Source organism: Allobosea sp. AK1, from assembly GCF_006714945.1.
GTDB classification, from domain to species: Bacteria; Pseudomonadota; Alphaproteobacteria; order Rhizobiales; family Beijerinckiaceae; genus Allobosea; species Allobosea robiniae.
Genome location: NZ_VFMG01000001.1, coordinates 3,967,249 through 4,022,266, shown reverse-complemented (window position 1 = coordinate 4,022,266; position 55,018 = coordinate 3,967,249). Strand labels below are relative to the sequence as shown.

55 protein-coding genes and 1 tRNA gene (2 of these 56 running past the window's edge) are annotated in these 55,018 nt (G+C 66.9%); 22 read left to right on the top strand and 34 right to left on the bottom strand.

The features are described 5' to 3' along the window. Positions 1–1,068, top strand: the 3' portion of a protein-coding gene (murJ, locus tag FHT98_RS19395) for a murein biosynthesis integral membrane protein MurJ (RefSeq protein ID WP_113585922.1). Its footprint begins 459 nt before the window's first position; 1,068 of the gene's 1,527 nt are visible here — the last part of the coding sequence; its start codon lies beyond the left edge, outside the window; its stop codon occupies positions 1,066–1,068. Here murJ and FHT98_RS19390 read toward each other — a convergent pair whose 3' ends face one another. The 4 genes from FHT98_RS19390 to FHT98_RS19375 all read right to left on the bottom strand — a co-directional run bounded on the left by FHT98_RS19390 (position 1,069) and on the right by FHT98_RS19375 (position 4,097). Next, positions 1,069–2,046 (bottom strand): NAD(P)H-dependent flavin oxidoreductase, encoded by a 978-nt coding sequence (locus tag FHT98_RS19390; protein ID WP_142114971.1) that lies wholly within the window; start codon positions 2,044–2,046, stop codon positions 1,069–1,071. It lies immediately after the preceding gene. Positions 2,047–2,062: 16 nt separating this feature from the next. Next, positions 2,063–2,935 (bottom strand): branched-chain amino acid aminotransferase, encoded by an 873-nt coding sequence (locus FHT98_RS19385; RefSeq protein ID WP_061964739.1) that lies wholly within the window; start codon positions 2,933–2,935, stop codon positions 2,063–2,065. Positions 2,936–3,061: 126 nt separating this feature from the next. After that, positions 3,062–3,379: an AzlD family protein gene (locus tag FHT98_RS19380; protein WP_142114970.1), complete on the bottom strand. Its 318-nt coding sequence runs from the start codon at positions 3,377–3,379 to the stop codon at positions 3,062–3,064. Then, positions 3,366–4,097, bottom strand: a complete 732-nt coding sequence (locus FHT98_RS19375) for an AzlC family ABC transporter permease (RefSeq protein ID WP_142114969.1) — start codon at positions 4,095–4,097, stop codon at positions 3,366–3,368. Before FHT98_RS19375 ends, FHT98_RS19380 begins: the two co-directional genes overlap by 14 nt. A 111-nt stretch (positions 4,098–4,208) precedes the next feature. Here FHT98_RS19375 and FHT98_RS19370 point away from each other — a divergent pair, with 111 nt between their 5' ends. Then, entirely contained in the window at positions 4,209–4,817 is a 609-nt protein-coding gene (locus FHT98_RS19370) for a 4'-phosphopantetheinyl transferase family protein (RefSeq protein WP_185745221.1), read from the top strand. Positions 4,818–4,826: 9 nt separating this feature from the next. Here FHT98_RS19370 and FHT98_RS19365 read toward each other — a convergent pair whose 3' ends face one another. From FHT98_RS19365 to pheS, 8 genes are all read right to left on the bottom strand, one after another. Continuing rightward, on the bottom strand, positions 4,827–5,567 hold the full coding sequence (locus FHT98_RS19365; RefSeq protein WP_142114967.1) for a TerC family protein: 741 nt from the start codon (positions 5,565–5,567) through the stop codon (positions 4,827–4,829). A 27-nt stretch (positions 5,568–5,594) separates the two neighbouring features. Beyond that, positions 5,595–6,299, bottom strand: coding sequence for a TerC family protein (locus FHT98_RS19360; protein WP_061964749.1), 705 nt, complete (start codon positions 6,297–6,299; stop codon positions 5,595–5,597). Between the two features lie 30 nt (positions 6,300–6,329). Further along, positions 6,330–7,406, bottom strand: coding sequence for a tartrate dehydrogenase (locus FHT98_RS19355; protein ID WP_091855853.1), 1,077 nt, complete (start codon positions 7,404–7,406; stop codon positions 6,330–6,332). Further along, on the bottom strand, positions 7,403–8,305 hold the full coding sequence (locus FHT98_RS19350; RefSeq protein ID WP_142114966.1) for an alpha/beta fold hydrolase: 903 nt from the start codon (positions 8,303–8,305) through the stop codon (positions 7,403–7,405). The genes FHT98_RS19355 and FHT98_RS19350 overlap by 4 nt, the downstream gene beginning before the upstream one ends. Positions 8,306–8,540: 235 nt before the next feature. Continuing rightward, a complete protein-coding gene (gene pheT, locus FHT98_RS19345) occupies positions 8,541–10,964 on the bottom strand; it encodes a phenylalanine--tRNA ligase subunit beta (protein WP_142114965.1) in 2,424 nt (807 codons plus the stop codon). Beyond that, positions 10,961–11,386 (bottom strand): ASCH domain-containing protein, encoded by a 426-nt coding sequence (locus FHT98_RS19340; protein ID WP_185745220.1) that lies wholly within the window; start codon positions 11,384–11,386, stop codon positions 10,961–10,963. The genes pheT and FHT98_RS19340 overlap by 4 nt, the downstream gene beginning before the upstream one ends. Next, on the bottom strand, positions 11,376–12,557 hold the full coding sequence (locus FHT98_RS19335; RefSeq protein ID WP_142114964.1) for a ceramide glucosyltransferase: 1,182 nt from the start codon (positions 12,555–12,557) through the stop codon (positions 11,376–11,378). The genes FHT98_RS19340 and FHT98_RS19335 overlap by 11 nt, the downstream gene beginning before the upstream one ends. A 28-nt stretch (positions 12,558–12,585) precedes the next feature. Beyond that, a complete protein-coding gene (gene pheS / locus FHT98_RS19330) occupies positions 12,586–13,668 on the bottom strand; it encodes a phenylalanine--tRNA ligase subunit alpha (RefSeq protein ID WP_142114963.1) in 1,083 nt (360 codons plus the stop codon). A gap of 98 nt (positions 13,669–13,766) precedes the next feature. On the opposite strand from pheS, the gene FHT98_RS19325 reads away from it, so the two are divergent. Further along, positions 13,767–14,528, top strand: a complete 762-nt coding sequence (locus FHT98_RS19325) for an LOG family protein (RefSeq protein WP_142114962.1) — start codon at positions 13,767–13,769, stop codon at positions 14,526–14,528. 167 nt (positions 14,529–14,695) lie between these two features. Here FHT98_RS19325 and rplT read toward each other — a convergent pair whose 3' ends face one another. Together rplT and rpmI are read right to left on the bottom strand one after the other, a co-directional pair. Continuing rightward, a complete protein-coding gene (gene rplT / locus FHT98_RS19320; protein WP_061964765.1) occupies positions 14,696–15,070 on the bottom strand; it encodes a 50S ribosomal protein L20 in 375 nt (124 codons plus the stop codon). A 28-nt stretch (positions 15,071–15,098) separates the two neighbouring features. Then, the gene (gene rpmI, locus FHT98_RS19315) at positions 15,099–15,299 is read right to left on the bottom strand and encodes a 50S ribosomal protein L35 (RefSeq protein WP_061964767.1); all 201 of its coding nucleotides are present in this window, start codon (positions 15,297–15,299) and stop codon (positions 15,099–15,101) included. A gap of 269 nt (positions 15,300–15,568) precedes the next feature. Here rpmI and FHT98_RS19310 point away from each other — a divergent pair, with 269 nt between their 5' ends. After that, positions 15,569–16,594, top strand: a complete 1,026-nt coding sequence (locus tag FHT98_RS19310) for an amino acid ABC transporter substrate-binding protein (RefSeq protein WP_061964769.1) — start codon at positions 15,569–15,571, stop codon at positions 16,592–16,594. Positions 16,595–16,655: 61 nt separating this feature from the next. Here FHT98_RS19310 and FHT98_RS19305 read toward each other — a convergent pair whose 3' ends face one another. Beyond that, positions 16,656–17,864 (bottom strand): MFS transporter, encoded by a 1,209-nt coding sequence (locus tag FHT98_RS19305; protein WP_142114961.1) that lies wholly within the window; start codon positions 17,862–17,864, stop codon positions 16,656–16,658. A 102-nt stretch (positions 17,865–17,966) separates the two neighbouring features. Between FHT98_RS19305 and FHT98_RS19300 the strand changes: the two genes are divergently transcribed. Continuing rightward, complete coding sequence (locus FHT98_RS19300) at positions 17,967–18,563, top strand: TetR/AcrR family transcriptional regulator (protein ID WP_185745219.1); 597 nt, start codon at positions 17,967–17,969, stop codon at positions 18,561–18,563. Positions 18,564–18,622: 59 nt separating this feature from the next. Here FHT98_RS19300 and infC read toward each other — a convergent pair whose 3' ends face one another. After that, a complete protein-coding gene (infC, locus tag FHT98_RS19295) occupies positions 18,623–19,165 on the bottom strand; it encodes a translation initiation factor IF-3 (RefSeq protein ID WP_061965586.1) in 543 nt (180 codons plus the stop codon). Positions 19,166–19,273: 108 nt separating this feature from the next. Next, complete coding sequence (locus FHT98_RS19290; protein WP_061964773.1) at positions 19,274–20,491, bottom strand: glycosyltransferase family 4 protein; 1,218 nt, start codon at positions 20,489–20,491, stop codon at positions 19,274–19,276. A gap of 107 nt (positions 20,492–20,598) precedes the next feature. Between FHT98_RS19290 and FHT98_RS19285 the strand changes: the two genes are divergently transcribed. Then, the gene (locus FHT98_RS19285; protein ID WP_248309259.1) at positions 20,599–21,375 is read left to right on the top strand and encodes an alpha/beta hydrolase; all 777 of its coding nucleotides are present in this window, start codon (positions 20,599–20,601) and stop codon (positions 21,373–21,375) included. An 18-nt stretch (positions 21,376–21,393) separates the two neighbouring features. Here FHT98_RS19285 and FHT98_RS19280 read toward each other — a convergent pair whose 3' ends face one another. From FHT98_RS19280 to FHT98_RS19260, 5 genes are all read right to left on the bottom strand, one after another. Then, positions 21,394–21,660 (bottom strand): BQ00720 family protein, encoded by a 267-nt coding sequence (locus tag FHT98_RS19280; protein ID WP_061965588.1) that lies wholly within the window; start codon positions 21,658–21,660, stop codon positions 21,394–21,396. A gap of 111 nt (positions 21,661–21,771) precedes the next feature. Beyond that, on the bottom strand, positions 21,772–22,200 hold the full coding sequence (locus FHT98_RS19275; RefSeq protein WP_061964777.1) for an Hsp20 family protein: 429 nt from the start codon (positions 22,198–22,200) through the stop codon (positions 21,772–21,774). 187 nt (positions 22,201–22,387) lie between these two features. Further along, positions 22,388–22,464, bottom strand: a tRNA-His gene (locus tag FHT98_RS19270). Between the two features lie 150 nt (positions 22,465–22,614). Next, positions 22,615–23,472 (bottom strand): phasin family protein, encoded by an 858-nt coding sequence (locus tag FHT98_RS19265; protein WP_142114959.1) that lies wholly within the window; start codon positions 23,470–23,472, stop codon positions 22,615–22,617. 96 nt (positions 23,473–23,568) lie between these two features. Continuing rightward, positions 23,569–23,964: a phasin gene (locus tag FHT98_RS19260; protein ID WP_113587501.1), complete on the bottom strand. Its 396-nt coding sequence runs from the start codon at positions 23,962–23,964 to the stop codon at positions 23,569–23,571. Between the two features lie 224 nt (positions 23,965–24,188). On the opposite strand from FHT98_RS19260, the gene FHT98_RS19255 reads away from it, so the two are divergent. After that, a complete protein-coding gene (locus tag FHT98_RS19255) occupies positions 24,189–27,155 on the top strand; it encodes a sensor histidine kinase (protein WP_142114958.1) in 2,967 nt (988 codons plus the stop codon). A gap of 61 nt (positions 27,156–27,216) precedes the next feature. Here FHT98_RS19255 and mgtE read toward each other — a convergent pair whose 3' ends face one another. Continuing rightward, positions 27,217–28,584 (bottom strand): magnesium transporter, encoded by a 1,368-nt coding sequence (gene mgtE, locus FHT98_RS19250; protein ID WP_061964785.1) that lies wholly within the window; start codon positions 28,582–28,584, stop codon positions 27,217–27,219. 334 nt (positions 28,585–28,918) lie between these two features. Here mgtE and FHT98_RS19245 point away from each other — a divergent pair, with 334 nt between their 5' ends. From FHT98_RS19245 to FHT98_RS19215, 7 genes are all read left to right on the top strand, one after another. Then, positions 28,919–29,581 carry a glutathione S-transferase family protein gene (locus tag FHT98_RS19245; protein WP_142114957.1) on the top strand — a complete coding sequence of 221 codons (663 nt, stop codon included), beginning with the start codon at positions 28,919–28,921 and terminating at the stop codon, positions 29,579–29,581. An 81-nt stretch (positions 29,582–29,662) separates the two neighbouring features. After that, positions 29,663–30,598 carry a DMT family transporter gene (locus FHT98_RS19240; protein WP_244492698.1) on the top strand — a complete coding sequence of 312 codons (936 nt, stop codon included), beginning with the start codon at positions 29,663–29,665 and terminating at the stop codon, positions 30,596–30,598. 180 nt (positions 30,599–30,778) lie between these two features. Further along, positions 30,779–31,765, top strand: coding sequence for a LysR family transcriptional regulator (locus FHT98_RS19235; protein ID WP_091855864.1), 987 nt, complete (start codon positions 30,779–30,781; stop codon positions 31,763–31,765). Beyond that, a complete protein-coding gene (locus tag FHT98_RS19230; RefSeq protein ID WP_091855865.1) occupies positions 31,762–32,280 on the top strand; it encodes a tripartite tricarboxylate transporter TctB family protein in 519 nt (172 codons plus the stop codon). Before FHT98_RS19235 ends, FHT98_RS19230 begins: the two co-directional genes overlap by 4 nt. 4 nt (positions 32,281–32,284) lie before the next feature. Continuing rightward, the gene (locus tag FHT98_RS19225) at positions 32,285–33,796 is read left to right on the top strand and encodes a tripartite tricarboxylate transporter permease (protein WP_061964793.1); all 1,512 of its coding nucleotides are present in this window, start codon (positions 32,285–32,287) and stop codon (positions 33,794–33,796) included. Positions 33,797–33,861: 65 nt separating this feature from the next. After that, positions 33,862–34,836, top strand: coding sequence for a tripartite tricarboxylate transporter substrate-binding protein (locus tag FHT98_RS19220; protein WP_061964795.1), 975 nt, complete (start codon positions 33,862–33,864; stop codon positions 34,834–34,836). 241 nt (positions 34,837–35,077) lie between these two features. Then, entirely contained in the window at positions 35,078–35,509 is a 432-nt protein-coding gene (locus FHT98_RS19215; RefSeq protein ID WP_061964797.1) for a DUF1236 domain-containing protein, read from the top strand. Positions 35,510–35,613: 104 nt separating this feature from the next. Here FHT98_RS19215 and upp read toward each other — a convergent pair whose 3' ends face one another. The 6 genes from upp to FHT98_RS19190 form a co-directional block, all read right to left on the bottom strand. After that, the gene (gene upp, locus FHT98_RS19210) at positions 35,614–36,255 is read right to left on the bottom strand and encodes a uracil phosphoribosyltransferase (RefSeq protein ID WP_061964799.1); all 642 of its coding nucleotides are present in this window, start codon (positions 36,253–36,255) and stop codon (positions 35,614–35,616) included. Positions 36,256–36,295: 40 nt separating this feature from the next. Next, positions 36,296–37,513, bottom strand: a complete 1,218-nt coding sequence (locus FHT98_RS19205) for a URC4/urg3 family protein (protein WP_142114956.1) — start codon at positions 37,511–37,513, stop codon at positions 36,296–36,298. Positions 37,514–37,538: 25 nt separating this feature from the next. Continuing rightward, positions 37,539–38,801, bottom strand: coding sequence for a GTP cyclohydrolase II (locus tag FHT98_RS19200; RefSeq protein ID WP_142114955.1), 1,263 nt, complete (start codon positions 38,799–38,801; stop codon positions 37,539–37,541). 103 nt (positions 38,802–38,904) lie between these two features. Further along, positions 38,905–39,066, bottom strand: coding sequence for a Thivi_2564 family membrane protein (locus FHT98_RS26270; RefSeq protein ID WP_091855869.1), 162 nt, complete (start codon positions 39,064–39,066; stop codon positions 38,905–38,907). A 355-nt stretch (positions 39,067–39,421) separates the two neighbouring features. Beyond that, positions 39,422–41,755 carry a glycine--tRNA ligase subunit beta gene (glyS, locus tag FHT98_RS19195; RefSeq protein WP_142114954.1) on the bottom strand — a complete coding sequence of 778 codons (2,334 nt, stop codon included), beginning with the start codon at positions 41,753–41,755 and terminating at the stop codon, positions 39,422–39,424. Beyond that, complete coding sequence (locus FHT98_RS19190; RefSeq protein ID WP_061964804.1) at positions 41,755–42,672, bottom strand: glycine--tRNA ligase subunit alpha; 918 nt, start codon at positions 42,670–42,672, stop codon at positions 41,755–41,757. Before FHT98_RS19190 ends, glyS begins: the two co-directional genes overlap by 1 nt. A gap of 256 nt (positions 42,673–42,928) precedes the next feature. Between FHT98_RS19190 and FHT98_RS19185 the strand changes: the two genes are divergently transcribed. The 3 genes from FHT98_RS19185 (at position 42,929) to FHT98_RS19175 (ending at position 44,043) form a co-directional block, all read left to right on the top strand. Further along, positions 42,929–43,201: a hypothetical protein gene (locus FHT98_RS19185; RefSeq protein ID WP_061964807.1), complete on the top strand. Its 273-nt coding sequence runs from the start codon at positions 42,929–42,931 to the stop codon at positions 43,199–43,201. 128 nt (positions 43,202–43,329) lie between these two features. Beyond that, positions 43,330–43,581, top strand: coding sequence for a hypothetical protein (locus FHT98_RS19180; RefSeq protein WP_142114953.1), 252 nt, complete (start codon positions 43,330–43,332; stop codon positions 43,579–43,581). A 156-nt stretch (positions 43,582–43,737) separates the two neighbouring features. Continuing rightward, positions 43,738–44,043: a hypothetical protein gene (locus FHT98_RS19175; protein WP_082617199.1), complete on the top strand. Its 306-nt coding sequence runs from the start codon at positions 43,738–43,740 to the stop codon at positions 44,041–44,043. On the opposite strand, the gene FHT98_RS19170 is transcribed toward FHT98_RS19175, so the two are convergent. Beyond that, positions 44,034–44,819 (bottom strand): tRNA1(Val) (adenine(37)-N6)-methyltransferase, encoded by a 786-nt coding sequence (locus FHT98_RS19170; RefSeq protein ID WP_142114952.1) that lies wholly within the window; start codon positions 44,817–44,819, stop codon positions 44,034–44,036. The genes FHT98_RS19175 and FHT98_RS19170 overlap by 10 nt on opposite strands. Beyond that, complete coding sequence (locus FHT98_RS19165; protein ID WP_091855874.1) at positions 44,812–45,036, bottom strand: putative signal transducing protein; 225 nt, start codon at positions 45,034–45,036, stop codon at positions 44,812–44,814. The genes FHT98_RS19170 and FHT98_RS19165 overlap by 8 nt, the downstream gene beginning before the upstream one ends. 254 nt (positions 45,037–45,290) lie before the next feature. On the opposite strand from FHT98_RS19165, the gene FHT98_RS19160 reads away from it, so the two are divergent. Further along, positions 45,291–46,226 carry a polyprenyl synthetase family protein gene (locus tag FHT98_RS19160; protein WP_465246934.1) on the top strand — a complete coding sequence of 312 codons (936 nt, stop codon included), beginning with the start codon at positions 45,291–45,293 and terminating at the stop codon, positions 46,224–46,226. 57 nt (positions 46,227–46,283) lie between these two features. Here the strand turns inward: FHT98_RS19160 and FHT98_RS19155 are convergent, their stop codons facing one another. The 3 genes from FHT98_RS19155 to FHT98_RS19145 all read right to left on the bottom strand — a co-directional run bounded on the left by FHT98_RS19155 (position 46,284) and on the right by FHT98_RS19145 (position 51,103). Beyond that, positions 46,284–47,159, bottom strand: coding sequence for a 4-(cytidine 5'-diphospho)-2-C-methyl-D-erythritol kinase (locus tag FHT98_RS19155; protein WP_142114950.1), 876 nt, complete (start codon positions 47,157–47,159; stop codon positions 46,284–46,286). A 26-nt stretch (positions 47,160–47,185) separates the two neighbouring features. Next, the gene (locus tag FHT98_RS19150) at positions 47,186–48,961 is read right to left on the bottom strand and encodes a tetratricopeptide repeat protein (RefSeq protein ID WP_465246915.1); all 1,776 of its coding nucleotides are present in this window, start codon (positions 48,959–48,961) and stop codon (positions 47,186–47,188) included. 462 nt (positions 48,962–49,423) lie between these two features. After that, complete coding sequence (locus FHT98_RS19145) at positions 49,424–51,103, bottom strand: electron transfer flavoprotein-ubiquinone oxidoreductase (RefSeq protein ID WP_248309257.1); 1,680 nt, start codon at positions 51,101–51,103, stop codon at positions 49,424–49,426. Between the two features lie 171 nt (positions 51,104–51,274). Here FHT98_RS19145 and FHT98_RS19140 point away from each other — a divergent pair, with 171 nt between their 5' ends. From FHT98_RS19140 to ypfJ, 4 genes are all read left to right on the top strand, one after another. After that, positions 51,275–52,105 (top strand): uracil-DNA glycosylase, encoded by an 831-nt coding sequence (locus tag FHT98_RS19140; RefSeq protein ID WP_142114949.1) that lies wholly within the window; start codon positions 51,275–51,277, stop codon positions 52,103–52,105. A gap of 116 nt (positions 52,106–52,221) precedes the next feature. Next, positions 52,222–53,652, top strand: coding sequence for a cytochrome ubiquinol oxidase subunit I (locus tag FHT98_RS19135; RefSeq protein ID WP_142114948.1), 1,431 nt, complete (start codon positions 52,222–52,224; stop codon positions 53,650–53,652). Positions 53,653–53,663: 11 nt separating this feature from the next. Then, the gene (gene cydB, locus FHT98_RS19130; protein ID WP_142114947.1) at positions 53,664–54,668 is read left to right on the top strand and encodes a cytochrome d ubiquinol oxidase subunit II; all 1,005 of its coding nucleotides are present in this window, start codon (positions 53,664–53,666) and stop codon (positions 54,666–54,668) included. Between the two features lie 107 nt (positions 54,669–54,775). Beyond that, on the top strand, positions 54,776–55,018 hold the start of the coding sequence (ypfJ, locus tag FHT98_RS19125) for a KPN_02809 family neutral zinc metallopeptidase (protein ID WP_113585551.1). Its footprint extends 645 nt past the window's final position; only the first 243 of its 888 coding nucleotides appear in the window; it begins with the start codon at positions 54,776–54,778; its stop codon lies beyond the right edge, outside the window.

Sequence of the window (55,018 nt, the reverse complement as noted above, 5' to 3'; positions counted from 1 at the left end):
CGCTATGCCGCCTTCGCCGCTGCGCCGATCCTGCTCAATGTCTTCATCGTCGCCGCGCTGGCCGTGCCCTTCCTGTTTCCGAGCGCGGCCCATGCCGCGGCCTGGGGCGTCGCGATCTCCGGCGTGGCGCAATGGATCGTGCTCTATGTCGCGGCCAAGCGGGCCGGCGTGTCCAGCAAGATCGTGCGGCCGCGCGCGGATGCCGGGGTCCGGCGCTTCCTCAAGATGTTCGGGCCGGCCGTGATCGGCTCGGCCGGCGTGCAGATTTCGATCTTCGCCGACACGATCATCGCCTCGCTATTGCCGCGCGGCGGCTATGCGGCGCTCTACTATGCCGAGCGGCTCTACCAGTTGCCGCTCGGGCTGATCGCCATCGCGGTCGGCACCGTCGCGCTTTCGGCGATGAGCCGTGCCATCGCCAAGGGCGACGATGCGGCCGCCAACCGCGCACAGAACCGCGCCATCGCGATCTCGCTCGTCGCGAGCGCGCCCTTCGTCGCGGCTTTCGTCGCCGTACCGGAATTGATGGTCGCAGGCCTGTTCCAGCGCGGCGCCTTCGATGCGCAAGCGAGCGCGGCGGCGGGTGCCGTGCTCTTCGCCTATGCGCTCGGCCTGCCGGCAATCGTGATGATCCGTGCGCAGGTCTCGGCCTTCCAGGCGCGCGGCGACACGACGACCCCGATGCTGATCGCGCTGGCGGCGATCGCCTGCAACCTCGCGCTGAAGCTCCTGCTCTGGCGCGACTGGGGCGCGCCGGGGCTGGCGCTCGCGACCGCGGCCGGCGCCTGGGTCAATCTGCTGACGCTGTTCGTGCTGGCAAGGCGGCGCGGCTGGACCGAGCCGGACCGGCGACTGCCGGGCTTCGCGGCGATCGTCTGCGCTGCGGCGGCGATCTGCGGCCTGCTGGCCTGGTGGGGAAAGCCGCTGGCGCTCCAGCTCACCGCCGCCCTGCCCTTCGAGCCGCTGCTGATGGCGGTGCTGCTGGTGTCCGGCGTCGCGGCAATCGTCTACGCCGTGCTTGCCGGCGGGTTGCTGAAGGCGACGGGGCTGCTCAGGCTGCTGCGCTGATCAGGTGAGGAAGCGCTGCGCCCCGCCGAGCAACGCGGCAGCTTCCGCCACCATGCGCTCGACGATCTCGCCGGCGCTCGGGATATCGGAGATCAACCCGGCAGCCTCGCCGAAGATGACGGCGGCCTTGTCGGGATCGCCGGCCATGAAGGCCTCGCGATAGGCGGGGCCTTCGACGGCAATGGCTTCCTTTAGCGCAGCATCGCGGCCGGCCCAGCTTGCGATGAAGGCGTTGTCCGAGACGCGGATGTCGAAAGGCTTCGGCCAATCGAGCTGACGGGCGATGTCCGGCAATGACGAGCGCACCGTCTGGTCGCCGGTCGCAGCGACGGCGGCGGCGTGATGGCGCTCATGCACCATCGCTTCGCGGCTCGCCCAGAAGCGCGTGCCGGCGAGCACGCCATCCGCGCCGAGCATCAGCGCAGCGGCGAGCCCTCGCCCGTCTGCGATGCCGCCGGCAGCAACCAGCAGCGTATCGGGGCTTTCACGAGCGATGAGGTCAGCCACCTCGGGCACGAAGGGCAGCGTCGCGCGGCTGGCACCATGCCCGCCTGCTTCAGTGCCCTGCGCAACGATGATCGCAGCACCGGCCTCGATGGCCTGACGGACATGGGCGAGCGTCTGGCACTGGCAGATCAGTGGTACGCCCGCCGCTGCGATCTCCGCAGAGAAGGGGCGCGGATCGCCGAAGGAGAGCATCAGGGCGGCCGGCTTGTGAGCCAGCGCCTGCGTCAGCAGCTCAGGCTTCCTGGCCATCGACCAGGTGATGAAGCCGCAGCCGACCTGCGTATTGCCGGCGGCAGCGAATTGCTGCGCAATCCAGCCGGCATCGCCATAGCCCCCGCCAATGAGGCCGAGGCCGCCGGCACGCGTGACCGCCGCGGCGAGCGCCCCGCCGCCTGCCAGCGCCATCGGCGCCGACAGGATGGGGTGGGCGATGCCGAGGCGTTCGGTCAGTCGCGTGGCAAGGCGCGCCATGGACAGGCCTTCCGGCTCAGGCGGCCTTCGGCTTGCTGTGGGCGTAGTCCATGTAGAGCTCGCGGGCGCGGCGGAAGAGCGGGCCGGGCTGGAGCGTACGGTTGTCGATGCGGGTCACCGGCATGCACTTGGAATAGTTGCCGGACATGAAGATCTCGTCGGCCTGCTCGAAATCCTCGTAGCGCAGGCTGCATTCCTCGACCGGGATGCCGCTCTCGCGCATCAGCTTGATGACGCGCTGGCGGGTGATGCCGTTCAGGAAGGTGCCGTTCGGAACCGGGGTCTTCACGACGCCGTCCTTGGCGAGGAAGATGTTCGAGGTCGCGGTCTCCGCGACATTGCCCTGCATGTCGAGCACCAGCGCGTTGTCGAAGCCGGCGGCCTTCGCCACCTTCAGCACGCGGGCATTGTTCGGGTAGAGGCAGCCTGCCTTGGCGTCGGTCGGGGCGGTCTCGTAGCTCGGGCGGCGGAAGGCGCCCTTGGTCACCGAGAAGCCGGCCGTCGGCTGCGGCATCGCCGCCTCGAACAGGCAGAGCGCGAACTGGGTCGATTCCGGATCGGCCATGATGGTGGAGGGGCCGTCGGCCTCGCCCCAGTACATCGGCTTGACGTAGATCGCGGTGCCGGGCGCGAATTTCTTGACGCCCTCGAACATCTTGCCGACGATGAAGTCCGCCTCAACGGTCGGCTTCAGGCCGAGCGCTGTGGCCGAGCGGTTCACGCGGGCGGCGTGCAGGTCGATGTCCGGCGCGACGCCGTCGAAATAGCGGCCGCCATCGAAGACCGAGGAGGCCTGCCAGAGCACATGGCTGCGCGGACCGACGATGCCGGGATTGCCCTCATGCCAAGAGCCATCGAACCAGGTCCACGTCTGAGAATACCATGCCATGACGGCGCTCCGTTTTAGCCAGTTTTGCTGTGATGCACCGTCCTCCCCCCGCCCTTCGTCGTCAACCGGTGGCGATGCATACCGGGATGACGTGATGTGATGGAAGCAATCGGAAGGGGTGATGGATCAGAAGCCCAGCGCGCGCAGACCGGAGATCGCGACCATGCCGACCAGCAGCGCCAGAAGCTCGCTGCGCCGCAGGATCATGGTGCCGACCGCCGCGAGAAGCGCGAGCGCCGCAGCCCAGCCCAGCCGCTCGATGAGCGGCAGCACCGTCGCCACCACGATCGAACCTGGCAGAGCCGCGAGCCCGCGCCGGACATGGGGCGTCAGCGGGATGACGCTCATCAAGGCTACGCCGGAGATGCGGCAGAGATAGGTCGCCGCCGCCATCGCGGTGATGGCGATGAGCGGACCCCAGGTGCCGAGGTCAGGCAGCGTCATCGCGGAACGCCCCCGTGATCGCGCCGGCAAGCGAGCCGACGATGATGAAGGCGTAGCCATCGACCAGCCGGGCCGTGACCAGCGCGACGAGGCCGGCGACGACCCAGGGCACCATGCCGCGCTTGCCGCGCCAGAGCGGCACGATCATCGCGGCGAAGAAGATCGGCATGACCAGGTCGATGCCGTAGCGGCGCGGGTCGCTGACCAGCGCGCCGAGCATGTAGCCGCCACCGGTCGCGATCACCCAGACCAGCCAGAGTGCCAGCCCCGCGCCGACCAGAACGCCGAGATCGCGCCCGCCCTCGGCCCGGTAGCGCGTGCCGATCAGCCAGTTGGCATCGGTGAAGAAGAAGAGATGGAAGGCATTGAGCGCCTTCGGATATTTCGCGAACCAGGGTTGCAGCGAGGCGCCCTGCAGCACCATGCGCGCATTGACGGTCGCGGTGACCACGGCGATGCCGGCAATGGCGCCCCATGTCCATTCGGGACGCCACAGCTCCAACGAAACCAGCTGCGCGACGCCGGCATAGACGAAGCCGCTCATCAGCAAGGTCTCGAACAGGGAGAGCCCCTTCGCAGCCGCGGCCGCGCCGAAGGCGACGGCGAAGACGACGATGCCCGGCATCAGCACGGAGACCTTGCGCAGCCCGAGCATCATCCCGGCTGCGGTGACCGGCGCTTCCCCGGCGGCCGGCGGCGTGTTTGGTTCGGCTGACATCACTCTCCAGAAGCGGAAAGCCCGCTTGAACGTCAACGCGCATGAACAGCGCGGCTGCATGAATTCCGCGCAGGACGCGACAGCATGCGGCGGGAGCACTACAGATGGGCCATGCACTGGTTCGACAACGCCGATGCCATCGCTCCTGCCCTGCCCGCGATCTGGCTCGTCCGGACGGGCGTCAATCCGCGCAACCTGACCGAACGCGCAGCGCTGCGGCGCGGCACCGCGCGGCAGGTGCTGGCGCGCCAGCTGGGTTGCCGGGAAGACGATGTCGTCATCGATCACGACAAGGCCGGCCGGCCGCTCCTTGCCCTTCCTGAAACGCCAGGCCTTCACGTTTCGCTGGCGACGCGAGCCGGAGGGGTCGCCATCGGTCTGGCACAGCATCCGCTTGGAGTGGACGTCGAAAGCGTCGAGGCCAGGGCTATTGCGCCGCTCGACCTGCTGCATCCGGACGAGCAGCGGTTTCTGGAAGCGACCGCCCCCTCCATTCGCCCCCTCGTCTTCGCCCGCCTCTGGGCCGCGAAGGAAGCCTATGTGAAGGCAATCGGCACCGGCTTCGTCCGGCCACCCGAGAGCTTTTGCGTCTCGCTGCCGTCAGAGACGCGCTTCAACGTCTTCGACCCGCTGTCGGGGGCGGGTCACCAGGGTGAGCTCCGTCTCATGAAAAACGGCGGCCAGGATGTCCTGGCCGCCGCTGCGATCGTTCTCGATTGAGCCTGAGGCTCAGCCCGGCTGGTCGGCCGGCTTCTTCTTCAGGACATAGCCGACGATGCAGACGAAGACCGCGCCGATCACCGCCGCCGCGTAGTGCGGCACATTCGCCGGGCCGATGCCGAGCGGGCTGACGTCGGTGGGAACCGGCACCACCCAGGTCGACCAGTTCGCCTGCAGCCAGCGCAGCACCGCGATGTCGCCGAGGATCATCTCGGCCGCGATCCAGCCGAGCAGCGCCGCGCCGAGCCAGACCAGGATCGGGAAGCGCTCGATGATCGAGGTCAGGAGCTGGGCGCCCATGATGATCAGCGGGATCGAGAGCAGCAGGCCGAAAACGAAGAGCTCGACATGTCCGCGCGAGGCGGCGGCAATGGCGATGACATTGTCCAGGCTCATCACCGCGTCGGCGATGGCGATGGTTCGCACGGCCTTCCAGAGGCTTTCGCTCGCCTCGATGTTACCATGCGCCTCCTCCTCGCCGACGGCGAGCTTGATCGCGATCCAGAACAGCAGGACGCCACCGATCACCTTCAGATAGGGCACGCCGAGCAGATAGGTCACGACCAGCGCGAAGAGGATGCGCAGGCCGACCGCCGCACTGGCACCGAGCCAGATGCCGACCTTCCTGCGGTTCTCCGGCAGCGAGCGGCAGGCGAGCGCGATGACGATCGCGTTGTCGCCGGAGAGCAGCAGGTCGATCCAGATGATCTGCAGCAGCGATACCCAGAAGGTGGAGGAGGAAAAATCCATCGTTGTTCTTGCCCTTTTGCCGGATGGTCAGTGGGCCGGATCGGGCCGGCGCGATTTGATGAGGTAGCCGAGGCCGACCACGAGCAGGGCGCCCAGGATCGCGGCCGGGTATTCCAGCTTGTGGAGCAGTTCCTCGCCGAAGCGGGCGATCAGCCAGGGGTCGCTCTCGAACATCTCGCCCGCGACCCAGCCCAGCAGCGCCGCACCCGCCCAGACCAGGATCGGGAAGCGCGTCAGCAGGTTCGTGATCAGCGAGGCGCCGAGCACGATCAGCGGGATCGAGATGACGAGACCGGCGATCAGCAAGGGAATCGAATCCTTGGCGACGGCAGCGATCGCCAGCACGTTGTCGAGGCTCATGACGATGTCGGCGATGGCGACCGTCTGCACCGCCTTCCAGAGCTTGCTGCTGGCGGTGATCGAATCCTCGTCCTGACCTTCGTCCTCGACGATGAGCTTCACCGCGATCCAGATCAGCAGGCCGGCGCCGACGATGCGCAGGAAGGGCGTGTTGAGCAGCGAGGCGATCAGCACCGTGAAGAGGACGCGCAAGACCACTGCGACGCCGGCGCCGAGCGCGATGCCCTTGGTGCGCTGCGCCGGAGCGAGCGCGCGGCAGGCGAGCGCGATGACGACGGCGTTGTCGCCCGAGAGCACGATATTCAGCAGGATGATCTCGGCCAGCTTGCCCCAGACAAGCGGGTCGACAATGGAAACCGACGACAAATCCATGTCTTCAAACCTTTAAGTTCAAATTCCTGCTCAAAGCGCCTGCTCGACCGCCTTGCCGGCGGCTTCGGTACCCAGCGTGCCGCCAAGATCCCGCGTGCGGGTCCGGGCATCGCCGAGCGCGCGCTCGATCGCGGCCTCGATGCCCTTCGCAGCCTCGTGCTCGCCGAGATGGTCGAGCATCATCGCACCCGACCAGATCATGCCGACGGGGTTGGCGATGCCCTGCCCGGCAATATCGGGCGCCGAGCCATGGACGGGCTCGAACAGCGAGGGATGATCGCCGGTTGGATTGATGTTGCCGGAGGGCGCGATGCCGATCGTGCCGGTGCAGGCCGGGCCGAGATCGGAGAGGATATCGCCGAAGAGGTTGGAGGCGACGACGACGTCGAAGCGGTCCGGATTGAGCACGAAATGCGCGGTCAGGATATCGATATGGTACTGGTCGACGGCGATATTCGGATAGCTCTTCGCCATCTCCTTCACCCGTTCGTCCCAGTAGGGCATGGTGATCGAGATGCCGTTCGACTTGGTGGCCGAGGTCAGCTTCTTGCGCGGACGGCGCTGCGCCAGCTCGAAGGCGTATTTCAGCACGCGGTCGACGCCAACGCGGCTCATCACCGTCTCCTGGATGACGATCTCGCGCTCGGTGCCGGCATACATGCGCCCGCCGACCGAGGAATACTCGCCCTCGGTGTTCTCGCGCACGACGAAGAAGTCGATATCACCGGGCTTGCGATTGGCGAGTGGGCCGGGAACGCCCGGCATCAGGCGGACGGGGCGCAGGTTGACGTACTGGTCGAACTCGCGCCGGAACAGCAGCAGCGAGCCCCAGAGCGAGACATGGTCCGGCACCTGCTGGGGCATGCCGACGGCGCCGAAATAGATCGCGTCATGGCCGCCGATCTTCTCTTTCCAGTCGTCGGGCAGCATCTTGCCATGCTTGGCGTAGTAGTCGCAGGAGGAGAAATCGAACTGGTCGAGGCGCAGCTCGAAGCCGTATTTCTTCGAAGCGGCCTCGAGCACCCGCAGCCCCTCGGGCATGACCTCCTTGCCGATGCCGTCGCCGGGAATCACGGCGATGCGGTAAACGCGGTTGGTCCCGGTCATGCGGTTTCTCCGAAGAAGGCCTTGAACTCCGCGGCGACGAGATCGGGGACCTCCTCCGCGAGATAGTGACCACCCGGCAAGGCATGGCCGCGCACATCCTGCGCACGCTCGCGCCACAAGGCCAGAGGGTCGAAGCATTTCCCGATGATGCCGCGCTCGCCCCACAGCGCCAGCAGCGGACAGGCGAGCTTTCTGCCGCCATCGGCATCGTCATGGGCGATGTCGATCGTCGCCGCCGCGCGATAATCCTCGCAGCTCGCATGGATCATCGCAGGATCGCGGAAGCAGCGCAGATATTCGGCAAGCGCCTCCGGCTCGAACAGACGCATGTCCGAGGCGCGCCGGCTCGTCCAGTAGAAATCCGGATCGCTCTCGATCATGCGTTCCGGCATCGGCGCGGGCTGGATCAGGAAGAACCAGTGCCAGTAGCCGCGGGCGAAGGCATCGGTGGTGTTGCGATACATCTCGCGCGTCGGCGCGATGTCGAGGGTCGCGAGCTTCAGGACCCGCTCGCCATGGTCGAGCGCCAGACGATGCGCGACGCGGGCGCCGCGGTCATGCGAGCCGACGAAGAAGCGCTCATGCCCCAGCGCGCTCATGACCTCTGACATGTCCTGCGCCATGGCGCGCTTCGAATAGGGCGCGTGATCGGGGGCGGTCGGCGGCTTGTCGGAATCGCCGTAGCCGCGCAGGTCGGGGCAGATCAGGGTGTAACGCTCGGCCAGCAGCGGGGCGACCCGGCGCCACATGATGTGCGTCTGCGGATAGCCGTGCAGCAGCAGCAGCGGCGGCCCCTCCCCGCCCGTCCGCACGCGAATCCGCGCGCCCGACGTCTGAACGTCGAGCAGGCGAAAACCGGGGAACAGATTGTCCGTGGCGGGACGTTCGGTGAGAACCATAGGACCGCGAAGATGCAAGAATGCGTCAGCGCTTACCCCGAAAGCGCAGGGATTTCGCGCACGGATTATTACACAATCCTGATCAATGGTGGGAAGGGCGCCCCGCGCCGCGTCATTCTCGGGCGCCGCGAAGCGGTGACCCGAGAATCTTCGGCCGAAACGAGCGCGGGAGCCTCATCCGGCACGAGATGCTCGGGTCAGGCCCGAGCATGACGCACGTTATTGGATGACGCTATCAGCCGCGCAGGGTCGCGCCGTAGCGCTTGCCGATCTCGGCGACGATCTTGCTGCCGACGGCTTCGATCTCGGCCTCGGTCAGCGTCTTCTCGGTCGGCTGCAGCGTGACCGCCAGCGCGACCGACTTCTTGCCGGCCTCGACGCCCGCGCCTTCATAGAGATCGAAGACACCGACATTGGCGATCAGCGCGCGGTCGGTGCCCTGCGCCGTCTTGACCATGTCGCCGGCCGCCACCGCCTTGTCGACGATGAAGGCGAAGTCGCGCGTCACCGGCTGGAAGTCGGACAGCGCGAGCTTCGGCTTGACCTTGGTCGGCTTGGCCTTGGGCAGCGGCAGCACGTCGAGATGAATCTCGAAGGCGACCAGCGGCCCCTTCACGTCGAGCGCCTTGAGGATCTTGGGATGAACCTCGCCGAAGGCACCGATGACGCCCTTGGGGCCGAACTGGAGCGTGGTCGAGCGGCCGGGATGGGCCCAGGCCGGACCGCCGGCGACAATCTGGAGACCGCCGGTCGGAATGCCGAGCCCCGAGAGCAGGCCGAGCACGTCCGCCTTGGCATCGAACAGGTCGACGGGCTTGGCGCCACCATCCCAGCGGCGGCCGACGCCGTCGAGACGGGCACTGCCGCGGCGCAGGCCAGCCGCCGCGATGAGCTGGCCTTCCGGCTCGTCGCTCTTGAAGATCTGGCCGACCTCGAACAGCGCGACATCGGGATAGCCGCGATCGGCGTTGCTCTGTGCGCCGCGGATCAGGCCCGGCAGCAGCGAGGGGCGCATGTCCGAGAGATCGGCTGCGATCGGGTTGGCGAGCGCGAGCCTGGGCGAACCACCGCCGAAGAGCTTGGCCTGATCATGCGAGATGAAGGACCAGGTCACGGCCTCGACGAGGCCGCGCGCCGCAAGCGTGCGCTTGGCGATGCGCGTGCGCTTCTGCAGCACGGTGAGCACCGGCTTGATCACCTCGCCCTTGATGCGCGGCAGCGGCGTCGAGGCGACGCGATCGAGGCCGGCGATACGCACGATCTCCTCGACGAGATCGGCCTTGCCGCCGACATCGGCACGCCAGGACGGCGGCGCCACCTTGACGCGGTCGCCAGCGCCCGAGACATGGAAGCCGAGCGAGGTCAGCGCCAGTTTCATTTCCGCCTGCGGCAGCTCCAGCCCCGTCAGGCGCTTGACCTCGGACCAGGGGAAGTCGATCGCGCCGGGGCTATCCGGCAGGTCGCCGACGAACTCCATCTCGGACGCTTCGCCGCCGCAGAGCTCGATCACCAGCGCGGTCGCGAGGTCGAGGCCGGGGCGTGTGAAATCGGGATCGACGCCGCGCTCGAAGCGATAGCGCGCATCCGAATTGATGCCGAGCGCGCGGCCGGAGCGGGCGGTGTTCAGCGGGTCCCAGAGCGCGCTCTCGATCAGCACGTCGGTGGTCGCCTCGCTGCTGCCCGAGGCTTCGCCGCCCATGATGCCGGCAAGCGATTCAACGCCATGCTCGTCGGCGATGACGACCTGCTCGTCGGTCAGCGTATAGGTCTTGCCATCGAGGGCGAGGATGGTCTCGCCGGGCTTCGCGCGGCGCACCGTGAGGTTGCCCTTCACCTTGGCGGCGTCGAAGACATGCAGCGGCCGGTTGCGGTCGAGCGTCATGAAATTGGTGATGTCGACCAGCGCGTTGATGGGGCGTAAGCCCACGGCGCGCAGGCGCGCCTGCAGCCAGTCCGGCGAGGGGCCGTTCCTGACGCCCCGCACCAGGCGCAGCGCGAAGGCCGGGCAGAGCTTCCGGTCTTCCTCGGCGAAGTCGAGGGTGACCTTGACCGGGCATGGGAAGGAGCCGCGCACCGGCTGGATGACCTGCGACTTGAGCTTGCCGATACCGGCGGCAGCAAGGTCGCGGGCAATGCCCGCGACGCCGAGCGCATCGGCGCGGTTCGGCGTCACCGCGATCTCGATCACGGCATCGTCGAGCCCGGCATAGGGAGCGTAGGGCTGGCCGACCGGCGCATCGGCTGGCAAATCGATGATGCCGTCGTGATCATCGGAGAGCTCGAGCTCGGCTTCCGAGACCAGCATGCCGTTCGATTCGATGCCGCGGATCACGCCCTTGCCGAGCGTGACCTTCTTGCCGGGGATATAGCTGCCCGGGGGGGAAAACACGCCCTTCATGCCGGTGCGGGCATTCGGCGCGCCGCAGACGACCTGAACGGGTTCGCCCGCGCCGGTATCGACCATGCAGACGCGTAGGCGATCGGCATTCGGATGCTGCTTCGCCTCGATGACATAGGCGATGGTGAAGGCCGAAAGCGCGGCGGCGCGATCCTCGATCGCCTCGACCTCGAGGCCGACGCGGGTCAGGGCATCCGTGATCTCCGCAACGGAGGCGTCGGTATCGAGATGCTCTTTGAGCCAAGAAATCGTGAACTTCATGCGTCTAGGTCCATCGGGGCGAGCACTTCCACCAGACGGAAGCGTTCGCAAAGCAAGGGCATGTCGGGGCTGAAGACACCGATGCGCCGAAAATAGGTTTCGTGGGCGTCCCGCCACGAGGCAAGGGTGCGGTCGCCCTCCCCTTCGTCGAAGGCGAAGGCCTCGTCAACTTCGTCGAAGCGCCGCTCGATGAGTTCGAGCGTCTCGATGACGCAGACGGGCCGCCTGGTGCCGTCGAGCACGACCCAAAGCTCGTTCAGCTTCGGGCAATCGGGCGCATCGAGCGTGTTCACCGTCGCGGTCTTGCGGCCGCTGACGACCAGCGCCGCGAGTTCGGTCGCCAGCTCCGGGCTGTCGCCGAAGGAAAAACTCGGGCAGCCGCGATAGCGCTCCGGCAGGGACGCGATCAGGTCAGTGGCCATCGCGCCCTGCCTGTGCCGGTGCAGCCGGCACCGCATCGTTGAGCTTGTTGGCGCCGTCGGTGCGGATCTTCATGGCGTTGCCGCGCCAGCTCACCTCGCCCCCGACGAAGGCATAAACCCAGATGCCGGGAAACGCGATGTCGCGCGCCAGCATGGCGAAGGGCGAACGCCAGTTCAGGAACCAGCCGACGCTGGCCGAGAGCACGATATCTCCGGCATACCAGACCAGCAGCACGAGCAACGGCGCCAGCCAGACCGGCAGACCGAGAGCGGAAGCCCCGAAAGCGGCCAGCAGAGCCGCCAGGAAGGGCGTGGCCAGAATTTCCAGCGCAAAGAAGGGCAGGAAGGTCACGCGCCGGAGCCGCGCCCAGCGGAACTGGCGCTGCACGGCGTCCCTCAATCGGCGCCGGCCGAGCGGCTGCTCGAAGGGCTGGCCGACGAGATGGACCTGCCGGCCGGTATTGCGCACCAGCTTGGTCGAGGCCGCGTCCTCGGCGATCTCGGCACCCAGCGCGGCGATGCCGCCGTTCGCGTCGAGGAAGGGCTTGTTCCAGAGCATCGACTTGCCCTGCGCGAAGCCGAGGCCCAGCGCCTCGCCGACATATTGCCAGCGCGCCTGGAAGGCGTTGAGGAAGGCGCATTCGACTTCGGCGCCGAAGCATGCCGGCCGAGAACCGGCCGGCGTCGAGCAGACCAGACCGGTCGTCGGCTGCCAGGCGGCCAGCATGCGCTGGATATAGTCCTTGGGCATCAGCACGTTGGAATCCGCCAGGATGACCCAGTCGGTCGTTGCTGCCTCCCAGCCGCGCACGCAGTTGTTGAGCTTGGGGTTGGCGCTGACGGGTACATCGCCAACGATCAGGCGGATCTTCTCCGCGCCGTGGATGCCGATCAATTCCTCGATCAGCGGGATGATCGGGTCCTGCGCGTCGGCGACGCAGAAGATCGTGCTGTAGCGGGGATAGTCGAGTTCGAGACCGGAGACAGCCGTCTCGCGGCTGAAGGCCTCGATGCCGCGCACCGGACGGACGATGGTGACCGGCGGCAAGGTATCGAGCAGGGCCGAGCCTTGCAGGGGCCGGCGCAGCCGCCAGAGCGCGATGGCCTGGCTGACCAGGTTCATCACGACCAGCAGCACGGCGATCGTCGCCGCCCAGCCCGCAGGCGTCATCGCGCCCTCCCCTGTCCGGCCCGTGCCGTCACGAGGAGAGGCCGCCCGTCAGCGTCGGCAGGTCGAGCGGACGGAAGCCGTAATGGGCGAGCCAGCGCACATCCGCCTCGAAGAAGGGGCGCAGGTCCGCCATGCCGTATTTCAGCATGGCGATGCGGTCGATGCCCATGCCCCAGGCGAAGCCCTGATAGACCTCCGGGTCGAGCCCGCAGTTCTTCAGCACGTTCGGGTGGACCATGCCGCAGCCGAGGATCTCCAGCCAGTCGTCGCCCTCGCCGAAGCGGATCTCGCCGCCCTTGCGCGAGCACTGGATGTCGACCTCCATCGAGGGCTCGGTGAAGGGGAAGAAGGACGGGCGGAAGCGCATCTTCACGTCGTCGATCTCGAAGAACGCCTTGCAGAACTCTTCCAGAACCCATTTCAGGTGGCCGAGATTGGCCGACTTGTCGATGACGAGCCCCTCGACCTGATGGAACATCGGGGTGTGGGTCTGGTCGGAATCGTTGCGATAGGTCCGACCCGGGCAGACCACGCGGATCGGCGGCTCCTGCGCCAGCATGGTGCGGACCTGCACCGGCGAGGTGTGGGTGCGCAGCAGCTTGCGCTCGCCATTCTCATCCGGCGCGAAGAAGAAGGTGTCGTGCATCTCGCGCGCGGGATGGCCGACCGGGAAATTCAGCTTGGTGAAGTTGAGGTCGTCGGTCTCGACATCCGGCCCTTCGGCGATGGCGAAGCCCATATCGCCGAAGATCGCGGTGATCTCGTCGATGACCTGGCTGATCGGATGGATGCGGCCGCGCGCTTCCGGACCCTCCTGCACGGGCAGCGACACGTCGACGCGCTCGGAAGCGAGCCGGGCTTCCAGAGCGGCCTCACCCAGCGCTTCCTTGCGGGCCGCGATAGCGCCCTGAACCCGATCGCGCAGGCCGTTGATCTGCGGGCCCTTCTCCTTGCGCTCGTCCGGCGTCATCGCGCCAAGCGTCTTGAGCAGCGCCGAGATCGAGCCGGATTTGCCGAGCGCAGCGATGCGCAGATCCTCGACGGCGGCTTCGTCGGCGGCAGTATCGATCGCGGCGAGGACGTCGCGTTCCAGAATGGCGATATCGGTCATGAATTAAGTCGCAAGCGTTTGAAGGCGTGGGAACGGGCGCGTTCTAGCGGGAACGGCCGGCTTATGCCAGAGCGAAGCGACGACTTGAGGAGGATGCCTTGACCGACAATACCGCCCAGAAGGATTCGCCGTCCTATCGGCTGGCCGCGCTCGACCCCGATTTCATCCTGGGCGATTCGACCCGCGGCGCCCGCTTCATGCTGGAATACCAGAAGGCGGAGGACAACTTGAGGGCGCGCGGCGTCGTCTCGACCATCGTCGTCTTCGGCTCGGCGCGGGTGCGCGAGGGCAATCCCTGGTACGAGGCCGCCAGGCAGTTCGGCCACATCGCCTCTGAGCGCGGCGGCGCGCTGCAGGATGGCGAGGCCGGCCGCCATCACGTCATCGCCACCGGCGGCGGCCCCGGCATCATGGAAGCCGCGAACCGCGGCGCAACCGAAGCCGGCGCGATCTCGATCGGCTTCAACATCACCCTGCCGCACGAGCAGGAGCCGAATGCCTGGTCGACGCCGGATCTGACCTTCCTGTTCCACTATTTCGCGATGCGGAAGATGCATCTGGCGATGCGTGCCGCGGCGCTGGTGGTGTTTCCCGGCGGCTTCGGCACGCTCGACGAACTGTTCGAGATCATGACGCTGGTCCAGACCGGCAAGATGGGACGAGTGCCGATCGTGCTCTACGATTCCGGCTACTGGAAAGGCCTGCTCAATCTCGATGCGATGGCCGCGGCCGGCTTCATCCGGCCCGATGACCTCAAGCTGTTCAGCTACGCGGATTCGCCCGAGGAGGCTTATGATCGGATCGTCGAAGGCGCCGGCGAAGGCTGGAACCCGCCGAAGAACGGCAGCGTGCAGACGTAACACGCGCTGTGCCGTCATGGTCGGGCCTGTCCCGACCATCCACGTCTTCGCCGGTCGAAGCGTGTTCGAGACGTGGATGCTCGCCACAAGGGCGAGCATGACGTTGGAGCCAAAGAAAAAGGCCGGCGTCACCGCCGGCCTCTTCCAATTCAGCGATGCAAGGCTGCTCAGGCGGCCTTGGCTTCGGCGCCCAGCACGCCCTTGACCGTCTCGACCACGGCAGCGAACGAGGCTGCATCGTCGATGGCCATGGCCGACAGGGTCTTGCGGTCGAGTTCGATACCCGACTTGATCAGGCCACCGATGAAGGCCGAATAGGTCAGGCCGTGCTCGCGCACCGCAGCGTTGAGACGCTGGATCCAGAGCGCACGGAAGGTGCGCTTCTTGTTCTTGCGGTCGCGATAGGCGTACTGCATCGAGCGATCGACGGCCGCCTTGGCGGCGCGGATCGTATTCTTGCGGCGGCCATAGAAGCCCTTGGCGGCCTTGAACGTCTTCTTGTGCTTGGCGTGGGCTGTTACGCCCCGTTTCACGCGAGCCATGTCATGATCTCCGGAATGTCAGGTGGCGTCAGCCGTTGGGAAGGAAGAACTTCTTCACGTTGGCCGCATCGCCCTCGAACAGGACGGTGGTGCCGCGGTGATTGCGGAGCTGCTTGTTGGTCCGCTTGATCATCCCGTGACGCTTGCCGGCCTGGGCGTACATCACCTTGCCGGTTCCGGTGATCTTGAAGCGCTTTTTAGCGCTCGACTTCGTCTTGATCTTGGGCATTTGAGCTCCTCAATGGTCGTGGCTGCGCGTCTTTCGAACGCGTTGCCAATGTCTTGCTTTCAGGAAGCAAAGCACGATCGCCACGGCAGCCCTTATCAGCCGGGCGATCGAAGGCCGGGCCTATCGCAGAAAATGACCGCTATTGCAAGTGCGAAGCCGGCAATAACCGGTGAGGCTGCCCGGAAAAGCAGCAGCCCTTCGTCTGCCTTCTTCAAACGATCGTCACGCCGTAAGGTCAACAGGCGTGTTCCGCATCTGGAGACAGTTCCGTGAAGAAGCTTCTGCTCAATCTCGCCGCAGGCCTTGCCCTGACGGCCGCCGCCTCCGCTCCCGCGCTTGCCCAGTCGACGCTCGACAAGATCAAGGCGCGCGGCAACATCATCTGCGGGACCAGCGAGGGCGTGCCCGGCTTTTCGCTGCAGGACAATGGCGGGGTCTGGAAGGGCTTCGACACCGATTTCTGCCGCGCTCTGGCGGCGGCGATCTTCAACGACCCGAACAAGGCGAGCTATCTCTCGCTGTCGAGCAAGAACCGGCTCGTCGCACTGCAGAGCGGCGAGATCGACGTGCTCGCCCGCACCACGACCTGGACGCTCGGCCGCGACATCGGCCAGGGCCTCACCTTCACCGCCGTCAACTACTATGACGGGCAGGGCTTCATCGTGCGCAAGAAGCTCGGCGTGACCAACGTCAAGGATCTCAACGGCGCCTCGGTCTGCGTGGCGCAGGGCACCACGACGGAGCTCAATCTCGCCGATTACGGCCGCACCAACGGCATCAAGTTCGAGACCGTCGCCTTCGCCACGCTCGACGACACCGTCCAGGCCTACGAGGCCGGCCGCTGCGACGCCTATACCACCGATCTCTCGGCGCTGTCGGGCACCCGCAGCCGGCTCAAGGACCCCGAGGAGCACATCCTCCTGCAGCAGGTCATCTCCAAGGAGCCCCTCGGCCCCTGGGTGCGCAAGAACGACGCGGCCTGGTTCGACCTCGTGCGCTGGACGGTCTTCGCCCTGATCAATGCCGAGGAGCTCGGCGTGACCCAGGCCAATGTCGAGGAGATGGCGAAGTCCTCGCAGAACCCGGAAATCCGCCGCATGCTCGGCAGCGAGGGCAAATTCGGCGAATCCCTCGGCCTCAGCAATGACTGGGTCGTGCGGATCATCAAGGCCGTCGGCAATTACGGCGAGAGCTTCGAGCGGCATTTCGGCGCCAATACCCGCACCTCGCTGCCGCGAGGCGTCAACAAGCTCTGGACCCAGGGCGGCCTGCAATACGCCCCGCCGATCCGCTGAGGTCGGACCGACTGAAATCGGGCCGCTCCTTTTGGGGAGCGGCCCTTGTCGCCGGCGGCTCTCAGGCGGCTTCGCAGACCAGGGTTTCGGCGCGTAGGCCGAGCAGGCGGCTGTAGCCTGCAAGGACCACAAACAGCGCCGCAGCCCCCGCCCCCACCGAGATCCAGAAGCCGCTAGGGGCGCCGAAGGCATCGATCAGCGCGCCGGCGGCCGAAGCCCCCGCGGCCATGCCGATGCCAATCCCGGTGATGCCCCAGGTCATGCCCTCGGTGAGCTGGCGCGGCGGCACCAGACGCTCGATCAGGCCCATGGCGATGATGATCGTCGGCGAGACCGCCGCGCCCGCCATGAAGAAGACCAGCGCCAGCGAGGCGAGCCCGGTCACGGCGAGCAACGGCAAGGTCGTCGCTGCCGCGAGTGCAACCGCCGCGAGGAATTGCGTGGCGAGCGAGGCCCTGAGCCTGAGCGCCCCGAAGACGAGGCCGACGATCAGCGAACCTGCCGCATAGACGGCGAGGACGAGGCTTGCCGCCGCCTTCTGGCCCTGCGCTTCCGCGAAGGCGACCGCGGTGATCTCGGCCGTGCCGAAGATCGCGCCGATCGCGATCATGGCGAGCACGACGACCTGGACGCCGCCGAGCCGGATGACCGAGGCATCCAGTCCTGCGATATCGGCGCGAACCGGGGGCTCGGTGCGCCGCTGGGCGCAGAGCAAGGGCACGCCGACGACCAGGAAGATCAGGGCGGCAAGCGGCCCCGCTTCGGGAAACACGCTGACGCTGAGCCCGATCGCGACGATCGGACCGACGATGAAGATGACCTCGTCGACCACAGATTCGAAGGCGAAGGCCGTGCGCAATTGCGGAGTGTCGCGATAGAATTCGGTCCAGCGCGCCCGGACCATCGCGCCGATGCTCGGCATCAGGCCGGCGAGCAATGCAAAGACGAAGAGCAGCCAGCTCGGCGCGCCCGCCCAGGTCGCGACCATCAGCCCGCCGAGCGCCAACGCCCCGGCCGCGGCGGCGGGCATCAGCACGCGGCGCTGGCCGTAGCGGTCGACCAGACGCGAGACCTGCGGCGTGATCAGCGCGCTGGCGAGCGCGAAGGTCGCGGCCACCGCGCCGGCGATCGCATATTCCCCGCGCCGCTCCGACAGCATGGTGACGATGCCCAGCCCGACCATCGAGGCCGGCAGGCGGGCGATGAAGCCGGCGGAGGAAAAGGCGAAGGCGCCGGGCGCCTGGAAGATCTCGCGATAGGGGTTAGGCATGGCTCGGACCGGATAAGGCGGACATACGCCGCGTATGTCAGTGGGTAATTGCATACGCCCCGTATGTCAATTAACATACGGGGCGTATGTGAAGAGGATATGATGGCCCGCAGACTTCGTGCCGACATGATCGCGGAAACCCGCGCCAGCCTGATCGCCGCTGGGCGCGAGGCGTTCGGCACGATCGGCTATGCGGCAGCCTCGATGGATGAGCTGACGGCGGCAGCCGGGCTGACACGCGGCGCGCTCTATCACCATTTCGGCGACAAGAAGGGCCTGTTCGCCGCCGTGCTCGACCAGATCGATGCGGAGATGACGGTCAGGCTGCGCGCGGTCTCGGCCAAGGCCGAGGATCGCTGGACCGGCTTCCGCGACGAATGCGCCGCCTATCTCGCCATGGCTCTGGAGCCGGAAATCCAGCGTATCACGTTGCGCGACGGGCCGGCCGTGCTCGGCGACCCCTGGAGCTGGCCGATCCAGAACGACTGCATCCGGATGATGACCCGGGGTCTGGACGAGCTCGTCACCGAGGGCGTGCTGGCGCCGCTCGATCCCGAGGCCGTGGCGCGCCTGATCTTCGGCGCGACCCAGCATGCGGCGCAGTGGATCGCGCATGCGCCGGAGCCGGAGGCAGCCCTGAAAAGCGCGACCGACGCCTTCGACGCGATGCTCGACGGCCTTCTGAGCAAGCCGACATGAAAAAGGGCGCCCGAGGCGCCCTTTTTCTGCATCTCGCCTGAGAAGCGATCGCTTGCGCCTCAACGCGGCGCGAGCACCATCACCATCTGGCGGCCTTCGAGCTGCCAGTCGCTCTCGACCTTGGCAACCTCGGCGGTATCGACCTTGACGCGCTCGAGCACCTTCACGCCGAGATCCTGATGCGCCATCTCGCGGCCGCGGAAGCGCAGGGTGACCTTCACCTTGTCACCTTCCTCGAAGAAGCCGTGCATGGCCTTCATCTTGACGTCGTAGTCATGCGTGTCGATGCCGGGACGCAGCTTGATTTCCTTGATCTCGATGGTGCGCTGCTTCTTGCGCGCCTCCGAGGCCTTCTTCTGCTCGAGAAAGCGGAAGCGACCGTAATCGAGGATCTTGCAGACCGGCGGAACGGAGTTCGGGGCGATCTCGACAAGGTCGAGACCGGCATCCTCGGCGAGCTTCAGCGCATCGAAGAACGAGACCACGCCACGGTTGGCGCCGGTATCGTCGATGAGCTGAACATCACGCACTCCGCGAATGTCGCGGTTCGAGCGGGGACCTTCCTTGGTCGGGGTCGGGGCAGCGCGGTACGGACGACGAATGGGGTATTCTCCTGTATCTGGCGCGCTTCGCGCCGTTGTTGCAGACACATTGCACAATGATGCGCGTTGTCAATGCATGACACCGCGATGGCGGGCATTCCCGCCGGCTTAGCCTCCGAGCAGCGCGCAATAGACGTCGAGCGTCTCGGAGACCATCGCCTCCAGCGAGAAATGCCGCTCGACATGCACCCGCGCGCGTCGCGCCAGCGCATCCCTGGCGGATGGCCGGAGCGCCAGCGCCTCGTTCAGGCCGGCCGCGAGAGCCGGAGCATCACCCGGAGGCACGCGCCAGCCGGTTCGTTCGCCAGGCTGAGCCTGCGGCGGTGCCAGAACCGTCTCGGGCACGGCGCCGAGATCCGAGACCACGACGGGTGTGCCCATCGCCTGCGCTTCGACCGCAACGCGACCGAAGGCTTCGGGGTCCGTCGAGGGCACCGCGACGACCGCCGCCGAGAGCATCGCCGCTGGCATGTCGCTGCAGTGGCCGACACGCTTCACACGGCCCTCGAGGCCGGCCTTGGCGATCAGCGCATCGAGTTCCTTGACGTAGCCGTCCCTCCCCTGCGCATCGCCGGCAAGGATGAAGGCCGTATCGGTGTCCCCGCCGTCGCGCATGATGCGTGCGGCCTCGATCAGGACGCGCTGGCCCTTCCAGTTGGTGAGGCGACCGGGCAGCAGCACGATGCGCTGATGCGGTTCGACGCCCCAGGCGTTGCGCAGCGCCTGCACCCGTTCCGCCCCGACCGCAGCCGGCGCGAAGGCGGAGAAATTGGTACCGCGATTGACGACCCTGACGCGGTCGCCGGCCACCGGATGCTTCGCCATGATCAGGCCGGCCGTATAGACGGAGTTGGCGATGACCACGTCGCCGCGCGCCATCACCGAATTATAGAGCGTCTTCACCGTCGAGCGGCTGTTGTAGGAGCCGTGATAGGTGGTGACGAAGGGCAGCTTCAATAGCCTCGCCGCACCCAACGCGACCCAGGCCGGGGCGCGGGAGCGGGCATGGATCAGCTCCACCCCTTCCTGCTTGCAGAGCAGTGCGAGCTTGCGGATGTTGAGGAGCATCGCGACCGGGTTCTTCGAGGCCGCCGGGAACGGCAGCCAGACCCCGCCCTTGGCCTGCAATTCCGCGACGAGGCGCCCGCCTTCGGTCGCGACCAGCGCACGCGCGCCGGCATCGGTCAGTCCCTTGGCGATATCGACGGCGGTGCGCTCGGCCCCGCCGGCTTCCAGCTCGGGAATGATCTGCAGGATCGTCCGCCCCGCCAGCGGATGCGTTTCGGTCGAAGGCAGTGAAAGGTGGGCACCCGGCTTGAAGGACATTCGCTCTCGGTCTGGACTTTCGTAAACGAGGGCGAATATGCCCCTATCGATTGCTAGCCGCAGCCTTTAATCGCCGCGGCCGGATGATTCGTCACAGGAGATTTGCCTTGGAGCGCCAGCCGCCGCAATGGCTCGAGGTCGGAGACGGCCCCACAAAGCGCCGCCTCGCCTATCTCCTGCAGGAGGGAACCGGCGCCCCGATCGTCTGGCTCGGCGGCTTCCGCTCCGACATGCGTGCGACCAAGGCCGAGGCTCTGGCGGAGTGGGCCCGCACCAACGGCCGGGCCTGCCTGCGCTTCGACTATGGCGGCCACGGCGAGAGCGATGGCGATTTCGGCAGCTTCACCCTGTCGGACTGGCTCGACGACGCGATCGCTGCGATCGAAAGCCAGTGTCGTCAGCGCCCGATCCTGGTGGGCTCGTCGATGGGCGGCTGGATCGCGCTGCTCGCGGCACGCCGCCTGTTCGGCACACCCATGCAGCCTTCCGGGCTCGTCCTGATCGCGCCTGCGGTGGATTTCTCCGAGGATCTGATGTGGGCGCAGATGCCCGATTCCATCCGCCGGACGATCCTCGACGAGGGCGTCTGGCTGCGGCCTTCGGAATACTCGCCCGATCCGACGCCGATCACCCGCGCCCTGATCGAGGACGGGCGCCGGCACCTGATGTTCGGCGGCGAGATCAAGGCCGGCTGCCCCGTGCATATCCTGCAGGGCATGCGCGACCCCGACGTGCCCTGGCGCCAGGCGCTGAAGCTGGTCGAGCATCTCAGCGGCGACCCGATCGTGCTGACGCTGATCAAGGATGGCGATCACCGCCTGTCCACGCCGGACGATATCGTGAGATTGCAGTCGGCGGTCGCCGGGATGGCGACCGCGCCCTGAAGATCGGAATGACCGGCGTCAGTGGACGCTGACCATCCTCAGATCATGCTCCCAGGCATTGGCCGTGGCGGCCTCGCGCGAATCCGTGACGAGGATCGGCGCACCGTCGGCCGAGAGCAGGGTGAAGAGCTGCAAGCCGGACTCGATCTTGGGAGCCTGCGGGAAGATCCGCATCAGCTCGTCCGAGCTCATCGACTTGATATAGGCGACCTCGCCAGCACCGAGCGCGGCGAATTCCGCGGGGGTCAGCGGGTTGGTCTGGATAAGATTGCTGTCCTGTTTCATCGCGCCCTCCTTCAGAGCAGTGCGAATGCGGTTCTGATACTGCGCCTTCAATTATGAACAGATGCGAAAACCGCTGACGCATCCTTCAAAAGCTGGACGGGTCTCCGTCCTCTACTCCCGGCTCATGATATCGATACGCCGGATGAGCCGTTCCGGTTCCGGCCTGACGAGATCAATCGCCAGCAGGCCATTCGACAGATCGGCGCCGAGAACCTGCATGCCATCGGCCAGCAGGAAGCTGCGCTGGAACTGACGGGCGGCGATGCCGCGGTGCAGAAACTGGCGATTCTTGTCGTCGCCCTGGCGGCCACGGATCGTGAGCTGGTTCTCCTCCAGCGTGATCTCGAGCTGCTCCCGGGCGAAGCCCGCGACGGCCAGCGTGATGCGCAGGCGATCGGGCTCGTCCTCCGTCCGGGTCAGCCGCTCGATATTGTAGGGCGGGTAACCCTCGCTCGCGCCCTTGGCGACGCGATCGAGCGCACGCTCGATATCGTCGAAGCCGAGCAGGAACGGGTGAGACAGGCTAGGCGTACGCGTCATCGCTCCAGGCCCTCGAAAGGCGCCTCACAGACATCGGGACCCGCCGCCGGCAGCACCCCGCAGGCGAAAGGCGAACCCTTCCGCTTGAACAAGATATGGCGAAGAGCAGAGGCCGCTTCAAGAGGAGCGGCTGGTAGCCGGCAACCCGTCAGGCGAGGCGGAATTCCGACGATGTCCGGAAGGAGAATGGTACAGCCACCCCGGCTTGAACGGGGGACCTCTAGATCCACAATCTAGCGCTCTAACCAACTGAGCTATGGCTGCCCGTACCGAGGGCTTCGCGACCGGCCGCCGCGGCGGGGTCGTCAGCGGCGCGGACCCTAGTGCCGAGTCTCGGCTTTTGCAACCGCGTAATTCAACTCCCGCTCCGGAAATTCGGCGCAGCGATGGCGCGCGCCGAATCCGGCCGCTGGATCAATCCTTGCGCAGGGCCGCGTTGGCGGTCCGGGCGAGCTCCTTCAGGTGCTCGGCATAGGATTCGTAGCTGCGGCGCACCGCCTTGGCCTGCAATGCGATCGCCTCCGAGGCGCTGTTGCTGCGCGCCAGCGTCTGCGCGTCGCCCAGCGTCGCCTCCAGCTCGGCGCAGGCATGGTCGAGCATGCGAGCCTGCAGGGCTCCGAAGGCGCGTGCCATGGTCAAGGCCTGGCTCATCGCGGTCGCTGTAACGACGGCAGCCGCTTCGGGCGGGCGCGGCAAGGGCAGCGAATCGAGCGAAGCGGGCTGCGGCGGCGCCTTGGCAGCCGGCGCGGGAGCGGGCTCCGCCGGCTTTGCGACCGGGGCGGCCGGCGCAGCCGCGACAGGCGCCGGCTTGGCGACGATGGGCTTGGCGGATGCCGTCTCAGCGACTGCTGGCTTGACGAGCGCCGGCTTCACTTCGGCAGCTACAGCCTTGGACACCGCTGCGGCAGGCTTGATGGCCTTCGCGGCAACCTTCGGCCCCGCGACCTTCGCGACAGGCTTCTCGACGCGAATCTTGACCGGCGCCGCTTTCTTCAGGGCACTCGCGACGGCGGGCTTGGCCAGAGGAGCCGGCTTGGCCACGGGAGCAGGCTTGGCCGCTGCGACCGGCGACGGCGCGGGAGCGGTGACCTTGACGGGCTCGGGCTTGGCCGGAGCAGCGGTGACGGCAGGTTGCGCGGGAGTGGCAACCTTCGGCCTCTCGGCCTGCGCGGCAGCGGGCGGCGTCGCGGCGGGTGCAGGCGTCAGCGCCTTCACCGGGGACAGGCTGACCGGAACCTTGGACTTGGTCCGGGTCGGAGCAGGCTTGACCATGGCGGCTCTCCTTCAGCGGCAAACGGCGAAGGCCGGACCCACACGGTCCGGCCGGAAAAGCGGTATCGGCGCCATCAGGCGCCGAATCAGCAGGCCTCAGCGGCCCTTGGTCGCCTTGCTGACGGTCTCGGCGGCCTTGGTCGCGGCATCCTGCGCGGCGGTGCCGAGATCCTTGATCTGGCTCTGGAAGGCGGCGACCTGCGACTTCAGGAAGTCCGACTGGTGCTGCATCACCTCGGTCAGGTCATTCGACTTCACCAGCTTCTGGGCGAAATCGAACGCGGCCGCGACGTTGCTCTCGGCATAGGCGATGGCCTTGCGGGTCGCATCCTGGGTGTTGGCGCGGGCGCTTTCGGCGGTCCCATGAGCATTGTCCACAGCCTTGTTGGCCGCGCCCATGAAGCCGTCGAACGCCTTGCGGGCCTGTTCGACGCTGCGCTCGGCGAACTCGCGCATTTCTGTGGGCACTTCATAAGGCAGCTTGCCGTTCATCGAATCCTCCTGTCGGGTAGTGATCCATCCCTAGATCATTGTGCACTGCAATATCATTGTTGCGCTGCAATGACAACAGCGTGACAATTGGCGACGGCCGCCATGTTAACGCTGTTTCCATGAGAAGCGGGAGAGCGATCTTCGGTTCCATGGATTTGCCGCCGTTTGGGGTCTATTAAGGCTTTGTTAGGCATAACGGGCGCGGATCGAACGAGCAGGCAGGCATGAGCGAGGCCGGAGAGGACTGGGCGAGGTGGAGCATGGCAGCGGCTGAAGACGCAGCCCTTGCAGCCTTTGCTGCCGGCGGCGCCCTGCTTTTGTGGGACCCGGCTGCCGAGAAGCCGCATTTCGCCAACGCTGCGGCACAAGCGCTGCTCGGCGGGCAGACGAGCCTGCCGGCACCGACCCGGCAGCGCCTGAACCTGCTGGCCGGCGGCATGGCCTCCGCCAACGGCATCCGGCTGGAGCGCCTGCGCCTGACCGCAAGCTTCGCCGCAGTTCCCGTCACCTGCGGCAGCAAGCTGGTTTCGCTACCCGACGGGCGCTCCGTTCTGGCCATCGCCGTGCAAGCCTCCGAGCTGCGCCGACTCGGCGTCGCCGTTCCGCAGGCCGCCCCCGCCGAAGCTGCGCCGGTCGCCGCCCCCGCCCCGGCTGCACCTCAGGGCGAGGCCCCTGCGCCCGCCAGGCCGGCCATGGTCCGCTTCCTCTGGCAGAGTGATCGCGACGGCAGGCTGACCAAGCTCTCCGACAATATCGCCACCCTGACCGGGCAGGCGGCTGCGGCCAGGCTGATCGGCCAGCGCTGGCATGACCTGCTCGGCTCCGTCTTCGCCGACAGCGATGGCGGCCTGATCGAACGTTTCGCCAATCCCGCGACCTGGAGCGGCCACGGCCTGCTGTGGCGCACCGATTCGCCTGGCGAGGCCGCGCCGGTCGAGCTCTCGGGCGTGCCGGTGCTCGATGCCGGGCGCCAGCTCGCGGGCTTCCGCGGCTTCGGCATCGCCCGGCTCAACGAGCGCTGCCCGTTCCCGATCCCCGAGGCGAATACCGCGGCAGCGGACGCGCAGGTCGAGGTGGAACAGGATGGCGCGACCGCCGAAGCCATTCAGGACGACGATGCGCAACCTGCGGCCGACCTTGCCGCAATGGAGGATGCTCCAGCCGCATTGCCTGTCACCGACGACTTGATCGCGGCCACTTCGGCCGGCGAGGAAGTCCCGGCGGTCAGCATGTCCGAGGCGGACGATCTTTCGAATCTGCCAGAGGACGACCGCGAGGAGGAGGCAGACGAAGCCGCCGCCTCGATCGATTTGGACCAGCCGCAGGACGATACTGCGGCAGAGCCTGCTTCCGAAGCGCCCGCTGCACCAGAGCCCGAGCGTCTGCCCGGCAAGATCGTGCCGCTGCGCAACGGGCATCTGACCGCGATCAGACCGGTGCTCGAACCGTCGAAGGCGCATCTGAGCTCGGCCGAGCGCAACGCCTTCCGCGAGATCGCCAAGGCACTGGGCGCGCGACTGGCCGGCGATGACGAGCCGAGCACGCCGCGCCTGCCCCCGGTCGCGCCATTGCAGGTCAAGGACAAGGAAGAGACCCCGGCGGCGAAACCGGCCGCGGAGGCCGAAGCGGCTTCCGCCCCGGCGCGCCACCGCAATTCCCACGCCGACGTGCTCGACCGGCTGCCGATCGCCGTTCTCGTCAATCGCGGCGACGAGGCGCTCTATGCCAACCGCACGCTGCTCGAGCTGCTGGATTATGCCGATCTCGCCGACCTGAAGGCCGGCGGCAAGGTCAGCCGCCTGATCAAGGAAGCCGCCCGCGCCGATGGCGGCACGATGACGCTGCTCGACCGGCTCGGCCATCTCGTCAGCGTCGACGCCGTGCTGTCGAGCGTGAGCTGGCAGGACGAGCCGGCGACGCTGATGGCCTTCCGCCATCCCAACGGCGATGGCAGCGACGTGCCGATCCTGACGCCGGAAGAGGCTGAAGAAGCCGAGCTTGCGGCCGAATTCGCTGCGGAGGAATCCGAATCCGCGGCGCGGGTCGACGCGCTCCGGCTCGATGCCGATGCGCGCGATGCCCGCATCGGCGAGCTCACCGCCATGCTCGACACCGCGACCGACGGCGTCGTCACCGTCGACGATCGCGGCCGCATCCTGTCGCTGAACAAGGCTGCCGAGGCGCTGTTCGGTTACGACCAGCGCGAGGTCACCGGCGAATTGTTCACCCTGCTCTTCGCCAGCGAGAGCCATGCTCCCGCCCTCGACTATCTCGAAGGGCTCAAGGGCGGCGGCGTCGCGTCCGTCTTGAATGACGGGCGCGAGGTGCAGGGCCGCGTGCGCCAGGGCGGGAAGATCCCGCTGTTCATGACGATGGGCCAGATCGCCCATGGCAATGAGCCGCGCTTCTGCGCCGTGCTGCGCGACATCACCGCCTGGAAGAAGACCGAGGGCGAGCTGGTCGATGCCCGCAAGGCGGCGGAGATGGCGAGCGCGCAGAAATCCGACGTGCTGGCCAAGATCAGCCACGAGATCCGCACGCCGCTCAATGCCATCATCGGCTTCGCCGAGGTGATGGCCGAAGAGCGCTTCGGGCCGATCGCCAACGAGCGCTACAAGGAATATCTGCGCGACATCCACCAGTCAGGCGGCTACGTCATCAGCCTGGTCAACGACCTGCTCGACCTCGCCAAGATCGAAGCCGGCAAGCTCGATCTCGACTTCGTCAGCGTCAACCTGAACGAGATCGCGCTGTCGACGGTGTCGCTGCTTCAGCCGGAGGCGCAACGCGGCCGCGTCGTGCTGCGCTCGGGGCTATCGCCGAAGCTGCCGCCGGTCGTCGCCGACGAGCGCTCGATCCGGCAGATCGCGATCAACCTGCTCTCGAACGCGGTGAAGTTCACCGATGCCGGCGGGCAGGTCATCATCTCAACCGCGCTCGGCGACCAGGGCGAGGCGATCCTGCGAGTGCGCGATACCGGCATCGGCATGGACGACGACGAACTCCGCCTCGCGCTCGAACCCTTCCGCCAGGTCCCGACGACGCGGCGTGCCGGCGGCACGGGCCTTGGCCTGCCGCTGACCAAGGCGCTGGTCGAAGCCAACCGAGCGGCGATGGCGATCACCAGCGTCAAGAAAGAGGGCACGCTGGTCGAGATCACCTTCCCGCCGCAGCGCGTGCTGGCGAGCTGATCGAACGGCGAGATAGACACTAAAAAAGCCCGGGACCGATGTCCCGGGCTTTTTCATTTGGTCAAAGCAGCGTCCCGGTCAGGATGAGCGCCGCCACGCCGAAATAGATTACCAGGCCGGTGACATCGACCAGCGTCGCGACGAAGGGCGCCGAAGCGCTGGCGGGATCGAAGCCGAGCCGCTTCAGCGCGAAAGGCAGCATCGAGCCGGCGAGCGAGCCGAAGGTAACGATGCCGACGAGCGCGCCACCGACCGTTGCGGCGATCAGCATCCAGTGCGGCCCGTAATCGTAGAAGCCGAGCCATTGCCACGCGACGATCCGGGCGACGCCGATCACGCCGAGGATGCTGCCGAGCGTGAGGCCGGTCGGCAATTCGCGCAGTGCGATCCGCCACCAGTCCTTCAGCGTGACCTCGCGCAGCGCCAGCGCCCGGATGATCAGCGAAGTCGCCTGCGAGCCGGAATTGCCGCCCGAGCTCATGATCAGCGGGATGAATAGCGTCAGCACGATCGCCTTCTCGAGCTCGCCCTCGAAGAACTGCATGACGGATGCGGTCAGCATCTCGCCGACCAACAGGATCGATAGCCAGCCGGCGCGCTTGCGGATCATCGCGACGAAGCCGATCTCGTTATAGGGCTGGTCCAGCGCCTCCATGCCGCCGAGCTTCTGCACGTCCTCGGTCGTCTCGGCGATCATTGCGTCGATGACGTCGTCGAAGGTGACGATGCCGATGAGCTGCTCCTCCGCGTCGACGACAGGCACCGACAGCAGGTCGTATTTGGTGATGAGGCGCGCCACCTCCTCGCGATCGATTTCCGGGGTCACACAGATCGGCTTGTGCGCCGGCACGACCGACTCGACCGGCGCCTCCGGATCGCCGCTGATCAGGCGCCTGAGCGAGACCGCGCGCACCAGCTTGCGCGTCACGGAATCGAGCACGTAGATCGCGTAGACCGTCTCGCGCGAGCGCTCGACGCGGCGGATATGGTCGAGCGTCTGCTGCACCGTCCAGTTCGAGGGTACGCTGACGAATTCGGTCGTCATGATCGAGCCGGCGCTGTGCTCGGGATAGGCCAGCAGCTTCTTGAGGTCGGAGCGGGTCTGGCGATCGAGACGCCCGCTGACGCGCGCCCGCGTCTCCTCGTCGAACTCCTGGAAGACGTCGGCCGCCCGGTCCGCCGACATGGCGGAGAGCAGCGCACCGGCGCGCTGGTCGGGCAGCAGCGCCACCGCCTCGGCGGCGGCGGTGAGCTCGGGCTGGTCGAGCACCTCGACGGCACGTTCGAACGGCAGTTCGGCCAGGACATGCGCGATGGTCGCGTCGTCCTGGTCGTTCAACGTCTCGACGATGTCGGCGACGTGTTCCTGCGCCAGCGTCTGGGCCAGCGTCACGGCAAGGAGGTCCGTCGTGGCGGCGGTATCGTTCATGGCTCTATTCCTTGCGATCGGGCCGTCGTGGCCGGATCGCAGGCGAGCCGGGGGACCCGGTCAGGCGCGCGAGGCGGCGGCGGACGGCTTCGACTGTCGGCTGGGACTGTCGCTTGGCATCGGGTCGGGGTTTCCTGTGAGCAGCCGGCCGCAGGGGCCGGAGGCACGAGGCCAATGCACCCGCAAAGCGCCCGCGTCAAACGGTTTTTACCTCGCTCGCGGGCCGATCATTGGCATTGGCCGATGCGGCCTGCCCGGCCTATTGTCACAGGTGACGAACCGGCGCTTTCAGTCGGCCTCGTCGTCGTCCGCCCTCTCTCGCTGGATTCCGCCGATGTCCCTGACCATCTATGGCTGTTACCGCTCGCGCGCGACGCGCGTCATCTGGCTCGCCAACGAGCTCGGCCTGCCCTTCAACCATGTGCCGGTGATCCAGGCCTATCGCCTGCCCGATCCGAAAGCGCCGGGCGTGCCGCTGCACACCCGCAGCGCCGATTTCCTGAAGATCAACCCGAACGGCCATATCCCGAGCATCGACGACAACGGCTTCAAGCTGCACGAATCGCTGGCGATCAACCTCTACCTCGCCCGCAAGCATGGCGGCCCGCTCGCTCCGAAGGACGCGCAGGAGGAAGGACTGGCCGTGATGTGGTCGCTTTGGGCCGCAACCGAATGCGAGAGCCATGCGCTCAACCTGCAGTTCCACCTCGCCGCCTATCCGCCAGAGAAGCGGAAGCCTGAGCTGGTCGAGGCCGCGCTCGCCGCCCTGCCCGGTCCCTTCGGCGTGCTCGACCAGACGCTGGCCGAGAATGGCGGTTACGTGATGGGCAACCGCTTCACCGTCGCCGACATCAACGTTGCGGAGGTGATCCGCTACGCCAAGCCGGCGACGCAGCTGTTCGACGCCCATCCGCGCGTGAAGGCCTGGCTCGATGCCTGCCAGGCGCGCCCGGCCTTCCAGGCGATGTGGCAGGCGCGCGACGCCGAAGCCGCCTGAGCGCGCAGAATCCGGGTGGCCGGGCCTTGCCCGGCCGCCTACTGACGCGGGATGACCCGGCCAGCGAGCAGAGCTTCCGCCATGACACCGCCGACCTCCGCTCCCGCGCTGCGCATGGGCCCGTTCGAATGGTTCCTGCTGATCGTCCTATCGATCCTGTGGGGCGGCTCGTTCTTCTTCAACAAGCTGACCGTTGCGGAATGGCCGCCCTTCGCCGTGGTGCAGGTGCGCGTCGGCCTCGCGGCACTGGCGCTGCTTCTGGTCGTGCGAATCGCAGGCCAGTCGATGGCGGTCGGGCGCGAACTCTGGCTCGCCTTCTTCGGGATGGGCATCCTCAACAACCTGATCCCGTTCAGCCTGTTCCTCTGGGGCCAGCAGCAGATCGCGAGTGGCCTGGCCTCGATCCTGAACGCGACCACGCCGATCTTCGCAGTGCTGGTGATGCATTGCTTCGGCAACGAGAAGGCGACAGGACTGAAGCTCGGCGGCGTGCTGGCCGGCCTCATCGGCGTCGCCATCCTGATGGGGCCTGATGCGCTCAGCGGCCTCGGCTCCAATCTGGCGGCGCAGCTCGCCTGCATCCTCGCCGCGGTCTCCTATGCCTTTTCCGGCCTGCTCGGCCGGCGTTTCAGGGGCGTGTCGCCGCTGGTCGCCGCCACGGGTCAGCTTTCGGCCTCGACATTGATGATGATCCCGATCGTCTTCGTCATGCATCCGCCCTGGACGCTGCCGATGCCGTCGCAGCAGGCGCTACTCGCCCTTGTCGGACTGGCGCTGATCTCGACGGCGCTCGCCTATCTCCTGTTCTTCCGGATCATGCGCACGGCCGGGCCGAGCAACGTCATGCTCGTCACCTTTCTGATCCCTGTCAGCGCCATCCTGCTCGGCTCCGGCCTCCTGGGAGAGGAATTGCTGCCGCGCCATTTCGCCGGCATGGCTGCGATCTTCGTCGGGCTCGCCCTGATCGATGGCCGCATCGCGCGCATCGCCCAGGCCAGACCCGCCCCAACCGCCTGATCCCGCATGCCTTTTCCGGGCCTCTCATCGGCCGAGCGCCCTGACGGCACTCAGCCGAAAGGCTTTGTTGTCAAAAGATTATGAATTTCTGTAGGATCGACACCTTGGTCGGAACCGCTATTGGCGACGGCCACCGATAGAGATATCGCGGCAAGCGATACACGGGACAGGGGACGGCTCATGGATGTGCGGCAGCTGCGATGTTTCATCGCGGTGGCGGAAGAGCTGCACTTCGGCCGGGCAGCCGAGCGGCTCGGCGTCGCGCCGCCCGCGCTGTCGCGGCAGATCAGCGCCCTCGAAGACGAACTCGGCGTCGCCCTGCTGACGCGTACGACCCGGCAGGTCGCGATGACCCGCGCCGGGCTGATCATGCTCGAGGAGGCCAAGGGCATCCTGGTCAAGATGGAGCATGCCTCGCGTGCCGTGCGCGAGGCCTCGCTCGCTTCGGGCAAGGTGCTGCGCGTCGGCGCGATCGACGCGGCCTCGTCGAGCTTCGTGCCGGAGGCGCTGATGGCCTTCCGCGCCCGCTTCCCCGGCATCGAGATCAAGTTCGTCGAGGCGATGACGGCCGCGCTCGTCCAGATGCTGGAGGCCGGCAAGCTCGACCTCGCGCTGACCCGCCCGCCACGCAAGCCGACCGATTGCGCCTTCGAGATCCTGCGGGTGGAGCGCCCGATCGTGGTGCTGAACGAGAACCATCCGCTTGCCGCGCGCGAGCACCTCACCATGCTCGATCTCGTCGGCGAGCCCTTCGTCGTGCCGTCCAAGCGCATCCGGCCTTACGCCTACGATCTGGTCATGGCCTATTTCGAGAGCGTCGGCGCGGTTCCCAACGTCACCATCGAGGCGACCGAGAAGCCGGCGATGATGTCGGCGGTCGCGGCCGGGCTCGGCATGGCGCTGGCTCCGGACTGGGTCTCGCGCCTGTCCTTCCCCGGCGTGACGATGCGGCGCCTGCGGGGCGCGATGCTCGATCCGCCGCCGCCGGGCGCGCTCGTCGGCGTCTCCTGGCGTCCGCAGCAGAAGCTGCCCTCCCGCGACGACTTCCTCGCGATCCTCAGGGAGAGCGTGACGCTGCTCGACGAACGCCACGTCCTGCCCTTCGTGGCACCGAAACCGCAGAAACGAACCGCCCGCACCGGGTCGCCAATCGGAGGAGCCTCATGAGTTTGAACCAGATAGAGCGGGCACAGGGTCTGCGCGTAAGATCGACGCAGGACATGTGGGCAGGGGTGTTCATGATCGTGTTCGCCTGCGTGGCCGTGTTCATGGCCTGGGATCTGCCCATGGGCAGCCTGCGGCAGATCGGGGCGGGCATGCTGCCGAAATCCATCGCCACGATCTGCGGCGCGTTGGGCGTGATTCTGGCGCTGAGCTCGCTGCGCTATCACGGCGAGGCCCTGACGCCCTGGTCGTGGCGCGCCGTCGTTCACGTCCTCGGCGGGACCGTCCTTTTCGCGCTGGCGATCCGCGGTTTCGATCTCGGGCCGATCCATGTGCCTTCGCTCGGCCTCGTCATCGCCGGGCCGCTGGTCGTGCTGTTCTCGGGCATGGCGGCGAGCGACCGCAGCCTGAAGGAGCTGGTGATCTTCGCGGCCGTGATGACGTTCGGCTGCGCGCTGCTGTTCAAATACGGGCTGGGACTGCCAATTCCCCTCGCCCCCTGGCTGCTTGGAATCTGACGCCATGGCTGAAATGATGTCTCATCTGGCGGTCGGTTTCGGCGTCGCCTTCACGTTCCAGAATATCCTGCTCTGCTTCACCGGCTGCCTCGTCGGGACGTTGATCGGGGTGCTACCCGGCGTCGGCCCGACCGCGACCATCGCCATGCTGCTGCCGATCACCTTCGGCCTCGACCCGACCGGCGCGCTGATCATGCTCGCGGGCATCTATTACGGCGCGCAATATGGCGGATCGACCACGGCGATCCTCGTGAACATTCCCGGCGAAGCGACCGCCGTGGTCACCACGCTCGACGGCCACCAGATGGCCAAGCAGGGCCGGGCCGGCATCGCGCTCGGCACGGCCGCCCTCGGCTCCTTCTTCGCCGGCACCGTCGCCACCATGGTCATTGCAGCGCTCGGCGCGCCGCTGACACGGCTGGCGCTGCTGTTCGGGCCTGCCGAATATTTCTCGCTGATGGTGATGGGCCTGTGCTTTGCCGTGGTTCTGGCACGCGGTTCGATCCTGAAGGCCTTCTGCATGATCGCGCTCGGCCTGCTCCTGTCGACGGTCGGCACCGACCTCGAGACCGGGCAGGAACGCCTGACCTTCGGCATCGCCTCGCTCTCGGACGGCATCGACGTCGCCGTGCTCGGCATGGGCGTCTTCGGTTTCGCGGAAGTGCTGCGCAACCTCGAAACCCCCGAAGCGCGCGACGTCGTCCGCGCCAAGATCGGCCGGCTGCTGCCGAACTGGAGCGACATCAAGCAATCGATCAACCCGGTGCTGCGTGGCACCGGCATCGGCGCCATCCTCGGCATCCTGCCGGGCAATGGCGCGGTGCTCGGCCCCTTTGCCAGCTACACGGTCGAAAAGAAGATCGCCGACGACCCGTCCCGCTTCGGCAAGGGCGCGATCGAGGGCGTGGCGGGGCCGGAATCGGCCAACAACGCCGGCGCGCAGACCGCCTTCATCCCGTTGCTCACGCTCGGCATCCCGCCGAATGCGGTGATGGCGCTGATGGTCGGCGCGATGACGATTCACGGCATCATTCCCGGCCCGCAGGTCATGACCAAGAACCCGGAGTTGTTCTGGGGCATGATCGCCTCGATGTGGATCGGCAACCTGATGCTGCTCGTCATCAACCTGCCGCTGGTCGGCCTCTGGGTGAAGCTGCTGCAGGTGCCCTATCGGCTGATGTTCCCGGCGATCCTGATCTTCTGCTGCATCGGCATCTACTCGGTGAACAACCAGCCGGCCGACGTCGCCTTCACGGCGTTGTTCGGTCTGTTCGGCTACGCGCTGATCAAGCTCGGCTTCGAGCCGGCACCGATGCTGCTCGGCTTCGTGCTGGGCAAGCTGATGGAGGAGAAGCTCCGGCAGGCGCTGATCATCTCGCGCGGCTCGTTCTACACCTTCATCGACTATCAGAACCGGCCGATCTCGCTGGGGCTGCTCATCGTCGCCGCGATCGTGCTCGCCATCGCGCTCCTGCCCGCGATCTCGAAGAAGCGCGACGAGGTCTTCACCGAATGACGGGGTTGCCGCCCCGGCGGCCCGCCTCCAGTTTCATTTCACGCAATCTCCAGGGAGGAATACGCATGAAGAAGCTCGCTCTCGGCCTTGCCGCCGCCGCCACGCTGGCTTTCGCCGGTACCGCGCAGGCGCAGGGCTACCCGACGAAGCCGATCACCATGATCGTGCCCTTCGCGGCCGGCGGCCCGACCGACATCATCGCCCGCGTCGTCGCCGACCACATGTCGAAGACGCTCGGCCAGCAGATCGTGATCGAGAACGTCGCCGGCGCCGGCGGCACGACCGGCATCACCCGCGCCGTCACCGCTGCACCGGACGGCTACACCATCGCGATGGGGCATCTGGGCACCTTCTCGGCGGCCCCCGCCACCTATCCCGGCCTGAAATACGACCCGATCAACGGCATGCAGACGATCGGGCTCGCCGGCGGCACGCCGATCCTGATCGTCGCGCGCAAGAATCTCGAAGCGCCCGACCTCAAGGCCTTCGTCGCCGCCGTCAAGGCCAACCCGGACAAGTTCAACGAAGCCCATGCCGGCCTCGGCTCGGTCTCCTGGACGACCTGCACCCTGCTCAAGGGCATTCTCGGCACGCCGAAGATCAACGCCGTCGCCTATCGCGGCACCGGCCCGGCGCTGAACGACCTCGTCTCCGGCCAGATCGACTTCATGTGCGACCAGATCGTCTCGGTCTCCGAGCAGGTCAAGGCCGGCACCATCAAGGCCTATGCCATCGCCTCGGCCCAGCGCTCGCCGGCGCTGCCCGACGTGCCCACCACCAAGGAAGCCGGCCTGCCCGACTACCAGATCGAGGCCTGGAACGGCATCGCCGGCCCGAAGGGCATGCCGAAGGAGGCCGTGGACAAGCTGGTCGATGCGCTCGACAAGGCCCTCAACGACGAAGGCACCAAGAAGCGCCTGCTCGACCTCGGCGCCGTGCTGCCGACCGCCGAGGAGCGGACGCCGGCCGGTTTCGCTGCCCTGATCAAACGCGACGCCGACAAGCTGACGCCTGCGCTCTCGGCCGCGTCGAAGCAGTAAACCGACGCGAGACGCCAATGATCATGCGGCGGGCCTTCGGGCCCGCCGTTTGCGTTTCAGGCCCGGCAGCGTCCCTCAGGCGCCGGAGCACGCCTTTGTCATGACCAGGCAAGCCTCTGTTCCTGAAACTCTTTCTGCTTCCGGTTTCCGAACGTTAACATCTCGTGACCCGTTTTCCGGGAACTGATCGAGCACGTTGCGGTTGTCCTCGCCGAAGGTTCGCTTCGAAAGGAGACATACCATGTTCAAGAAACTTGCTCTTGTTGCCGCCCTGACCATCACCCCGGCGGTTGCCTTTGCCCAGAGCCAGCCCTCGGGCGGCGCGGTCGGCGGTGCGACCAGCGGGGCCGCGACCGGCGCAGTCGGCGGCGCCGTTGTCGGTGGCCCGGTCGGTGCGGTGGTCGGCGGTGTCGGCGGCGCCGTGGTCGGCGCGATCATCGGTGATGCGGCCGAGCCGAAGTTCCGCACCTATGTGGTGGAGCAGCGCGTCCCCTCCTACACCTATGCCGAGCCGGTCGCGGTCGGCACGGTGCTGCCGCAGCAGGGCGTCGTCTACCACCAGCTGCCGGCCGACTATGCGCCGAACGCCTCGAATTATCGCTACACGGTCGTGAACGACCGCACGGTGATCGTCGAGCCGCAGACGCGCCGCATCGTGCAGATCATCGAATAACACCGCTCACGACCCGAAAGGCGGGCGGTTTCAACCCCAGGCCGTCCGTCCTTCAGGCCAGGCCCGCTCCGGAAACGGGGCGGGCCGCTTCGTGTCGGACAGGCTCAGCGCGTGCCGAACATGCGGTCGCCGGCATCTCCCAGACCGGGGACGATATAGCCGTGGTCGTTGAGCCGCTCGTCGATGGCCGCCGTCCAGATCCGGACATCGGGATGGGCGCCGCGCAGGCGCGCGATGCCCTCCGGCGCAGCCAGCAAACACATGAAGCGCAGATCCCGGGCGCCGCGCTCCTTCAGGCGCTCGACCGCCGCCACGGCGGAATTCGCCGTCGCCAGCATCGGGTCCATCACCACGATCATGCGATCGGCGATATCGGAGGGTGCCTTAAAGTAGTATTCGACGGCCTGGAGCGTGTCGGGGTCGCGATAGAGCCCGATATGGGCGACGCGGGCAGCCGGGACGAGCTCCAGCATGCCGTCGAGGAAGCCGACGCCGGCCCGCAGGATCGGCGCGAAGACCAGCTTCTTGCCGGCAATGACCGGCTGCATCGACTTCTGCAGCGGGGTCTCGATCTCGATCAGTTCGGTCGGCAGGTCGCGGGTCACCTCGTAGCAGAGCAGCATGCCGATCTCGTTGAGGAGCTGGCGGAAGCTCTTGGTCGAGCGGTCCTTCTCGCGCATCAGCGTGAGCTTGTGCTGGACCAGCGGGTGGTCGACGACGGTGACGCCGTCCTGGCTCGAAGTCATACGCCGGTTACCCCTCTATCTCTCGGACCTTGGCTTACCCTCAAAATACCGTGCCATCGCTGACGATGGTCAAGGGCGGCCCGCCATCCACACGCTTTTCGCGCGCGATCCGGCGCCCGGCGGCCCAGGTCCCGCCTTCGAGCACCTTGGCGAGCGGAAGTTCTTCGCGCGAACGCCCGAGACGCTGGCGGATCAGCGCTGCGACCTCGTCGAGCAGGGCGACGGTCAGCGCCCGCCATTCCACCACGAGCGGCGACGAAACCTCATGCGCCTTCGTCCGGTCCGCCTCATGCCTCAGCGCGATGACGCCGCTGTCGAGAAAGAGCCCGCCATTGCGGTACTCCGGCAGGCCGGTCATCTCGTCGATGTCGACCACGGCGATGCCGGCCCATTGCAACGGCTCGATCAGCGAATAGGTCAGCCATTGCGAAAGCTTGTGGAAAGGTACGAGGCCCTCCGTCGGCTTTCCCAGCGCGATCAGGGGATGGCGCCAGGTGTCGCCGAGCGCGACGCCGGCCTGGGTGAGGCGCGACGGCCATATGCCCGCGAAGGCGCCCAGCACCTCGCCGAGCATATGCGGGGCTCGCAGCGTCCCGGTATCGGCAGCCTTGGCGAAGCGATCGAACAACGCGCCCGGCCGCGGCAGACCCTGCCGTTCCAACTCCTCGCCGAGGCGGTTGAGCAGCGCCGCGCGGCCTTCGAGCGCGAGCAGCGGATTGCCCGGCCCGGCCTGGAAGCCGTGCGCCAGCGCGGCCGCATCGAGGCGCTTCAGCCCGACCGCATCGGCCCGCAAGGGATCGGCTGGATCGCTGGAGAACAGCCCTGCGGCGAACATGTCGAGCGAGGCGAGCGCCAGCCCCTCGGAGCGGCCGATCTCGCGGCCCGTCGCGGCATCGCGATAGCGCCAGTCCGGGCCGGCGCCGGCATCGAGCAGGACACTGACGACGGCGAGATCATAGGCGGCACGGCCGCGTGCGGCATGGTTTGCGAAGTTCGCCTCCCGGTCGAGCTTCTGCCAGCGATCCTCGCCATCGACGGTGAAATGGCGCCAGCGCGCATGGAAGGGGATGTCGAGCGTCGGATAATTCGCGCGGATCGTCTCCAGCACATAGTCGGCGCAGGCTTCGAGCCGATCCGGATGGACGCTGAAATGAAGAAGCTGACCGGCGAGGCCGAGCTCAAGCATCTCCTGCGCACGCTCACGCACGGCAGCGGGTTTCAACAGGGCGCGGAACGCCTCGGGATCGCGGTCGGGCATCGTCAACTCGGTTGGCGTGGCGGAATCAGAACTTGTCGAGGTCGCGGCCGACCGTCGACTTCAGGGCATTGTCCCCAGGCGCGCCGTCAGGCGAATAGTATCCCGCAGCCTTCTTGGCCTCGATCTCGACGGAGGCGTCGGGCGGGACCAGCTCGGGCGGGATCGCGACGCGCTCGCCGATGGTGATGCCGCTCTCGACCATGGCGTCGTATTTCATGTTCGACATCGACATCAGCCTGTCGATATGGGTGACGCCGAGCCAGTGCAGCACATCCGGCATGAGTTGCTGGAAGCGGGCATCCTGCACGCCGGCGACGCATTCGGTACGCTCGAAATAGGTCGCGGCGGAATCGCCGCCCTCCTGGCGCTTGCGGGCGTTGTAGACGAGGAATTTGGTGACCTCGCCGAGTGCCCGGCCCTCCTTGCGATTGTAGACGATCAGGCCGACGCCGCCGCTCTGGGCCTCCTTCACGCATTCCTCGATGCCATGCGTGAGATAGGGCCGGCAGGTGCAGATGTCGGAGCCGAAGACATCCGAGCCGTTGCACTCGTCATGAACGCGGCAGGCGATGCGCGCCTTCGGATCGGCAAGCCGCGAAGCCTCGCCCATGACATAGGCCGTGATCGAACCGATCGGCGGCAGGAAGACCTTGAGGTCCGGCCGCGTCACAAGCTCGGGATACATGCCGCCGGTCTGCTCGAAGAGCGTACGGCGCAATTCGCTCTCGGTCGCGCCGAACCGTTCGGCGATGCCCGGCAGGTACCAGACCGGATCGACCGCGATCTTGGTGACGCTGATATCGCCGGAGGCGTGCAGGATATGCCCGTCCGCAGCGAGGCGATGGGCGCCCATCGCGGCGAGAATCTCGGGCAGGTTGAGCCTGGCCTTCGTGATCGCGATCGACGGGCGGATATCGATGCCCTCGCCGATCAGCTTGCCGAAATCCTGCGCGACCGTGTGGCCGAACGGATCGAGCGAGACGATCCTCTTCGGGTCGGCCCATTGCGGCTGGGGCAGGATTTCCGCCGTCGGATAGGTGTTGGTCAGGTCCGGGCGCTGCTGCGGGTTCATGGCGCGAGCCGAGATCGCCAGCGCCCGATAGACCGAATAGGAGCCGCCATGGGCGCCGATGACGTTGCGGTCGGCCGGATTGGTGGTCGAGGCGATGATGGGCCCACGCTCGGCGGCGTTGGGAGCGCCCCACTTGATCGGGAAGCGCGTGGCCGCGCCGCCCGGCTCCGGGTGGGAGGTCAGCCTGATATGGCCGTTGCGGTTCGGCGCATTCATCGCGGTCACGTCCTGAAAACGGAAGAAGGCCCCGGGACGGGATCGTCCGGGGCCCTCTGGACCTCATGAAGTCTGAACCAGCGCGGTGGCGCCGTCAATCGCCTTAAAAAACAGCGAGATAGCGCAGCAGCGAGATGATGCCGATCACGATCACGATGATCTGCACGACGTTCTTGATCTGCCCATCGAGCGGCAGCATCCGCACGAGATAGAGCACGAGGCCGATGACGAGAACGGTGATCAGCAGCGAAATCAGAATGGACATGCTTGCAGCCCTTTATCTCGGCCGGTAGCCGGCCCCCCGGAGCCCAGCCGCGACGCATTCGCGGCTTGTCGGCCCCGGCGAAAGAACGTCGTAGGGCGGGGATTGGTTCCGGAGTGGGAACTTGGGGGCGAAAGGGTGGGGCTGCGGCTTGCGCAGTCAGCGCCGCCGTCATGGTCGGGCTTGTCCCGACCATCCACGTCTTCCTTCAAGCCATGAGGTATTCAAGACGTGGATGCTCGCCACAAGGGCGAGCATGACGTCGAGGCGTCATTCTCGGGCTTGACCCGAGAATCTCATGACAAGAAGGCTCCGGTTTCCGAGATGCTCGGGTCAAGCCCGAGCATGACGGCGGGTGTCAGCCGGCGATGCGATCGAAATCCGCGACGGCGCGCGTCGCCTGGCGGAGCTGGTTGAGCAGCTTCAGGCGGTTGGCGCGCAGGGCCGGATCGGGATCGTTGACCGTGACCTTGTCGAAGAAGGCATCGACCGCCGGGCGGATTTCGGCGAGCGCGGCCATGGCGCCCTCGTAATCCTCGGCGGCGACGGCGGCCTCGGCCTTCGGCGTCGCCTGCGCCAGCGCAACGGCAAGCGCCTTCTCCTCGATCAGGCCGGCCTCGGCGATGAGGTGGAGGTCGGGAGCGTCGGCGAAGGCGCCCTCCCCGTCCTTCTTCTCCTCGGCCTTGAGGATATTGGCGGCGCGCTTGTAGCCGGCGAGCAGGTTCTTGCCGTCCTCGGTATCGAGGAAGCGGCCGAGCGCGGCGACGCGACGGGTGATGAGGAGGAGGTCGTCGTTAGCCGAAGCGCCTTCGCCCAGCACGGTGTCGACGAGATCATGCCGCGCGCCCTGATCGCGGAGCATGACCTTCAGGCGGTCGTGGAAGAAGGAGAGGAGATCGGCAACAGTCGAGACTTCGTGTTCATCAGGCTCAGAGCCCGAGAGTATTTTTGCCCTGACCCCATCGAGCACGGCTGTGGTTGCATCAGGCGCAGTCATAGCCCGTGCCAGCATCGAACCCTGAAGTTCCAATGGGGAGATCGGAATCTTCGAATTTGCAAAACGCGCGAACCGCTCGATGAGTTGGACCCGATAGCCTCTCGATAGAGGCGCTTGAAGAGACAACCGAACCCCATTCTCAACCACCAGCCGGATCACGCCCAGCGCCGCTCTCCGCAGCGCATAGGGGTCCTTGCTGCCGGTCGGCTTCTCGTCGATGGCCCAGAAGCCGACAAGCGTATCGAGCTTGTCGGCCAGCGCCACGGCGACCGAAACCGGATCAGACGGGACGCGATCCGACGGCCCGAGCGGCTTGTAATGCTCCTCGACCGCGGCCGCGACCGAAGTATCCTCGCCCTGCAATTCCGCGTATTTCCGACCCATCAGGCCCTGCAGTTCCGGGAACTCGCCGACCATCTCGGTCGGCAGGTCGGCCTTGGCGAGCCTGGCAGCGCGTTCGGCCTTCTCCGGGTCGGCGCCGACGATCGGGGCCAATTCCTTCGCCAGCGCCGCGATGCGCTGGACGCGCCCGCCTTGCGTGCCGAGCTTGGCGTGGAAGACGACGCCGAGCTTGTCGAGCTTGGCCATGCGCTGATCCAGCGGCTTGGCGAGATCGAGGCCGAGCTTTTCAGCGCTGTCCTTGAAGGTATCGAGGTCCGGCAGCGAGCCGCGATCGGTCTGCCAGAAATAGGCGGCATCCGAGAGGCGCGCACGCACGACGCGGCCATTGCCGGCGGTGATCGCCACGCCACCATCGCTGGCGACGAGGTTCGAGACCAGGATGAAGCGATTGGCGAGATCACCGGTCGCTGGATCGCGCAGCACGAAGCATTTCTGGTTGGCGCGGATCGTGGCGCGGATCGCCTCGCCGGGAATGTCGAGGAAGCGTTCCTCGAAGGAGCCCATCAGCACGACCGGCCATTCGACGAGGCCGGCGACCTCCTCCAGCAAACCCTCGTCCTCGACGAGGTCGAGACCCTGCGCGAAGGCGAGGTTGCGGGCGTCGGTGAGGATGATCTCCTTGCGCCGGTCGGCATCGAGCACGACCTTCGCCTTCTCCAGCGAAGCGACATAGTCCTCCAGGCGCTTCACCGTGATGGGTGCAGGCGCGTGGAAGCGGTGGCCATAGGTCACGTTGCCGGAGACGATGCCGTCGACTTCGAAGGGCACGATCTCGGTGTCTTCGGTCTCGGCGCCGAAGGTGCAGAGGATCGAATGCAGCGGGCGCACCCAGCGCAGGCTCGCGCCAGCGGCCGAGGCCTTGCCCCAGCGCATCGATTTCGGCCAGGGGAAGGACCGGATCACCGCAGGGACGATCTCGGCGATGGCCGCGACGGTTTCCTGGCCGGGCTTCTCGATGATGGCGACGTAGGAGTCGCCCTTCTTCGGATCGCTGACGATCGTCGCCTGGTCGAGCGAATTCAGACCCGCTGCCTTGAGGAAGCCCTGCACGGCGGCGTCGGGCGCGCCGACGCGCGGACCCTTGCGCTCCTCGCGAACATCGCGGCCACGAACGGGCAGGCCGGCAATGTGCAAGGCAAGCCGGCGCGGCGTTGCGAAGACCTTCGCGCCCTCGTAGACGAGGCCGCGCTCGACCAGCGCATCGGTGACGAGTTTCTTCAGATCATCGGCAGCCTTGCGCTGCATGCGCGCGGGAATCTCTTCCGAAAACAGTTCAAGCAGAAGATCGGGCATCAGATGGCTCCCCCGCCGGCGGTCTTCAGCCAGGCCGCACCGCAGGCCTTGGAGAGCTCGCGCACGCGCAGGATGTAGCTCTGCCGCTCGGTGACCGAGATCACGCCGCGCGCATCGAGCAGGTTGAAGATGTGGCTGGCCTTGATGCACTGGTCATAGGCCGGCAGGGCGAGTTCGTGGCGGGGCTGGTTGGCGCCGGCAGCCGGTTCGCCGGCGGCGAGCAGGGCCTTGCACTCGGTCTCGGCATCGGTGAAGTGCCGGAACAGCATCTCGGTATTGGCATGCTCGAAATTATGCCGGGAGTATTCCTGCTCGGCCTGCAGGAAGACGTCGCCATAGGAGATGCGGTCCTCGCCATCGAGACCGTTGAAGTTGAGGTCGTAGACGTTCTCGACGCCCTGGACATACATCGCCAGGCGTTCGAGCCCATAGGTCAGTTCGCCCGCGACGGGCGCGCATTCCACGCCCGCGACCTGCTGAAAGTAAGTGAACTGGCTGACTTCCATGCCGTCGCACCAGCATTCCCAGCCGAGGCCCCAGGCGCCCAAGGTCGGGCTCTCCCAGTCGTCCTCGACGAAGCGGACGTCATGCAGGCCGAGATCGACGCCGATCGCCTTGAGCGAGTCGAGATAGAGCTGCTGGAGATCCGGCGGCGACGGCTTCAGGATGACCTGGAACTGATAGTAATGCTGGAGGCGGTTGGGGTTCTCGCCGTAACGGCCGTCCTTGGGGCGGCGCGAAGGCTGGACATAGGCCGCCCGCCACGGCTTCGGCCCGAGCGCGCGCAAGGTCGTCGCCGGGTGGAAGGTGCCGGCACCGACCTCCATGTCGTAGGGCTGCAGCACCACGCAACCTCGCTCGGCCCAGAAGCGCTGCAACGTCAGCAGCAGTCCCTGGAAGGAGCGGGTCGGATCCATCGCCGGGGAAGAAGCCGGGATGGTGGAGTGCGAGAGTGGCGCGGGGGCGGACAAGTGCCAGCAACCTTCCGATAACAAGGGAATGGTGCGGTGATTAGGGTTCGGGCCAGTCATGGTCAAGCATGAGCCGGAACCGAAAGCGGACAGGTTTCGTTCATATCGGGTCTGATATCGACAATCCCAACCGCACGGCTCGCGATGTTCGGGGCGAGCATTTGATGACGGGCCGGCGGCCGCATAACCAAGGAGTAAGCCCATGTTGACAACCCGCATCATTGCCGCCGCTTTCGGCGCTGCGACCTTGCTCGGTGCCGCCATGAGCACCGCCCCGGCCTCGGCGGCGCCGATTTCCGCCGGCACGGCGCTGGCTTCCGGCGCCGAAACCGGTCTCGTCCAGCAGGCCTGGCATCGCGGCCGCCCGCATTACGGCCCGCGCCGCCATTATCGTCCGCGCTGCTGGACCGAGTCCCGCCGTATCTGGAACGGCCATCGCTGGATCAGGCGGGCCGTACGCGTCTGCCGCCGCTGAGGCGGGCGCACATATCTGAAGACGGGCGGACGGCGCGGTTTCGCGCCGTCCGTGCAACAAGGCCCGCCATCCGCCTCGGGGATGACGGGTTGGCCCCGCCTGGGCCGGCGGCGCGATGGAGGCCAGGGATGTTCCGGACAACGCTTCTTGCTGCCGCGCTGGCGGGTTCTATGGGCGGAGTTGCTCTCACCGCCTCCCCGGTTGCGGCTGCGCCTGTCGCTGCCGCGGCCGGTCAATCGGTGCAAGCCGGGCAAAGCCTCGTCGAGCAGGCCCAGTATTACGGCCTGCGCCGATACCGGCGCCCACGCTGCTTCTGGTCTGACCGCCGCGTCTGGAACGGCTGGCGCTGGGTGGTTCGCCCGGTGCGCACCTGCCGCTGAGCGGCTCCCAAGAATGGCCGCAATGTGGCTGTTGGCTGAAGGCAAGCTGAACGACGCGATTCCGTGCCGTTCAGGTTCGAGGCCCTAATATTCAACGCAAGGACGGCGTTTTCATCCGACGGCAGGGACTGCCGGCGCCATCTCATGGAGGTTTTCATGTTTCGGACACTGATCGTCACCATGGCGACCGCTGGCGCGCTGGGCGTAGCCGGCATCGCCGCTACCCCTGCTTCTGCCGCCCCGATTGCGGCAGCACCGATTGCGGCCGCGCCGTCGGTCTCGAGCGAAGGCATGGTGCAGCAGGCGCAGTATTATTACGGTCCGCGCCGCTATTACGGCCGGCCGCGCTATTACGGCCCCCGCTATTACGGGCCGCGGCGCTATTACGGCCCGCCGCGTTTCTATGGCCCGCCGGCCTATTATGCTCCGCGGCGGTTCTACGGGCCGCGCTATTACTGGTAATCGGGCGTAAGGCGCCCACGGCCGCGATGGACCGCGTCGCTCAAGGGTGTCAGCCTGCCATCAGCGCCATTGATCACGAAAGCCGGCAGCAACGCTGCCGGCTTTCTGCTGTTCAGCACGGCCGTGACGATGATGCGGATCGCGGGCCTGTCAGCAAAGGCATGGACCGGGCGGACCGCAACCGCGCCGAAGCCGGTTTCAAGGCCGGCCAGAACTTCGGGCAACGCCTCGACCCGATGAATCAGCGCGAGATTTCCACTCGGCCGGAGCAGACGCCGGGCCGTCCGCAGCCAGGGCGCGAGCGCTCCTTCGGCGACATGGGCGGCCTTGCGGTTCGGGACAGGCGAGGCCCTGCTGCCGCCCGGGGGATAGAAGGGCGGGTTCATCGCGACCGCGTCGAAGGACGCGGATGCCAGGCCCAGTTCCGACAGAGCCGCGGCCCGCGCCGTGACATCGCCGGCGATCGCCGTCACGCGACCCGCCATGTCGTTGAGTCCGGCATTGCGCGCGGCCAGCGCGGCAAGCTCCGGATCGCGCTCCAGCAGCGTGACCTGCAACTCCGGCTGGGCCAGCGCCGCGGCGAGGCCGACCGTGCCGACGCCGGCCCCGATATCCAGCAACGCGCCGCCGCCCAGGTCCGGCAGCGCCGCTGCGAGCAGGACCGCATCGCTGCCGGCGCGGTGGCCCTTGCGCGGCTGGAGCAGCCTCAGCCGGCCATCGAGCAAACGATCCTCGACGATCTCGCCCAGTGCCGCGCCCGGTTCGATCTCACTCATCACGCAATTCTGATCCGTAGCCGGCCTCGACCAGCAAGGCCCGCGCACGCCTGCGATCGGCATCGCGCACCAGCAGGCGACGGGGGAAGGCCCCGATCATGCCCTCGAGCGAACTGATATGCTGATCTGCGATCAGGCAGTCGAGATTGGCCGAAGCCAGCAGGGCCTCGACGGCGCCGAGCAGGATAAGGTCGTTGGTGCGCAGGAGTTCGTGCATGGCTCCATGGAGCCCAAGCGCCCGGGTTTGTGCAAGAGCCGTCGGCTTTCAGGCCCCGTTCACGCAAAGGTGCGGCGTCACGCCGGTTTGCAGGGGCTGGCGTCCCATGCGACGGTTGTGGCATGGCACAAGCGCGCCGCCCGGCGCGGGTATCTGACTCCGGAGTGTCTCCAGTGGGTGTCGTCGTCTCCCTCGAGGAACGGGAATCGAATCAGGCCAGCATCGAGCCGCTGGTCGCGCTGACGCGCGAGGACATGGCCCGCGTCAACGCGATGATTCTGTCGCGCACCGGCTCCGACGTGACGATGATCCCGGAGGTCGCCAACCACCTGATCTCGTCGGGTGGCAAACGGCTGCGGCCGATGCTGACGCTCGCGATGGCCGACCTCTGCGGCTATGCCGGCGATGGCCACGTCAAGCTCGCGGCCTCCGTCGAGTTCATGCACACCGCCACGCTGCTCCACGACGACGTCGTCGACGAGAGCGACATGCGCCGCGGCAAGCTCGCCGCCCGCATGCTCTGGGGCAACGAGGCCAGCGTGCTGGTCGGCGATTTCCTGCTCGGCCAGGCCTTCAAGATGATGGTCGAGGTCGGCTCGCTCAGGGCGCTCGATATTCTCTCCACCGCCGCCTCCGTGATCGCCGAGGGCGAGGTTCTCCAGCTCTCCGTCGCCAAGAACACGGAAACGACCGAGGACGAGTATCTCGCGGTGATCCGCGGCAAGACGGCCGAGCTCTTCGCCGCCGCCTGCGAGGTCGGGCCGGTGATCGCCGGCTCCCCCAAGGCCGATGCCGCCGCCTGCCGCAGCTACGGCCTCAATCTCGGCATCGCCTTCCAGCTCATCGACGACGCGCTCGACTATGGCGGCGTCGCCGCCAAGCTCGGCAAGAACACCGGCGACGATTTCCGCGAGGGCAAGATCACCCTGCCCGTCGTGCTCTCCTTCCGCCGCGGCGACGAGGCCGAACGCGCCTTCTGGAAGCGCACGCTGCAGGACGGCGAGATCCGCGACGGCGATCTGGAGGAAGCACAGGCGATCATGCGCCGGCACAAGGCGCTCGACGACACGATCGCCCGCGCCGAGCATTATGCGCGCATGGCCAAGGACGCGCTCGGCCTGTTCCCGACCTCACCGATGAAGCAGGCGCTCAACGCCGCCGTCGATTTCTGCGTGGCGCGGGCGCATTGAGCTGACGCGCCGCCGTCACTGCGAGGAGCGCAATGACGGTGGAACGGTCCCATCGCTTTAGCTCAGCAGCGTCGGCTTGACCCACCAGCCCGGCCGCTTTCGCTGCAACGCCTTGGCAGCGGCAGCGCTCGATACGCAATCGTCGAACAGCGCGAAGCAGGTCGCGCCCGAGCCGGACATGCGCGCCAGCCGGCAACCGGGCAACGCCGCGAGCCGGTCCAGGGCCTCGCCGATCACCGGCGCCCCCCGCTGCGCCGGTGCTGCGAGATCATTGCTCGTGGTCGCCAGATAGCCCAGCAGATCCGCGGCCGATGCCGGATCCGCAAGATTCTGCGCGCGCGCTTCCGACACCGCCTCACCCGCCTTGAGACCAAGCGCCCGGAATACGCCCACCGTCTCGACCTCCACGCCGGGATTGACCAGCACGGCGAAAAGCGGCGGCAGCCTGAGCACCGGGCCGAGCTTTTCGCCAATGCCGGCCATCAGCCGCGCGCGCGAATCGAGACAGACCGATACGTCGGCCCCGACCTGCGTCGCGACCTCCCGCAGGATCGGATCGCCCGGAGCGATGCCGTTCAGGCGCGCGAGCAGGCGCAACGCCGCAGCCGCATCGGCCGAGCCGCCCCCGATTCCCGAGGCGACCGGCAGGCGCTTGACGAGATGGAAGCGTCCCAGGCGTAGGCCGGGGCGTGCCGCTGCAAGCGAGCGGGCAGCGCGCAGGACAAGATTGCCGTCATCGGCCGCGAGTCCTTTAGACCGAGGCCCTGCGAGCGTCAGAGAGAGGTCAGCGCCGGGATCGAGCGACAGCGTGTCGCCGACGCCGGCGAAGGCGACGAGGCTTTCCAGCTCGTGATAGCCGTCGGCGCGTCGGCCGAGCACGCGCAGGTCGAGATTGACCTTGGCGCGGGCGCGCGTCGTCAGCGGTGGGGCCACGGCGTCAGGCCGGCGACGCGGAAGCGTCAGCCGCCGTCCTTCTTGGTCTCCTCGACCGCATTGGCCGAAGGATCCTCCATCCCGCGCTCGATCTTGCGCAGGATCTTCTCCAGGTCCTCAGGCTCGGGCTTGAGGTCGCGGGCGTGGTTCCACTGGAACTTCGCCTCAAGCTGGCGGCCGGTACGCCAGTACACGTCGCCGAGATGGTCGTTGATGACCGGATCGGACGGGCGCAGTTCCGCGGCGCGCTCGATCTCGCGCGAGGCATCGTCATAGCGGCCGAGGCGATAATAGGCCCAGCCGAGCGAATCGATGATGTAGCCGTCGCGCGGGCGGAGCTCGACGGCGCGGCGCAGCATGTCGAGCGCCTCGTCGAGCTTGAGATGCTTGTCGACCAGCGAATAGCCGAGATAGTTCAGCACCAACGCCCGCTCGCGGCCGAGCGGATCGGGCAGGAGTTCGAGCGCCTTGCGCAGATCGGCCTCGGCCTCGGGCCAGCGATTGATGCGCTCGCGGGCGATGCCGCGGAAATAGAACAGATCCCAGTTGGCGCGGCCGGGCGAGGCGAGCTTGTCGATGGCCTTGTCATAGGCCGCCGCGGCTTCCGCGAATTTCTTGCGCGAGCGATAGATGTTGCCGAGCGCCGAGAGCGCGTCGACATCGTCCGGCCGCTCGGCAATGACCTTGTCGAGATGCTTCACCGCCTCTTCGGGCTTGCCTAGATTTTCCAGGGCCAGGCCGGCCTGGATCTCGGCATTCGGACGCAGCGGCGAGGAGGCCGGCATCTTGTCGTAGACGGCGACGGCGTCCTCCGGCTGGCGCGCACGCTCCAGAATGTCGCCGAGCGTCAGGATCGCGAGGTCGTGGCCGGGGTCGAGATAGATCGCCATGCGCAGGTAGAGCAGCGCGGCGGCTTCGTCGCCCTGGCGGTTGCCGGCGCTGGCGAGGCCATAGAGCACCTCGGCCGCGCCCTGCTGCGGCGTCGTGATCTGACGCGGCGGCGCATCCTTCTTGCCGACGAGCGCCATGCCCTCGCGGATGATCGGATGATTCGGCAGCAGGCGGTCGAAGGCGGCGTAGGTTTCGGCAGCACCGTTGAAATCGCCGTTCCGGGCCTGGAAGCGCGCCCAGAGATCGACCAGCCGGAGCGTGGTCTTCTCGGCGTCATAGGCGGATTTCAGCCGCTTCTCGGCTTCGCCCTTGCGGCCGGCGGCATCGAGAATGAGCCCGGCATGATAATCGCGGAAAAGATTGTAGGACGCCTCGCCCTTCAGGCGCTCCAGCGTCTCGATCGCCCGGCGGGAATTGCCGGAGCCGAGATAGGACCAGGCTGTGAGCAGCGTCGCGGTGATGTCGGCCGCGCGCCCCCTGCCCCCGCGCTGGAGATGATTGCGCGCCGTCCGGTAGCTCTTCTGCTTGATCGAGCGGATGCCGATGACGAGCTGGGCGAGGCCATTGCTCGGGTCCTGCTGGATCAATTTGTCGGCCGCCCGGAAGGCATCCGGCATGGCACCGTCGGCCAGGAAAGCGACGAAGGCGCGCTCGGTCAGATCGTTGTTCTGCGGGTCTTCCTTGATCGCCTCGCGCAGATAGACGGAGGCCGCACCGAGATCGCGGGAGGCACCGGCGACGATCGCGGCGAGGTAGTTGCCTTCCAGACTGTCGCCCGGCTCGAGCGTGTCAGCCGTACGCGGCTGCGTTGCGCCCTGGGCAGCGGCCACGGCTGGCAGGAACATCAAAAGCGACAACGCAGCAGCCGTGCCGGAGGCACGCACCTTCTTCAATAATGTCACGACTGCCATTCTCCCTCGGTCCGCAGCCTCACCATCTCGGGGCGCACTCTTCCAGCGGACCGTGATCGCTTCGCGTAGGCTGCCAAGATGGCGGTTTCCGGGCGGACGGGCAAGCCGGCCCCCTCCCGAATGCGGCTCTTTCGTAGCAGCCGCGCAACACTCCCGGAAATCTGCCTGACCAAGCGACCGAAAGCCGAAAACGGCGATCATCACGCAGGGATATCGGGCCTATAGCTTGTCCGTCTGCAGCTTTCGCAGCGATTCCACTGGGACTGTTCCAATGAAGAAGATCATTCTGAGCATTGCCGCCATCGCACTCCTCGGCGGCTTCGTCGCCGGCTGCGCCAAGGACGAGACCAAGCCGGTCGCCAAGATCGTCCGCAAGGGCTGATCGGCCTCCCGGCCTTACGACAAAGGGCGCGCCGGCCGGCGCGCCCTTTTTGATTCATCGGACAGCGAATCGCCCCGCGATCACATATTCGCGTAGCCCGGCCCGCCGCCGCCTTCCGGGACCGTCCAGGTGATGTTCTGGGCGGGGTCCTTGATGTCGCAGGTCTTGCAGTGGACGCAGTTCTGCGCGTTGATCACGAAGCGCGGATTGGCCTTGGTCTCGGCGTTCTCGTAGACGACCTCGTAGACGCCCGCCGGGCAATAGAGCCTGGCCGGCTCGCCATAGAGCGGCAGGTTCTGCGTGATCGGAACCGATGGATCCGCCAGCTTGAGATGCGCCGGCTGGTCTTCCTCGTGATTGGTCGAGGAGAGGAAGACCGAGGAGAGCTTGTCGAAGGAGATCTTGCCGTCCGGCTTCGGATAGCTGATCGGCGTGACCTCGGCGAGCGGCTTCAACGTCGCGAAATCCGGCTTGCCGTGCTTCATCGTGCCGAAGGGCGACCAGCCGAAGAGCTGGTTCAGCCACATGTCGATGCCGCCGAGCCCGATGCCGAGCAAGGTGCCGAACTTGGACCAGAGCGGCTTGACGTTGCGGACGCGCTTCAGGTCCTTGCCGATGGCGCTGTCGCGCCATTCATTTTCGATCTCGACGACCTCGTCATGGCTACGCCCGGCCTGCAGCGCCGGCACCAGCTTCTCCGCCGCCAGCATGCCCGACAGGATGGCGTTGTGGCTGCCCTTGATGCGGGGCACGTTGACGAAGCCCGCGGAGCAGCCGATCAGCGCGCCGCCCGGGAAGGTCAGCTTCGGCACCGACTGCCAGCCGCCCTCGGTGATGGCGCGCGAGCCATAGGCGATGCGCTTAGCGCCCTCGAAGGTGTCGCGGATCAGCGGATGGGTCTTGAAGCGCTGGAACTCGTCAAAGGGCGAGAGCGTCGGGTTCTGGTAGTTCAGATGGACGACGAAGCCGACCGAAACGAGGTTATCGTCGAAATGGTAGAGGAAGGATCCGCCGCCGGTGCTGTTGTCGAGCGGCCAGCCGAAGGAGTGCTGGACACGGCCCTTGTGGAACTTCTCCGGCTTGACCTGCCAGAGTTCCTTCAGGCCGATGCCGTATTTCTGGGGCTCGCGGCCTTCATCCAATGCAAATCGCTTGATCGCGATCTTGGAGAGCGAGCCGCGCGCGCCCTCGCCCAGCAGCGTGTAGCGGCCGCGCAATTCCATGCCCCGGGTGAAGCGGTCGGAGACCGTGCCGTCCTTGGCGATGCCCATGTCGCCCGTGGCGATGCCGGCGACCGAGCCATCCTCGTTGAAGAGCAGCTCGGCGGCGGCGAAGCCCGGATAGATCTCGACGCCGAGTGCCTCGGCCCGCGCGCCCAGGAACTTCGCGACGAGCCCGAGCGAGCCGACGAAATTGCCGTGGTTGTTCATCAGCGAGGGCATGCCGAAATTCGGCAGGCGGATACCGTTCGGCTCGGTCAGGAAATAGAAGATGTCTTCCTTGACCTCGGTGGTCAGCGGACGATCGGGATCGTCGCGCCAGTCCGGCACGAGCCGGTCGAGGCCGATGGGATCGATGACGGCACCGGAGAGGATATGGGCGCCGACCTCGGCGCCCTTCTCGACCACCACGACCGAGATGGACTCATCGAGCTGCTTCAGCCGGATCGCAGCCGCCAGACCCGCAGGGCCGGCACCGACGATGACCACGTCATAGTCCATGCTCTCGCGCGGTTCGCTCTGCGCTTCCTTCAGATCCATCCTGCCCTCCGCCTCAGCAGCCGCGCCGCATGATAGTTTATATATGAACTATTTCACCGGGTCGTTCAATGCCGGCTTTCGTCCAGTCTGGAACCCCTCTATCCAAGCGTGCGTTCCATTTTGCAACTGCGTCGGCTCGCAGAGAGGGTTTGCAAGGTATAGGATGCAGCGATGAGCCTGTCCGATGCAGTCAGCCCCGACGCGCCCGATCCTTACGAGCTTTTGAGCTGGTACGCCGAGATGGGCGTGACCGAGGCGCTCGACGAAGCGCCGCGCAACCATTTTGCCGACCCGGCTCCTGCCGGCGAGCGCGGCGACGGGCAGCCGCGCCTGCGCCCGCTACCCGGCCGCCCTGCCGCACCGGCACGACCGATGGCGGCTGCGGCAACGGCACCGGACGACGCCACGGTCAGCGCCAAGGCGCTCGCTCGGGAAGCGCGCACGCTCGATGAGCTGAAGGCCGCACTGGCCGGTTTCGAAGGCTGCGTGCTGAAGGCCACCGCCAAGAGCCTGGTCTTCGCCGACGGCAATCCGCAGGGCCGGGTGATGATGGTCGGCGAAGCGCCCGGTGCCGACGAGGACCGCATCGGCCTGCCCTTCGTCGGGCGCTCCGGGCAGTTGCTCGACCGCATGCTGGCCGCGATCGGTCTGAGCCGGAAGGACGACGTCTATATCGCCAACATGCTGCCCTGGCGACCACCGGGGAACCGCACGCCGACGCCGCAGGAAGTGGCGATCTGCCTGCCTTTCATCCAGCGCCAGATCGAGCTTGCCGATCCCGACATCCTGGTCTGCGTCGGCGGCCCCTCCGCGCAAGGGCTGCTCGGGTTCACCGGCATCCTGCGCTCGCGCGGCAAATGGGTGGAATACGACACCGGGGCGCGGCGCATCCCGGCGATCGCGACGCTGCACCCGGCCTATCTGCTGCGGCAGCCGCTGCAGAAGCGGCTCGCCTGGCGCGACCTGCGCGCATTGAAGGCGTCGCTCGACGGGAAGAATTGACGCAGCGACGTTGCGCGCAGGCGCGGCACGAGGCAGGCTTGCATTAGATCACATCCAGACACGCCCGAACGGGCGAGGCCCGGCACCGGCGTGACGTGGCCAGACGGAGTTCTGCGATGGTCATCGATGCTTTTCTGCTTTCGCGCATCCAGTTCGCCTTCACCATCTCGTTCCACATCGTCTTCCCGGCCTTCACGATCGGGCTTTCCGCCTATATCGCGACGCTGCTCGGGCTGTGGCTGAAGACGGGCGACCCGAAATTCCACCTGCTCGCGCGGTTCTGGACCAAGATCTTCGCCGTCTCCTTCGCGATGGGCGTCGTCTCCGGCATCGTGCTGTCCTATCAGATCGGCACGAACTGGAGCCGCTTCTCGGTCGCGGTCGGCAATATCGTCGGGCCGCTGCTGGGCTATGAGGTACTCACCGCGTTCTTCCTCGAGGCTTCCTTCCTCGGCGTGATGTTGTTCGGCTGGAAGCGGGTGCCGCCCTGGCTGCATTTTCTCTCGGCGGCGATCGTCGCCGGCGGCACGGCGATGTCGGGCTTCTGGATTCTCTCGGCCAATAGCTGGATGCAGTATCCCGTCGGGCACGAGGTCCGCGACGGCATCGCCTACCCGGTCGACTGGATGAAGATCGTCTTCAACCCGACCTTCCCCTTGCGTTTCGCGCATATGATGACGGCGGCCTATCTCACCACCGCCTTCGTCGTGCTGGCGACCGGCGCGCGCCATCTGCTTGCCGGACACCGCACCGAATCGGCCAAGACGATGGTGCGCATGGCGATCCTGATGATCGCACTGACCGCGCCGCTGCAGGCGCTGATCGGCGATTTCCACGGCAAGCAGACCGCGATCTACCAGCCGGCCAAGCTTGCCGCTATCGAGGCGCATTGGGATTCGGCGAAGCCCGGCGCGCTCGTCCTCTTCGCCTGGCCCGACGAGAAAGCCGAGCTCAACCGGTTCGAAATCTCGATCCCCGGCGTCGCCAGCCTGCTGACGCATGGCAGCATGGATGCGCTGTTCCCAAGCCTCAGGGATTTCAAGGTCGAGGATCGGCCGCCGGTGCTCATCCCCTTCTTCGCCTTCCGCATCATGGTCGGCATCGGCACCCTGATGATCCTGTTCGGCTGGGCCGGCGCCTGGCTCTGGAAGCGCGGCACCGTGTTCGAGGCGCGCAGATGGCTCTGGCTCGCCCAGTACAGCTGGCCGGCCGGGTTCGTCGCCATCCTCTCCGGCTGGTTCGTCACTGAGGTCGGTCGCCAGCCCTGGCTCGCCACCGGCGTGCTGCGTTCGAAGGACGCGGTCTCGCCGATCACGACTCTCGAGGTCGCGATCTCGCTGGGGCTGTTCGTCTTCGTCTACTGCGTGGTGTTCACGGCCGGCATCCTCCTGATCAATCGCCTGATCGACAAGGGACCGGACGAGATCAGCCATGAGGACCCGCCCGAGCAGCCATCGAAGCGGACGCTGAAGGCGGCACAGGCGCCCGCCGCGGCGATCTTCGGCGACGGCCATCCCGGCGACGACAAGATCCAGCCGGCGAACTGAGGAGAGCTATTATGGAATGGTATCTCCCCGTGATCTGGGCCGGCGTGATCGGCTCCGCCGTAATGCTCTACGTCATCCTCGACGGCTTCGACCTCGGCATTGCCATCCTGTTCCCGACGACGAAGGACGAGGGCGAGCGCGACCAGATGATGAATTCGGTCGCGCCGTTCTGGGACGGCAACGAGACCTGGCTGGTGCTCGGCGGCGCCGGGCTCTGGGTCGCCTTCCCCTATGCCTATGCCATCATCATGCCGGCCTTCTACATCCCGGTGATCCTGATGCTGCTGGCGCTGATCTTCCGTGGCGTCGCCTTCGAATTCCGCTGGGTGGCCAAGCCCCATCACAAGGTCTGGGACCTCGCCTTCTGGGCAGGCTCGACGCTCGCTGCCTTCGCGCAAGGGCTGATCCTCGGCGGATTGCTCCAGGGCGTGAAGGTCGTCGACAAGCAGTTCGCCGGCGGCCCTTTCGACTGGCTGACGCCGTTCACGGTGATGTGCGGCATCGGCGTCGTCATCGGCTATGCCACGCTCGGCGCGACCTGGCTGGTCTACAAGACGGAGGGGCCGGTGGCGGAGCGAGCGCGCCGGCAGGCAAAGGCACTGCTGCTGGGCCTGCTCGCCTTTGCGGTGCTGGTTTCGCTCTGGACGCCCTATGCGCATCCACGCATCGCCGCGCGCTGGTTCACGCCGTCCAACCTGATGCTGCTCTGGCCGCTTCCGGTGCTGACCGCGATCTGCGGCTACTTCGCCTGGAAGCGGCTGCACGGCGCGCATGAGTTCACGCCCTTCGCCCTCACGATCGCGATCTTCGTCCTGTGCTTTCTGGGGCTCGCGGTCTCGAACTATCCCCATCTGGTGCCGCCCGATCTGACGATCTGGGACACGGCAGCGGCGCCGAGCTCGCATATCTTCGTGCTGATCGGCGTCAGCTTCCTCCTGCCGACGATCCTGTTCTACACCGCCTTCGTATACTGGACCTTCCGTGGCAAGGTCAGGATCGACAGCGGCTACCACTGAGTGGAACCCCCGCGGTCAGGTTGCGTTCAGGAGCGGTTTGCAAAGACGACTTGAGTTCCCCGCATCTCCCGGCGAGATTGCGGGGGAACTTCGCCGGGGATGCCTTCATGCAATGGGAAGATTACCGCCAGTCCGATAATCTCGAGGACAGGCGCGGCAGTGGTGGCGGCGGCGGCTTCGCCGGCATGCCCGGCGGGCGCGGCGGCGTCGGCATCGGCACGATGGTGGTGCTCGGCCTGCTCGGCTGGGCGCTCGGCATTGATCCGCGCCTGCTCATCGGCGGCGCCGAACTGATCGGCGGCATCGGCGGGCGCGAGCAGACGCAAGAGACGCGCCGCTCCTCCGGCCCG

Excerpts from the sequence above, each read along its gene's own strand:
- FHT98_RS19390 (WP_142114971.1), bottom strand. The coding sequence starts at position 2,046 with ATGGCGCGCCTTGCCACGCGACTGACCGAACGCCTCGGCATCGCCCAC.
- FHT98_RS19385 (WP_061964739.1), bottom strand. The coding sequence starts at position 2,935 with ATGGCATGGTATTCTCAGACGTGGACCTGGTTCGATGGCTCTTGGCAT.
- FHT98_RS19380 (WP_142114970.1), bottom strand. The coding sequence starts at position 3,379 with ATGACGCTGCCTGACCTCGGCACCTGGGGTCCGCTCATCGCCATCACC.
- FHT98_RS19375 (WP_142114969.1), bottom strand. The coding sequence starts at position 4,097 with ATGTCAGCCGAACCAAACACGCCGCCGGCCGCCGGGGAAGCGCCGGTC.
- FHT98_RS19370 (WP_185745221.1), top strand. The coding sequence starts at position 4,209 with ATGCACTGGTTCGACAACGCCGATGCCATCGCTCCTGCCCTGCCCGCG.
- FHT98_RS19365 (WP_142114967.1), bottom strand. The coding sequence starts at position 5,567 with ATGGATTTTTCCTCCTCCACCTTCTGGGTATCGCTGCTGCAGATCATC.
- FHT98_RS19360 (WP_061964749.1), bottom strand. The coding sequence starts at position 6,299 with ATGGATTTGTCGTCGGTTTCCATTGTCGACCCGCTTGTCTGGGGCAAG.
- FHT98_RS19355 (WP_091855853.1), bottom strand. The coding sequence starts at position 7,406 with ATGACCGGGACCAACCGCGTTTACCGCATCGCCGTGATTCCCGGCGAC.
- FHT98_RS19350 (WP_142114966.1), bottom strand. The coding sequence starts at position 8,305 with ATGGTTCTCACCGAACGTCCCGCCACGGACAATCTGTTCCCCGGTTTT.
- pheT (WP_142114965.1), bottom strand. The coding sequence starts at position 10,964 with ATGAAGTTCACGATTTCTTGGCTCAAAGAGCATCTCGATACCGACGCC.
- FHT98_RS19340 (WP_185745220.1), bottom strand. The coding sequence starts at position 11,386 with ATGGCCACTGACCTGATCGCGTCCCTGCCGGAGCGCTATCGCGGCTGC.
- FHT98_RS19335 (WP_142114964.1), bottom strand. The coding sequence starts at position 12,557 with ATGACGCCTGCGGGCTGGGCGGCGACGATCGCCGTGCTGCTGGTCGTG.
- pheS (WP_142114963.1), bottom strand. The coding sequence starts at position 13,668 with ATGACCGATATCGCCATTCTGGAACGCGACGTCCTCGCCGCGATCGAT.
- rplT (WP_061964765.1), bottom strand. The coding sequence starts at position 15,070 with ATGGCTCGCGTGAAACGGGGCGTAACAGCCCACGCCAAGCACAAGAAG.
- rpmI (WP_061964767.1), bottom strand. The coding sequence starts at position 15,299 with ATGCCCAAGATCAAGACGAAGTCGAGCGCTAAAAAGCGCTTCAAGATC.
- FHT98_RS19305 (WP_142114961.1), bottom strand. The coding sequence starts at position 17,864 with ATGCCTAACCCCTATCGCGAGATCTTCCAGGCGCCCGGCGCCTTCGCC.
- FHT98_RS19300 (WP_185745219.1), top strand. The coding sequence starts at position 17,967 with ATGGCCCGCAGACTTCGTGCCGACATGATCGCGGAAACCCGCGCCAGC.
- FHT98_RS19290 (WP_061964773.1), bottom strand. The coding sequence starts at position 20,491 with ATGTCCTTCAAGCCGGGTGCCCACCTTTCACTGCCTTCGACCGAAACG.
- FHT98_RS19280 (WP_061965588.1), bottom strand. The coding sequence starts at position 21,660 with ATGAAACAGGACAGCAATCTTATCCAGACCAACCCGCTGACCCCCGCG.
- FHT98_RS19275 (WP_061964777.1), bottom strand. The coding sequence starts at position 22,200 with ATGACGCGTACGCCTAGCCTGTCTCACCCGTTCCTGCTCGGCTTCGAC.
- FHT98_RS19265 (WP_142114959.1), bottom strand. The coding sequence starts at position 23,472 with ATGGTCAAGCCTGCTCCGACCCGGACCAAGTCCAAGGTTCCGGTCAGC.
- FHT98_RS19260 (WP_113587501.1), bottom strand. The coding sequence starts at position 23,964 with ATGAACGGCAAGCTGCCTTATGAAGTGCCCACAGAAATGCGCGAGTTC.
- FHT98_RS19255 (WP_142114958.1), top strand. The coding sequence starts at position 24,189 with ATGAGCGAGGCCGGAGAGGACTGGGCGAGGTGGAGCATGGCAGCGGCT.
- mgtE (WP_061964785.1), bottom strand. The coding sequence starts at position 28,584 with ATGAACGATACCGCCGCCACGACGGACCTCCTTGCCGTGACGCTGGCC.
- FHT98_RS19245 (WP_142114957.1), top strand. The coding sequence starts at position 28,919 with ATGTCCCTGACCATCTATGGCTGTTACCGCTCGCGCGCGACGCGCGTC.
- FHT98_RS19240 (WP_244492698.1), top strand. The coding sequence starts at position 29,663 with ATGACACCGCCGACCTCCGCTCCCGCGCTGCGCATGGGCCCGTTCGAA.
- FHT98_RS19235 (WP_091855864.1), top strand. The coding sequence starts at position 30,779 with ATGGATGTGCGGCAGCTGCGATGTTTCATCGCGGTGGCGGAAGAGCTG.
- FHT98_RS19230 (WP_091855865.1), top strand. The coding sequence starts at position 31,762 with ATGAGTTTGAACCAGATAGAGCGGGCACAGGGTCTGCGCGTAAGATCG.
- FHT98_RS19225 (WP_061964793.1), top strand. The coding sequence starts at position 32,285 with ATGGCTGAAATGATGTCTCATCTGGCGGTCGGTTTCGGCGTCGCCTTC.
- FHT98_RS19220 (WP_061964795.1), top strand. The coding sequence starts at position 33,862 with ATGAAGAAGCTCGCTCTCGGCCTTGCCGCCGCCGCCACGCTGGCTTTC.
- FHT98_RS19215 (WP_061964797.1), top strand. The coding sequence starts at position 35,078 with ATGTTCAAGAAACTTGCTCTTGTTGCCGCCCTGACCATCACCCCGGCG.
- upp (WP_061964799.1), bottom strand. The coding sequence starts at position 36,255 with ATGACTTCGAGCCAGGACGGCGTCACCGTCGTCGACCACCCGCTGGTC.
- FHT98_RS19205 (WP_142114956.1), bottom strand. The coding sequence starts at position 37,513 with ATGCCCGACCGCGATCCCGAGGCGTTCCGCGCCCTGTTGAAACCCGCT.
- FHT98_RS19200 (WP_142114955.1), bottom strand. The coding sequence starts at position 38,801 with ATGAATGCGCCGAACCGCAACGGCCATATCAGGCTGACCTCCCACCCG.
- FHT98_RS26270 (WP_091855869.1), bottom strand. The coding sequence starts at position 39,066 with ATGTCCATTCTGATTTCGCTGCTGATCACCGTTCTCGTCATCGGCCTC.
- glyS (WP_142114954.1), bottom strand. The coding sequence starts at position 41,755 with ATGCCCGATCTTCTGCTTGAACTGTTTTCGGAAGAGATTCCCGCGCGC.
- FHT98_RS19190 (WP_061964804.1), bottom strand. The coding sequence starts at position 42,672 with ATGGATCCGACCCGCTCCTTCCAGGGACTGCTGCTGACGTTGCAGCGC.
- FHT98_RS19185 (WP_061964807.1), top strand. The coding sequence starts at position 42,929 with ATGTTGACAACCCGCATCATTGCCGCCGCTTTCGGCGCTGCGACCTTG.
- FHT98_RS19180 (WP_142114953.1), top strand. The coding sequence starts at position 43,330 with ATGTTCCGGACAACGCTTCTTGCTGCCGCGCTGGCGGGTTCTATGGGC.
- FHT98_RS19175 (WP_082617199.1), top strand. The coding sequence starts at position 43,738 with ATGTTTCGGACACTGATCGTCACCATGGCGACCGCTGGCGCGCTGGGC.
- FHT98_RS19170 (WP_142114952.1), bottom strand. The coding sequence starts at position 44,819 with ATGAGTGAGATCGAACCGGGCGCGGCACTGGGCGAGATCGTCGAGGAT.
- FHT98_RS19165 (WP_091855874.1), bottom strand. The coding sequence starts at position 45,036 with ATGCACGAACTCCTGCGCACCAACGACCTTATCCTGCTCGGCGCCGTC.
- FHT98_RS19160 (WP_465246934.1), top strand. The coding sequence starts at position 45,291 with ATGGCCCGCGTCAACGCGATGATTCTGTCGCGCACCGGCTCCGACGTG.
- FHT98_RS19150 (WP_465246915.1), bottom strand. The coding sequence starts at position 48,961 with ATGGCAGTCGTGACATTATTGAAGAAGGTGCGTGCCTCCGGCACGGCT.
- FHT98_RS19145 (WP_248309257.1), bottom strand. The coding sequence starts at position 51,103 with ATGGATCTGAAGGAAGCGCAGAGCGAACCGCGCGAGAGCATGGACTAT.
- FHT98_RS19140 (WP_142114949.1), top strand. The coding sequence starts at position 51,275 with ATGAGCCTGTCCGATGCAGTCAGCCCCGACGCGCCCGATCCTTACGAG.
- FHT98_RS19135 (WP_142114948.1), top strand. The coding sequence starts at position 52,222 with ATGGTCATCGATGCTTTTCTGCTTTCGCGCATCCAGTTCGCCTTCACC.
- cydB (WP_142114947.1), top strand. The coding sequence starts at position 53,664 with ATGGAATGGTATCTCCCCGTGATCTGGGCCGGCGTGATCGGCTCCGCC.